This window comes from Intrasporangium sp. (genome assembly GCF_040414665.1).
Taxonomy (GTDB): domain Bacteria; phylum Actinomycetota; class Actinomycetes; order Actinomycetales; family Dermatophilaceae; genus Intrasporangium.
Window position 1 is genome coordinate 56,798 of record NZ_JBEDUL010000064.1, and the last position, 56,571, is coordinate 113,368.

The 56,571-nt window shown below is 69.7% G+C and carries 52 protein-coding genes and 3 tRNA genes (2 of these 55 only partly in view); 34 read left to right on the forward strand and 21 right to left on the reverse strand.

The window, feature by feature from the left end; translation table 11 throughout:
* Nucleotides 1–429: the final stretch of an alkaline phosphatase family protein gene (locus ABF401_RS07190; RefSeq protein ID WP_353508857.1), read on the forward strand. 723 nt of this gene lie to the left of the window's left edge; 429 of the gene's 1,152 nt are visible here — the last part of the coding sequence; its start codon lies beyond the left edge, outside the window; its stop codon occupies nucleotides 427–429.
* An 11-nt stretch (nucleotides 430–440) separates the two neighbouring features.
* Complete coding sequence (locus ABF401_RS07195; protein WP_353508858.1) at nucleotides 441–1,145, forward strand: thymidine kinase; 705 nt, start codon at nucleotides 441–443, stop codon at nucleotides 1,143–1,145.
* Nucleotides 1,146–1,160: 15 nt separating this feature from the next.
* Here the strand turns inward: ABF401_RS07195 and sepH are convergent, their stop codons facing one another.
* Nucleotides 1,161–2,375, reverse strand: a complete 1,215-nt coding sequence (sepH, locus tag ABF401_RS07200; protein WP_353508859.1) for a septation protein SepH — start codon at nucleotides 2,373–2,375, stop codon at nucleotides 1,161–1,163.
* Nucleotides 2,376–2,495: 120 nt separating this feature from the next.
* On the opposite strand from sepH, the gene ABF401_RS07205 reads away from it, so the two are divergent.
* The 3 genes from ABF401_RS07205 to ABF401_RS07215 are packed head-to-tail and all read left to right on the forward strand — an operon-like array spanning nucleotide 2,496 to nucleotide 5,113.
* Entirely contained in the window at nucleotides 2,496–3,140 is a 645-nt protein-coding gene (locus ABF401_RS07205) for a trimeric intracellular cation channel family protein (protein WP_353508860.1), read from the forward strand.
* Nucleotides 3,141–3,146: 6 nt separating this feature from the next.
* Nucleotides 3,147–4,226 carry a ferrochelatase gene (locus ABF401_RS07210; RefSeq protein WP_353508861.1) on the forward strand — a complete coding sequence of 360 codons (1,080 nt, stop codon included), beginning with the start codon at nucleotides 3,147–3,149 and terminating at the stop codon, nucleotides 4,224–4,226.
* A 5-nt stretch (nucleotides 4,227–4,231) separates the two neighbouring features.
* Entirely contained in the window at nucleotides 4,232–5,113 is an 882-nt protein-coding gene (locus ABF401_RS07215) for an inositol monophosphatase family protein (protein ID WP_353508862.1), read from the forward strand.
* 66 nt (nucleotides 5,114–5,179) lie between these two features.
* Here ABF401_RS07215 and ABF401_RS07220 read toward each other — a convergent pair whose 3' ends face one another.
* Complete coding sequence (locus tag ABF401_RS07220; RefSeq protein WP_353508863.1) at nucleotides 5,180–5,365, reverse strand: hypothetical protein; 186 nt, start codon at nucleotides 5,363–5,365, stop codon at nucleotides 5,180–5,182.
* Between the two features lie 357 nt (nucleotides 5,366–5,722).
* On the opposite strand from ABF401_RS07220, the gene ABF401_RS07225 reads away from it, so the two are divergent.
* The 5 genes from ABF401_RS07225 to ABF401_RS07245 all read left to right on the forward strand — a co-directional run bounded on the left by ABF401_RS07225 (nucleotide 5,723) and on the right by ABF401_RS07245 (nucleotide 8,698).
* On the forward strand, nucleotides 5,723–6,022 hold the full coding sequence (locus ABF401_RS07225) for a DUF4193 domain-containing protein (RefSeq protein ID WP_353508864.1): 300 nt from the start codon (nucleotides 5,723–5,725) through the stop codon (nucleotides 6,020–6,022).
* Nucleotides 6,023–6,078: 56 nt separating this feature from the next.
* A complete protein-coding gene (gene dut, locus ABF401_RS07230; protein ID WP_353508865.1) occupies nucleotides 6,079–6,591 on the forward strand; it encodes a dUTP diphosphatase in 513 nt (170 codons plus the stop codon).
* Nucleotides 6,592–6,723: 132 nt separating this feature from the next.
* Nucleotides 6,724–7,527, forward strand: a complete 804-nt coding sequence (locus ABF401_RS07235; RefSeq protein ID WP_353508866.1) for a DUF3710 domain-containing protein — start codon at nucleotides 6,724–6,726, stop codon at nucleotides 7,525–7,527.
* Between the two features lie 213 nt (nucleotides 7,528–7,740).
* Nucleotides 7,741–7,962, forward strand: coding sequence for a single stranded DNA-binding domain-containing protein (locus ABF401_RS07240; protein ID WP_353508867.1), 222 nt, complete (start codon nucleotides 7,741–7,743; stop codon nucleotides 7,960–7,962).
* Nucleotides 7,955–8,698, forward strand: a complete 744-nt coding sequence (locus ABF401_RS07245) for a DUF3159 domain-containing protein (RefSeq protein WP_353508868.1) — start codon at nucleotides 7,955–7,957, stop codon at nucleotides 8,696–8,698. The genes ABF401_RS07240 and ABF401_RS07245 overlap by 8 nt, the downstream gene beginning before the upstream one ends.
* A gap of 3 nt (nucleotides 8,699–8,701) precedes the next feature.
* On the opposite strand, the gene ABF401_RS07250 is transcribed toward ABF401_RS07245, so the two are convergent.
* Together ABF401_RS07250 and ABF401_RS07255 are read right to left on the reverse strand one after the other, a co-directional pair.
* Nucleotides 8,702–9,571, reverse strand: coding sequence for a potassium channel family protein (locus ABF401_RS07250; RefSeq protein ID WP_353508869.1), 870 nt, complete (start codon nucleotides 9,569–9,571; stop codon nucleotides 8,702–8,704).
* Nucleotides 9,465–10,127 carry a potassium channel family protein gene (locus tag ABF401_RS07255; RefSeq protein WP_353508870.1) on the reverse strand — a complete coding sequence of 221 codons (663 nt, stop codon included), beginning with the start codon at nucleotides 10,125–10,127 and terminating at the stop codon, nucleotides 9,465–9,467. The genes ABF401_RS07250 and ABF401_RS07255 overlap by 107 nt, the downstream gene beginning before the upstream one ends.
* 126 nt (nucleotides 10,128–10,253) lie before the next feature.
* Here ABF401_RS07255 and ABF401_RS07260 point away from each other — a divergent pair, with 126 nt between their 5' ends.
* The 11 genes from ABF401_RS07260 (at nucleotide 10,254) to ABF401_RS07310 (ending at nucleotide 24,837) form a co-directional block, all read left to right on the forward strand.
* A complete protein-coding gene (locus ABF401_RS07260) occupies nucleotides 10,254–12,218 on the forward strand; it encodes an APC family permease (RefSeq protein WP_353509002.1) in 1,965 nt (654 codons plus the stop codon).
* Entirely contained in the window at nucleotides 12,215–13,471 is a 1,257-nt protein-coding gene (locus tag ABF401_RS07265; RefSeq protein ID WP_353508871.1) for a class I SAM-dependent RNA methyltransferase, read from the forward strand. The genes ABF401_RS07260 and ABF401_RS07265 overlap by 4 nt, the downstream gene beginning before the upstream one ends.
* 198 nt (nucleotides 13,472–13,669) lie before the next feature.
* Nucleotides 13,670–16,489 carry an aconitate hydratase gene (locus tag ABF401_RS07270; RefSeq protein WP_353508872.1) on the forward strand — a complete coding sequence of 940 codons (2,820 nt, stop codon included), beginning with the start codon at nucleotides 13,670–13,672 and terminating at the stop codon, nucleotides 16,487–16,489.
* 132 nt (nucleotides 16,490–16,621) lie between these two features.
* A complete protein-coding gene (locus ABF401_RS07275; protein ID WP_353508873.1) occupies nucleotides 16,622–16,990 on the forward strand; it encodes a hypothetical protein in 369 nt (122 codons plus the stop codon).
* A 163-nt stretch (nucleotides 16,991–17,153) separates the two neighbouring features.
* Nucleotides 17,154–19,028 carry a 1-deoxy-D-xylulose-5-phosphate synthase gene (dxs, locus tag ABF401_RS07280; RefSeq protein ID WP_353508874.1) on the forward strand — a complete coding sequence of 625 codons (1,875 nt, stop codon included), beginning with the start codon at nucleotides 17,154–17,156 and terminating at the stop codon, nucleotides 19,026–19,028.
* Between the two features lie 225 nt (nucleotides 19,029–19,253).
* Nucleotides 19,254–20,474, forward strand: a complete 1,221-nt coding sequence (locus ABF401_RS07285; protein ID WP_353508875.1) for a substrate-binding domain-containing protein — start codon at nucleotides 19,254–19,256, stop codon at nucleotides 20,472–20,474.
* A complete protein-coding gene (locus tag ABF401_RS07290; RefSeq protein WP_353508876.1) occupies nucleotides 20,471–21,229 on the forward strand; it encodes an ABC transporter ATP-binding protein in 759 nt (252 codons plus the stop codon). Before ABF401_RS07285 ends, ABF401_RS07290 begins: the two co-directional genes overlap by 4 nt.
* Nucleotides 21,230–21,234: 5 nt before the next feature.
* Nucleotides 21,235–21,990 carry an ABC transporter ATP-binding protein gene (locus ABF401_RS07295; protein ID WP_353509003.1) on the forward strand — a complete coding sequence of 252 codons (756 nt, stop codon included), beginning with the start codon at nucleotides 21,235–21,237 and terminating at the stop codon, nucleotides 21,988–21,990.
* Nucleotides 21,987–22,871, forward strand: coding sequence for a branched-chain amino acid ABC transporter permease (locus tag ABF401_RS07300; RefSeq protein WP_353508877.1), 885 nt, complete (start codon nucleotides 21,987–21,989; stop codon nucleotides 22,869–22,871). Before ABF401_RS07295 ends, ABF401_RS07300 begins: the two co-directional genes overlap by 4 nt.
* Entirely contained in the window at nucleotides 22,868–23,905 is a 1,038-nt protein-coding gene (locus ABF401_RS07305; RefSeq protein WP_353508878.1) for a branched-chain amino acid ABC transporter permease, read from the forward strand. The genes ABF401_RS07300 and ABF401_RS07305 overlap by 4 nt, the downstream gene beginning before the upstream one ends.
* Nucleotides 23,902–24,837 (forward strand): alpha/beta hydrolase, encoded by a 936-nt coding sequence (locus ABF401_RS07310; protein WP_353508879.1) that lies wholly within the window; start codon nucleotides 23,902–23,904, stop codon nucleotides 24,835–24,837. The genes ABF401_RS07305 and ABF401_RS07310 overlap by 4 nt, the downstream gene beginning before the upstream one ends.
* 17 nt (nucleotides 24,838–24,854) lie before the next feature.
* On the opposite strand, the gene ABF401_RS07315 is transcribed toward ABF401_RS07310, so the two are convergent.
* The 8 genes from ABF401_RS07315 to ABF401_RS07350 all read right to left on the reverse strand — a co-directional run bounded on the left by ABF401_RS07315 (nucleotide 24,855) and on the right by ABF401_RS07350 (nucleotide 37,923).
* A complete protein-coding gene (locus ABF401_RS07315; protein WP_353508880.1) occupies nucleotides 24,855–26,711 on the reverse strand; it encodes a helix-turn-helix domain-containing protein in 1,857 nt (618 codons plus the stop codon).
* 71 nt (nucleotides 26,712–26,782) lie between these two features.
* Nucleotides 26,783–27,616, reverse strand: coding sequence for a 3-hydroxybutyrate dehydrogenase (locus ABF401_RS07320; RefSeq protein WP_353508881.1), 834 nt, complete (start codon nucleotides 27,614–27,616; stop codon nucleotides 26,783–26,785).
* A gap of 148 nt (nucleotides 27,617–27,764) precedes the next feature.
* Nucleotides 27,765–30,362, reverse strand: coding sequence for an RICIN domain-containing protein (locus ABF401_RS07325; RefSeq protein WP_353508882.1), 2,598 nt, complete (start codon nucleotides 30,360–30,362; stop codon nucleotides 27,765–27,767).
* A 502-nt stretch (nucleotides 30,363–30,864) separates the two neighbouring features.
* Nucleotides 30,865–32,394 (reverse strand): helix-turn-helix domain-containing protein, encoded by a 1,530-nt coding sequence (locus ABF401_RS07330; RefSeq protein ID WP_353508883.1) that lies wholly within the window; start codon nucleotides 32,392–32,394, stop codon nucleotides 30,865–30,867.
* 132 nt (nucleotides 32,395–32,526) lie between these two features.
* Nucleotides 32,527–34,668: a 3-hydroxyacyl-CoA dehydrogenase NAD-binding domain-containing protein gene (locus tag ABF401_RS07335; RefSeq protein ID WP_353509004.1), complete on the reverse strand. Its 2,142-nt coding sequence runs from the start codon at nucleotides 34,666–34,668 to the stop codon at nucleotides 32,527–32,529.
* An 8-nt stretch (nucleotides 34,669–34,676) separates the two neighbouring features.
* On the reverse strand, nucleotides 34,677–35,918 hold the full coding sequence (locus tag ABF401_RS07340) for a thiolase family protein (RefSeq protein ID WP_353508884.1): 1,242 nt from the start codon (nucleotides 35,916–35,918) through the stop codon (nucleotides 34,677–34,679).
* Nucleotides 35,919–36,088: 170 nt separating this feature from the next.
* Entirely contained in the window at nucleotides 36,089–37,342 is a 1,254-nt protein-coding gene (locus ABF401_RS07345; protein WP_353508885.1) for an HRDC domain-containing protein, read from the reverse strand.
* Nucleotides 37,339–37,923 carry a DUF3000 domain-containing protein gene (locus ABF401_RS07350; protein WP_353508886.1) on the reverse strand — a complete coding sequence of 195 codons (585 nt, stop codon included), beginning with the start codon at nucleotides 37,921–37,923 and terminating at the stop codon, nucleotides 37,339–37,341. Before ABF401_RS07350 ends, ABF401_RS07345 begins: the two co-directional genes overlap by 4 nt.
* Nucleotides 37,924–38,015: 92 nt before the next feature.
* Here ABF401_RS07350 and hemE point away from each other — a divergent pair, with 92 nt between their 5' ends.
* Nucleotides 38,016–39,092, forward strand: a complete 1,077-nt coding sequence (gene hemE, locus ABF401_RS07355; protein ID WP_353508887.1) for a uroporphyrinogen decarboxylase — start codon at nucleotides 38,016–38,018, stop codon at nucleotides 39,090–39,092.
* Nucleotides 39,092–40,789: a murein biosynthesis integral membrane protein MurJ gene (murJ, locus tag ABF401_RS07360; protein WP_353508888.1), complete on the forward strand. Its 1,698-nt coding sequence runs from the start codon at nucleotides 39,092–39,094 to the stop codon at nucleotides 40,787–40,789. Before hemE ends, murJ begins: the two co-directional genes overlap by 1 nt.
* A gap of 6 nt (nucleotides 40,790–40,795) precedes the next feature.
* On the opposite strand, the gene ABF401_RS07365 is transcribed toward murJ, so the two are convergent.
* Nucleotides 40,796–41,866, reverse strand: a complete 1,071-nt coding sequence (locus tag ABF401_RS07365) for a DUF4349 domain-containing protein (RefSeq protein ID WP_353508889.1) — start codon at nucleotides 41,864–41,866, stop codon at nucleotides 40,796–40,798.
* A gap of 108 nt (nucleotides 41,867–41,974) precedes the next feature.
* Between ABF401_RS07365 and hemG the strand changes: the two genes are divergently transcribed.
* Nucleotides 41,975–43,414 (forward strand): protoporphyrinogen oxidase, encoded by a 1,440-nt coding sequence (hemG, locus tag ABF401_RS07370; protein ID WP_353508890.1) that lies wholly within the window; start codon nucleotides 41,975–41,977, stop codon nucleotides 43,412–43,414.
* An 8-nt stretch (nucleotides 43,415–43,422) separates the two neighbouring features.
* A complete protein-coding gene (gene hemQ, locus ABF401_RS07375) occupies nucleotides 43,423–44,124 on the forward strand; it encodes a hydrogen peroxide-dependent heme synthase (protein ID WP_353508891.1) in 702 nt (233 codons plus the stop codon).
* An 8-nt stretch (nucleotides 44,125–44,132) separates the two neighbouring features.
* Here the strand turns inward: hemQ and ABF401_RS07380 are convergent, their stop codons facing one another.
* Nucleotides 44,133–44,513 (reverse strand): DUF1707 SHOCT-like domain-containing protein, encoded by a 381-nt coding sequence (locus ABF401_RS07380; RefSeq protein WP_353508892.1) that lies wholly within the window; start codon nucleotides 44,511–44,513, stop codon nucleotides 44,133–44,135.
* Between the two features lie 30 nt (nucleotides 44,514–44,543).
* Complete coding sequence (gene msrB, locus ABF401_RS07385; RefSeq protein ID WP_353508893.1) at nucleotides 44,544–44,963, reverse strand: peptide-methionine (R)-S-oxide reductase MsrB; 420 nt, start codon at nucleotides 44,961–44,963, stop codon at nucleotides 44,544–44,546.
* A gap of 105 nt (nucleotides 44,964–45,068) precedes the next feature.
* Here msrB and ABF401_RS07390 point away from each other — a divergent pair, with 105 nt between their 5' ends.
* Nucleotides 45,069–46,316 (forward strand): alpha/beta hydrolase family protein, encoded by a 1,248-nt coding sequence (locus tag ABF401_RS07390; RefSeq protein WP_353508894.1) that lies wholly within the window; start codon nucleotides 45,069–45,071, stop codon nucleotides 46,314–46,316.
* Here ABF401_RS07390 and ABF401_RS07395 read toward each other — a convergent pair.
* The gene (locus ABF401_RS07395) at nucleotides 46,288–47,031 is read right to left on the reverse strand and encodes a dihydrofolate reductase family protein (RefSeq protein ID WP_353508895.1); all 744 of its coding nucleotides are present in this window, start codon (nucleotides 47,029–47,031) and stop codon (nucleotides 46,288–46,290) included. The genes ABF401_RS07390 and ABF401_RS07395 overlap by 29 nt on opposite strands.
* Nucleotides 47,032–47,093: 62 nt before the next feature.
* Between ABF401_RS07395 and ABF401_RS07400 the strand changes: the two genes are divergently transcribed.
* Nucleotides 47,094–48,011, forward strand: a complete 918-nt coding sequence (locus tag ABF401_RS07400) for a PPK2 family polyphosphate kinase (RefSeq protein ID WP_353508896.1) — start codon at nucleotides 47,094–47,096, stop codon at nucleotides 48,009–48,011.
* A 12-nt stretch (nucleotides 48,012–48,023) separates the two neighbouring features.
* Here the strand turns inward: ABF401_RS07400 and ABF401_RS07405 are convergent, their stop codons facing one another.
* Nucleotides 48,024–49,661, reverse strand: a complete 1,638-nt coding sequence (locus ABF401_RS07405) for an acyl-CoA dehydrogenase family protein (RefSeq protein ID WP_353508897.1) — start codon at nucleotides 49,659–49,661, stop codon at nucleotides 48,024–48,026.
* Nucleotides 49,662–49,695: 34 nt separating this feature from the next.
* Here ABF401_RS07405 and ABF401_RS07410 point away from each other — a divergent pair, with 34 nt between their 5' ends.
* From ABF401_RS07410 to ABF401_RS07425, 4 genes are all read left to right on the forward strand, one after another.
* The gene (locus ABF401_RS07410) at nucleotides 49,696–50,808 is read left to right on the forward strand and encodes a YihY/virulence factor BrkB family protein (protein ID WP_353508898.1); all 1,113 of its coding nucleotides are present in this window, start codon (nucleotides 49,696–49,698) and stop codon (nucleotides 50,806–50,808) included.
* A gap of 78 nt (nucleotides 50,809–50,886) precedes the next feature.
* Nucleotides 50,887–50,959 (forward strand) — tRNA-Gly (locus ABF401_RS07415).
* Between the two features lie 37 nt (nucleotides 50,960–50,996).
* Nucleotides 50,997–51,067 (forward strand) — tRNA-Cys (locus tag ABF401_RS07420).
* A 17-nt stretch (nucleotides 51,068–51,084) separates the two neighbouring features.
* Nucleotides 51,085–51,159: transfer RNA gene (locus ABF401_RS07425), tRNA-Val, on the forward strand.
* Between the two features lie 85 nt (nucleotides 51,160–51,244).
* Here the strand turns inward: ABF401_RS07425 and ABF401_RS07430 are convergent.
* From ABF401_RS07430 to ABF401_RS07440, 3 genes are all read right to left on the reverse strand, one after another.
* The gene (locus tag ABF401_RS07430) at nucleotides 51,245–51,631 is read right to left on the reverse strand and encodes an SHOCT domain-containing protein (RefSeq protein ID WP_353508899.1); all 387 of its coding nucleotides are present in this window, start codon (nucleotides 51,629–51,631) and stop codon (nucleotides 51,245–51,247) included.
* Between the two features lie 119 nt (nucleotides 51,632–51,750).
* Nucleotides 51,751–51,981 (reverse strand): DUF8691 family protein, encoded by a 231-nt coding sequence (locus ABF401_RS07435; RefSeq protein WP_353508900.1) that lies wholly within the window; start codon nucleotides 51,979–51,981, stop codon nucleotides 51,751–51,753.
* A 91-nt stretch (nucleotides 51,982–52,072) separates the two neighbouring features.
* Complete coding sequence (locus tag ABF401_RS07440) at nucleotides 52,073–54,631, reverse strand: winged helix-turn-helix domain-containing protein (RefSeq protein ID WP_353508901.1); 2,559 nt, start codon at nucleotides 54,629–54,631, stop codon at nucleotides 52,073–52,075.
* A gap of 163 nt (nucleotides 54,632–54,794) precedes the next feature.
* On the opposite strand from ABF401_RS07440, the gene ABF401_RS07445 reads away from it, so the two are divergent.
* The 3 genes from ABF401_RS07445 (at nucleotide 54,795) to ABF401_RS07455 (ending at nucleotide 55,933) form a co-directional block, all read left to right on the forward strand.
* Nucleotides 54,795–55,028 (forward strand): DUF8691 family protein, encoded by a 234-nt coding sequence (locus ABF401_RS07445; RefSeq protein ID WP_353508902.1) that lies wholly within the window; start codon nucleotides 54,795–54,797, stop codon nucleotides 55,026–55,028.
* 117 nt (nucleotides 55,029–55,145) lie between these two features.
* Entirely contained in the window at nucleotides 55,146–55,598 is a 453-nt protein-coding gene (locus tag ABF401_RS07450; RefSeq protein WP_353508903.1) for a DUF6325 family protein, read from the forward strand.
* An 11-nt stretch (nucleotides 55,599–55,609) separates the two neighbouring features.
* The gene (locus tag ABF401_RS07455) at nucleotides 55,610–55,933 is read left to right on the forward strand and encodes an SHOCT domain-containing protein (protein ID WP_353508904.1); all 324 of its coding nucleotides are present in this window, start codon (nucleotides 55,610–55,612) and stop codon (nucleotides 55,931–55,933) included.
* A 67-nt stretch (nucleotides 55,934–56,000) separates the two neighbouring features.
* Here ABF401_RS07455 and ABF401_RS07460 read toward each other — a convergent pair whose 3' ends face one another.
* Nucleotides 56,001–56,571, reverse strand: the 3' portion of a protein-coding gene (locus ABF401_RS07460; RefSeq protein ID WP_353508905.1) for a class II glutamine amidotransferase. It continues 272 nt past the right edge of the window; only the last 571 of its 843 coding nucleotides appear in the window; its start codon lies off the right edge, out of view; its stop codon occupies nucleotides 56,001–56,003.

A 56,571-nucleotide genomic window follows, 5' to 3' on the forward strand; every position in this document is an offset into this window, starting at 1 on the left:
ACTCTCGTCGTCGTCACGGCCGACCACGGCATGGTCGACGTCCCTCATGAGAAGCGCCTTGACCTCATCGACGAACCGGACCTCATGGCCGAAGTGCGGCACCTGGGCGGCGAGCCACGCTGCATCCAGCTCTACACCGTGGATGGTGCCACCGAGGACGTGGCGGCCGTGTGGCGCGAGCGAGTCGGTGAGCGCGCCCGGGTGCTGTTGCGTGAGCAGGTCATCGCCGATGGCTGGTTCGGGCCCGTGGAGGAGCGCGTCGCCGGGCGAATCGGGGACGTCGTCGTCGTCATGAACGACTCCTTTGCCGTCGTGCACAGTGGTCTCATGCGGCCGGAGCTGGTGCGCCTGCTCGGCCTGCACGGCTCGACGAGTGAGGTCGAACTCGCCGTGCCGGTGGTCGTGGTGCCGCCGCGTCGCGGCGTCTAGGGTGGGCGACCGTGGCTGAGCTCGTCTTCTTCTCCGGGACGATGGACTGTGGGAAGTCCACCCTGGCGCTCCAGATGGACCACAACCACGCTGCCCGTGGCCGCGTGGGGCTGATCTTCACCAAGATGGACCGGGCCGGCAGCAACGTCCTCTCGTCCCGGCTCGGTCTGTCCACCGGAGCCCTCGAGGTCCATGACGACCTCGACCTGTGGGACACCGTGGTGGAGCGGGCGACGGCCGGTCAGCGGGTCGACTACCTCGTCTGCGACGAGGCGCAGTTCTACTCGACCGCGCAGGTCGAGCAGCTGGCGCGCATCGTCGACGAGATGGAGGTGGACGTCTTCGCCTTCGGGATCACGGCGGACTTCAAGACCCAGCTCTTTCCCGGCAGCAAGCGCCTCATCGAGCTCGCCGACCGGGTGCAGGTTCTCCAGGTCGAGGCGCTGTGCTGGTGCGGTCGCCGGGGCACGACGAACGCCCGCATCGTCGACGGCGTCATGGTCGTCGAGGGCGACCAGGTGGTCGTCGGGGACACCAATCCCATCGTGACTCCGAGCGAGTCAGGCGTCGTGGAGTACGAGGTCCTGTGCCGACGCCACTACATGCGCCGGATGACGGCGCACGCTGCGCGGGCAGCCTCGCTGTCCCCCGAGGTGTTGCCGTTCGACCTCGACGTGTGCGCCCTGCCGCCTCGGCCCATCACGCAGTCCGACTGAGCGCGAGGCGCCGGGTCACTCGCCCTTGCGCCCGAACATGATGTCGTCCCAGCTCGGCACGCTCGGGCGGCCCGACTTGCGCGTCGACGGGCGCCGCGATGGTCCGGTGGCTGCCGATGGGCGCGGCCCGGCGTGGGAGGTCGTGAGCTCCTGTGCCGGTGGCGGCTCGTCGCGGTCGGTTCCGGTCGGTCGCTGCCGGTCCTCGGACTGGGGGAGCGGCTGGGTCTCGGCGGCGGTCGATCCCGCGGCGGACGCCCCACGTCGGCGGCGCCGAACCGAGGCGCTGGCAGCACCCGATCCAGCCCCATCGGCAGGCGCGCGCTTCGCCCGCGGATCGTCGCTCGGGTGACCATGAGCGGACGGGGGCTCCTCGTCACGCGTGGGCGTTCGGGTCAGGTTCTCGAGGGGGAGTGCCTCCTCGGGCGCGTCGTCGATGCCGGGCACGTCGGCGCCGCGGCCGCGCCGACGTCGTCCACGTGCGGCGCTCCGCTCGCGCATCGCCTCCATGAGGTCGACCGGCTCGCCCGGCTCGGCAGGCTGTCCGGTGCGCGCCTGCCGACGGCTGGCGACACCACCCTCCGCCTCCACGTCGTAGACCGTGGCCGACCCGGCGCCAGCGGGGACATGCGGGGCTGGCAACGGCCCGGGGAGCTCGAGGTCCTCGTCCTCACTGAGCCACCGTGCCTCGTCATCGCGCGCGACCACGGTGCGAGCCAGCGGGTCGAAGTCCCACGCGGCCTCGCGCTGCCGGCCACCGGCATTGAAGAGCAGCACGACCGTCCAGGCACCCCGGTCCGTGCGGCGGGAGTCCCACTGGGTCGCCTCGGGGTCGAGCTCCCGGGAGCGGAGCCGCTCGGCGACCCGGGCGCCCAGGGTCGAGGCTCCTCCGTGCGCCCCGCGGCTGCGCAACCGGACCTTCTGCGCGAGTCCCGCGACGTGCTCGCGCTCGGCGAGGATCGGAACCTCGTAGCGGTGCACCTTCTCGACATCCCACCGGGCTCGCTCCGCAACCTCCTCTGCCGTCAGGCCAGCACGGATCATCGCCTGGACATCCTTTGGACGAAGGCCGCCCTCGACCTCCAGCTGCAGCTGACCGAGCCTCGGCCGGTCCCGTCGTGCCGCGGCGCGCAGCGACTCGTCCAGCGGGACCTGGTAGCGGTTGCCCTCGTCGTCGGCGAGCAGGAGGTGCACACCGTCCTCATGGACGCCGATGAGCCTGAGGTCCTGCATGCGTGCGGTCTCCCGGTCGAACGTCAGCCGGAGGTCGTCCGGCTGCCTGCGTGTCGAGCATGCCATCGTGCCGGGTGTGGCGAAAGCGACCACGCCGCGCGAGGTAGCGTTTGCCTTGGCATGCAGACCCCGTCGTACTACTCGGCCCAGCTCACGCTCGACGTCATCGGCGTGTTCGTCTTCGCGCTCTCGGGCGGCCTCGTGGCGGTCAAGAAGGGTTTCGACATCGTGGGCGTGCTGGTTCTCGCTGGTGCGGCGGCACTGGGCGGCGGCATCCTGCGCGACCTGCTGATCGGGTCGGTGCCGCCGGTCGGGATCACCGACTGGCGGCTGCTGACGTCCGCCGCGCTGGGTGGCCTGGCCACCTTCGTCTATCAGCCCGGGGTCGAGCGGGTCTCACGGCTCGTCCGGGTCCTCGACGCGGGCGGCCTCGCGGCCTTCGCGGTGTCCGGGAGCCTCAAGGCCGTGACCCTCGGTGTCGCGCCGACCGCGTGCGTGCTGGTCGGGATCATCACGGCAATTGGTGGCGGCATGATCCGCGACCTCCTGGCGGGCCAGGTCCCCGAGGTGTTGCGCCGCGAGCTCTACGCCCTCCCGGCCGCCCTCGGTGCCGTCATCGTCGTGGTCGCGGGCGAGCTCGGCGCCCTGCACGACTGGGTGCTCTGGATGGCTGTTGCCCTCGTCTTCGGATTCCGCATGATCTCGGTGCGGCTGGACCTCAACGCGCCGCGGCCACTTCGGACCGGCCAACCCCGACGAAAGTGACCAGGCATGCAGCCCTATGACGCCATTCTCCTGCTCAGCTTCGGGGGCCCGGAGGCTGCGGAGGAGGTCATGCCGTTCCTGCGCCGCGTCACTGCCGGTAGGGGCATTCCGGACGATCGGCTCGAAGCGGTCGGGGAGCACTACTTCCTGTTCGGCGGACGAAGCCCGATCAACGACCAGAACCGCGCCCTCATCGCCGCACTCAGGGACGAGCTGCGGGCGCGCGGCGACGGCACCCCGGTCATCTGGGGCAATCGCAACAGCGAGCCGTTCCTCGCGGACACGCTGCGGGAAGCGCACGCTGCCGGATACCGACGGCTGGTCACGGTGACCACGAGCGCCTACTCGTCCTACTCCTCCTGCCGCCAGTACCGCGAGAACCTCGCCGACGCCCTCGACACGCTCCGGGGCGAGGAGCTGGACCTCGTGATCGACAAGATCGCGCCCTACGCCCCCCGGCCCGGCTTCCGGAGAGCCAACCTCGAGAATGTCGTCGCTGCCCTGCGCACGCTCGAGGGCCTCCCGGACGAACAGGTCGCCCTCCTGTACGTCACCCACTCGATCCCGGACGCGATGGACGAGACCTCCGGGCCGGGGGACGGGGAAGGGCACCTCTACCAGCGCCAGCACCTCGCCCTCGCCTCGGCTCTCACCGAGGAGGCCAACGCCGAGCTCGGCCGCAACCTCGTCGGCGAGCTCGTCTTCTGCTCGCGCTCGGGGCCGCCGACGCAGCCCTGGCTCGAGCCCGATGTCAACGATCGCCTGGAGGAGCTGGCAGCCGAGGGGCGTTCCGCCGTGGTCGCGGTCCCGATCGGGTTCGTCTCGGACCACATGGAGGTCGTCTACGACCTCGACACCGAAGCTGCAGCCACTGCAGCGCGAGTCGGACTCCGCTTCGTCCGGGCGGCGACCGTGGGCAGCGATCCGGCCTTCGTCACCGATCTGGTCGACGCCGTCGCCGAGCGCGCGGCGGAGGCACGGGGTGAGCCGGTGCCGGACTTCGAGGGTCGGATGCCGTCAGAGTGCGCAGCGGGGTGCTGCCCCAATCTCCGGTCGGCCCGTCGCGCCCTCTGCGGGAAGGACTGAGTCGAGTGACGACAGATCCGACCACCGATGCGCCCGGTCTGTCCGACCTGATGATCGAGGCGCTCGAGCGGCTCTGCATCGACTTTGCCCTGGCGGCCGGTCGTCTCATCCGCGACGACCGGCCCCGGAGCGTGGGCGTCGCCGCGACGAAGTCGACCGACACGGACGTGGTCACCGTCATGGACCAGCGATCGGAGGAGCTGCTCCACCGCCTGATCAGGTCCGCCCGGCCGGACGACGGAGTGCTCGGGGAAGAGGGCGTGGACGTCGTCGGGAGCTCCGGCCTGACCTGGATCGTCGATCCCATCGACGGGACGGTGAACTACCTCTACGACATCCCCGCGTACGCCGTGTCCGTCGCGGTCGTCACCGGTGATGCCCGCACCGACGGCGCCTGGCGACCGGTCGCCGGTGCGGTCAGCGACCCCTCTCGCCGGGTGGTGCACCATGCGCGTCGGGGCGGTGGCGCGTGGTCCAGACCCGAGCCCAGTGACAGCACAAGTCATCCCGCGGACGCCCCCCGCCGGCTGACCGTGTCCTCGCAGGCCCGGCTCGGCAGGGCGCTGCTCGCCACCGGTTTCGGCTACGACCCTGAGGTTCGCGCCCGCCAGGCTGACGTGCTACGACGCGTGCTGCCCCAGGTGAGGGACATCAGGCGCATCGGCAGTGCCGCGCTCGACCTCGTCCGGGTCGCCGAGGGGACGGTCGACGCCTATGCCGAGTCGGGGATCAACGCGTGGGACGTGGCCGCAGGCTGGCTCATCGTCGAAGAGGCGGGGGGTGTCGTGGTCGGCGTGGGCAGTCGCCCGGGCAAAGCCCTGACCGTGGCCGCGGGGCCGGCGCTCGTCGAGCCTATGCGGGCCCTCTTCCTGCCCACCGGGCAGTGAGGCGGCGTATGCCGCTGAGCCGGCTCAGCGGCATACGCCCTCTCACCACGTGGCCGGGTGGGTCGGTCAGGCGGCCCGAAACTGCTCCAGCTCCGGGACCCGAACGCCATTCTCTGCGGCAAGGCGGGCGAACGACTCGAGCTCGCCCGTGTGGATCTGGATGCGGTAGTCGTCGCCGGAGGCGCGCGCTCGGGCGAGATCATCGAGGGCGTCGAGCACGCGGACGCGGATCTGTTCGCCGAATTCGGTCATGGCACCTCCTGGCCGGTGAAGGGTCGGTTGGGCTCGCAGACCTTATCAGTGGGTCCGCGGGACATCCGGGACCCAGCCTGCACCGGGCCGGGTCTGGGTTTGGCAAAGAGATCGTGAAGGATTGGTCCGGAAACGGCAGGTCTGTCCGTTTTGCGGGCGCGAGCGCTGAGACTCGCCGTGAGACGAAGTGACAGAGGCTGGCGGATGGGGCACAATCCGCGCACGCAGCGTGTTTGACGATGTGAACACCGTCTTCGGCTGTGCGGGAACAAGGACGCGTGCGGGGACGTTCTCGCGTCACGACAAGGGGCGGTTCTCCGGTCAGACGGAGTATCAGCAAGCAGTGAGAGGGCACAGATGGCAACCGACTACGACGCTCCACGCAAGACAGACGACGACCTGAGCGAGGACTCGATCGAGGAGCTCAAGTCGCGTCGTGTCGACAAGAGCGCGTCCAGTGTGGACGTCGACGAGACCGAGCAGGCCGAGGGCTTCGAGCTGCCCGGCGCGGATCTCTCCGGTGAGGAGCTGTCCGTGCGGGTGCTGCCGAAGCAGGCTGACGAGTTCACCTGCTCCAGGTGCTTCCTGGTGCACCACCGGAGCCAGCTCGCCAAGGAGACGAACGGGATGATGATCTGCACGGAGTGTGCGGCCTGAGCGCCGCGTCCCACGGGCAGGTCGAGTCCCAGCTCGAGCAGATAGGGTCGGTCCACGTGACCGACCCTTGTGCTGCCCCCGAGGCAGGCGATGCCGGCCCGCCCTCGCCCGTTGTCGTCGCGGTCCTCCGGATCGATCCCGACCTCCCCTTGCCGTCATATGCCCATCCCGGTGATGCCGGGGCCGACCTCGTGTCGCGGGTCGAGCTGGTGATCCGCCCCGGTGAGCGCGTCCTCGTGCCCACCGGCGTCGCCATCGCGCTCCCCCCGGGCCACGCCGGATTCGTCCACCCCCGATCCGGGCTGGCGGCCCGCCACGGCATCTCGATCGTCAACGCGCCCGGCACCATCGACGAGGGCTACCGCGGCGAGATCCTCGTCAACCTGGTGAACCTCGACCCGAGCGAGGACTTCGCGGTCCACCGCGGGGACCGCATCGCCCAGCTCGTCGTCCAGCCGGTGGCTCGAGCACGCTTCGTGGCCGTCGATTCGCTCGACGCGACCGTCCGGGGGGACACTGGACACGGGTCGACCGGCGGCTTCGGGGCAGCGCGACCGCCGAGTGCCTGACTGGACCTGACAGGATGCACCGGGCTCGACCAGTGGCCCGGCCACTCGCCGGGTTCCCCGGGCCGGCCGGCGGTCGCCCGAGGTGGTCCGGGCCCGGCCCCTCGACAGATGTAGACAGAAGGACGGATTCACGTGGGACTCTTCAGCAGCCGCAAGTCGGCCCGTGACGAGCAGCCAGCCCCTGAGGCGGACTTCGATGACCTGGATGACGACCTTCAGCTCGACTCCGGAGAGCAGGACCCGGAGGAGATGGATGCCGGGGGTGCGGCGGTGGACGGGATGGCTGGTCCCTTCGACCGGTCCGCGGTGAGCGACGACAGCGAGTACCTCAACCTCGGGGCGCTCTGGCTCAAGGGGAAGCCGGGGATGGAGCTGCGACTCGAGGTGAACGAGCAGGAGCAGCAGATCACCGGGGTCACGGCCGTGCTCGGCGAGTCCGCCGTGCAGCTGCAGGCCTTTGCGGCGCCGAAGAGCGAGGGTGTCTGGATCGACATCCGCAACGAGATCGGCAAGAGCATCACCGATTCCGGCGGTACGGCCGAGATCCGCACCGGCGAGTTCGGCGAGGAGCTGCTGACGCGGATGCCGCAGCAGGGGCCCGATGGTCGCACCGTCTTCATGCCCGCCCGCTTCATCGGTTTCGACGGGCCGCGGTGGTTCCTTCGTGCTGTCGTGAGCGGCCGCGCCGCCATCGACGATGCGGCGGCAGCGGACGTGCACGACGTCATCCGCACGACCGTCATCGACCGGGGCGACGAGGCTCGTCCCCCGCGTGAGCTGCTCGCCCTGCGGCTGCCCGACACCACCGCGGCGCCCACCGCCTCGGAGCGACCCGATGAGCACCACGAGCACGACCATGGTGGTTCTGATGACCGGCGCCGTCTCGAGGACCTCAAGCCGTTCGAGCGCGGGCCCGAGATCACCGAGGTCCGGTGATCCCGATGACCTCGCGCCCCGTCCGCTGCGCAGACCCTCATGACCTCTGACACCGGACACCGTCTGCGCCGCTTCGCGGACCGGCTCCGTCGGGATCAGCCTGGTGCCGACGGGCCCCCTCCGCCACGGCGGGACGGTACCCAGACGGAGGTCGTCCCGATCCGGGAGGCTCATCCCAGAGCGAGAGTGACGGTCGTCGGCGAGGTGCGGACCATGTCACTGCGCCCCCGGGTCGATGTGCCGGCTCTCGATGTCGAGCTGTGGGACGGCAGCGGCGCCCTGCACCTGGTGTGGTTGGGCCGCCGGAGCATTCCGGGGATCTCGCCCGGCATCCGCCTGCGGGCGACCGGACGGGTCACCGTCCAGCGTCGCGTCGTCACGATCTTCAACCCGGCCTACGAGGTCATCGGGAGAGTGGGGGAGTCCCTTGGCTGAGCACGTTGACGGCGCCCCCGTCGGTGGTGCGGTGGCGCGGTCCGAGGCGGACCTGCGCCGGTTCCCGACCGTCGAGGAGCTGCTTCGAGTCAAGCTCTCGGAAGCGATCGGCGGGTGGCGAGGGGCCGTCGAGTCCGCCGTACCGACCCTCGCGTTCGCCCTGACCTGGGCGTTCACGAAGGACCTCAAGGTGTCGCTGCTCGCGGCCGGCGTCATGGTCCTGATCCCGCTCGCAATCCGGATCCTGCAGCGACAGGACCCACGGTTCATCGCCTACGCCGCGGTGGGCGTCGGGATTTCCGCGTTCTTCGCCCTCAGGTCCGGCCAGGCAGAGGACGCGTTCCTGCCCGGCATGCTGCAGAACGCCGGCCTTCTCGTGTTGCTCCTCGCCACCAACCTGGCCCGCTGGCCGCTCTTCGGCTTCGTCGTCGCGGTGGCCGAGCCGGAGGCGTTCGCGCAGGACCCGACGTGGTGGCACAAGCACCCGGGAATCATCACGGTGGCGATGCGGCTCGCGTGGGTCCTCATCGCGCTCAACGTCGTCAGGCTGGCCGTCATGGTGCCGCTCTATCTCGCCGAGCAGGTGGCGGCCCTCGGGGTGGCCAAGGTCGTGCTCGGATGGCCTGCCTACGTCGTGGCCATCACGGTCATGGGTGCCATTCTCCTGCGTGGGAACACGCCGATCGACCCCGGGAGCCTCGGCCCCAGGACGACGGAGTCCGCCGGCGACGACTGAGGCTCAGCGGTCGATCCCGACGTCGTTGAGGCGTGACCGCGGGGCGACGAGCTGCTGCAGCTGCGGCTCCTGCTCAACGGTGGTGATGAAGAGCAGCTCGTCCCCGACCTCCATCGCATCGTCACGGGTGGGCGCGATCGGCCGCTCGTCCCGGATGATCGCGACGAGGACGGTGTCCGTCGGCCAGATGATGTCCCCCACGCGTTGGCCGGCGAACGGGCTGCCGTCCGGCAGGGTGATCTCGACCATCGAGGCGCGCCCCTGCTGGAACTCGAAGATCCGCACGAGGTCACCGATGCTCACGGCCTCCTCGATGAGAGCGGTCATGAGGCGCGGCGTCGAGACGGCGACGTCGACGCCCCAGGACTCGTCGAACATCCACTCGTTCTTGGGGTTGTTGACGCGCGCGACCGTGCGCGGGACGCCGAACTCCGTCTTGGCGAGCAGGGACAGGACGAGGTTGGCCTTGTCGTCGCCGGTCGCCGCGACGACGACGTCCGACTCCTCGAGGCGGGCCTCCTCCAGGGCGCTGAGCTCGCAGGCGTCAGCCAGCAGCCACGACGCCTCCGGCACCCGGGACGCCTGGACGTCGTCGGCGTCCTTGTCGATGAGCAGTATCTGATGGCCGTTGGCGAGCAGCTCGCGGGCGATCGATCGCCCCACGCTGCCCGCTCCCGCGATGACGACACGCATCTGATCTCTCCTCAACAGAAGCCGAGCCTGGCACCAACCTACGTCCGCGAGGCGGAGGCTGCGCGGACGATGGTCAATGGAGTACGGGCGGCTGGTCGCAGATGCGCTCGACTCGCGCCAGGTCCTCCCGCCGGAGGGCGAGGTGGACGAGGTCGCCCTGCTGGACCACCGTGTCGGCACGAGGGAGCTCCCCCTGCCCGAGACGCGTGAGGTACGCGACCCGCGCACCGGTCCTGGCCTCGACATCGGTCAGGGACCGACCGATCCACTGCTCGGCCAGGGGGACCTCGGCGATGACGACCTGGCCGCTCGGGTCCGTCAGCTCCGGCATCGCTCCGGAGGGCAGCAGGCGCTGGATCATCTGGTCCGCGGTCCACTTGACGGTGGCGACCGTGGGGATGCCGAGTCGTTGGTAGACCGCGGCCCGTTGGGGGTCGTAGATGCGGGCGGCGACATGCTCGACGCCGAACGTCTCTCGCGCGACCCGCGCGGCCAGGATGTTGGAGTTGTCGCCGCTGCTCACGGCGGCAAAGGCGTAGGCGCCCTTGATGCCAGCAGCAATGAGGGTGTCCCGGTCGAAGCCGATGCCCGTGACCGTCTGCCCCTCGAACGAGGTGCCGAGCCGGCGGAAGGCGGAGGCGTCCTGGTCGATGATGGCGACGTCGTGGCCGTGTGAACCGAGCATACGGGCCAAGGTCGAGCCGACTCGCCCACAGCCCATGATGACGAAGTGCACGATCGCGACGCTACACCCAGCCACAGTCACCGGCGTGCGTGACCACGCGGCCCAGCCCAGCGGCATACAGTGTCGTTCGTGCCAGGAACTGGTTCGCTCTGGAAGCGCATCATCATCGGTCGCGCGATGCGCAGTGACCGGCTCCACGAGACACTGCTCCCCAAGCGCCTCGCGCTGCCGATCTTCGCCAGCGACGCGCTCTCGTCCGTGGCGTACGCCCCGGACGAGATCCTGCTCATGCTCGGCATCGCCGGCGGCGCGTTCGTCATGAGCCACAGCTGGCAGGTGACGGTCGGGGTCATCCTGGTCATGGTCGTCGTCGTCGCCTCCTATCGGCAGAACGTCCACGCCTACCCGTCGGGAGGCGGGGACTACGAGGTGGCCACGGTGAACATCGGCCCCAAGGCGGGGCTCACCGTGGCCAGCTCCCTGCTCGTCGACTACGTCCTCACCGTTGCGGTGTCCATCTCGTCCGGTGTGCAGAACGCCGCCACCGTGCTCGACTTCGTGCGCGGCCGGGAGGTCGTCGTCGCGGTCGTGTTGATCCTCTTCCTCACCGCGATGAACCTGCGTGGCGTCCGGGAGTCGGGCATGGCCTTCGCCGTCCCGGTCTACGCGTTCATGGTCGCCATCGTCGGCATGGGCGCCTACGGCTTCCTCCAGGAGTTCACCGGAAACCTCGCGCCGGCGGAGTCTGCCGGGCTGACGCTCGTGCCCGAGGGGGACGAGACGATCACCGGGCTCGCGGCCGGGTTCCTGCTCCTTCGCGCCTTCTCGTCGGGATGCGCGGCCCTCACCGGTGTCGAGGCGATCTCCAACGGTGTCCCGGCCTTCCAGAAGCCGAAGAGCCGGAACGCGGCCACGACCCTGCTCCTCATGGGGACGCTGTCGATCACGATGCTCACCTCGATCATCGCCCTGTCTCAGTGGACCGGGGTCAAGATCGCTGACGACCCGGCCTCCCAGCTGTTGCGCAACGGGCAGCCGGTGGGCGAGGACTACGTCCAGCACACGGTCATCGGCCAGCTGTCCGTCGCGGTCTTCAAGGACTTCGAGGTGGGCGTCGTCTTCGTCTCGATCGTCACCGGCCTGATCCTCGTGCTCGCCGCCAACACGGCGTTCAACGGCTTCCCGGTACTCGGCTCGATCCTGGCGCGCGACGGCTACCTGCCCCGCCAGCTGCACACCCGCGGCGACCGGCTGGCGTTCTCCAACGGCATTCTCATCCTGTCGGGTGCGGCGATCGTGCTCGTCATTGCGTTCAAGGCCGAGGTGACCGCGCTCATCCAGCTCTACATCGTCGGCGTCTTCGTCTCGTTCACCGTGAGCCAGGTCGGCATGGTCCGGCACTGGACCCGGCACCTGCGGCTGGAACGCGACCCCAAGGCACGGGCCCGGATGATGCGGTCACGGGTCATCAACGCCATCGGTGCCGCGATGTCCGGGACGGTCCTGGTCGTCGTGCTCATCACCAAGTTCCAGGCCGGCGCCCGCTACGCCATCCTCGCGATGGCCCTGCTCTTCGCGCTCATGCTGGGCATCAGGAAGCACTACGAGCGGGTGAGCCAGGAGCTCGCCATCGACTGGGAGTCCGACAAGCCCCTGCTGCCCAGCCACGTTCACGCCATCGTCTGCATCTCCAAGGTCCACAAGCCGACCATGCGCGCACTGTCCTATGCACGGGCGAGCCGGCCGTCGATGCTCGAGGCGGTCACGGTCGACGTCGACGCGGACGAGACCAGGGCCCTCGTGGAGGAGTGGGAGCGACGGCAGATCCCGGTGACCCTCAAGGTCCTCGCCTCGCCCTACCGGTCGATCACCCGACCGATCCTCGACTACGTGCGGTCGATCCGCACCGGCAACCCGCGTGACCTCGTCACGGTCTACCTCCCGGAGTACGTCCTCGGCCGGTGGTGGGAACAGGTGCTCCACAACCACAGCGCGCTGCGCCTCAAGGCGCGGCTGCTGTTCACCCCCGGCGTCATGGTCGTCAGCGTGCCGTGGCAGCTCGCCTCCTCGGAGGGCGCCGAGCGCGACTGGATCGACATGCCGCCCATTCCCGGCTCGGTCCGCGGCGGCGGCGGCACGTGAGCCGTCGCGTCCCGCGGGAGCGACCTGCGGGCCGGGCCAGCCTCGTGGGCAACGAGTGGACGCTCGACGTGGGAGCCGTCGCGCACGGTGGCCACTGCGTCGCGCGGAACGAGGGGCAGGTGGTGTTCGTCCGGCACGCCCTGCCGGGTGAGCGCATCGTGGCCCGGGTCACCGAGGGCCGGGTCGGCGACCGGTTCGTCCGTGCCGATGCCGTCGAGGTGGTGCGAGCCTCGGCTCACCGGGTGCCGGCGCCCTGCCGCTACGCGGCAGAACGCGTCTGCGGCGGGTGCGACTTCCAGCACGTCTCGCTCGCCCACCAACGCGAGCTCAAGGCGGCCGTCGTCCGTGAGCAGTTCGTCCGGCTCGCCGGCACCGAGGTCGACGTCGAGGTCCGCCCCGTTCCGGGCGACCGCGACGGGCTGCGCTGGCGCACCCGCGTGGAGTTCGCCGTCGACCGTGAGGGACGTGCCGGGCTGCACGGGCACCGCTCGCGCCGGATCGTCCCCGTCGACGACTGCCTCATCGCGACCGAGGGCGTCCGGGACTCCGGCGTGCTCGACACCGACTGGCAGGGGTGCACCGCGGTCGACGTCATCGATCCGGCCCATCCCGACGAGCCCGTGCTCGTCGCCTTGCCCCTCCCGCGCGGAGCGGACGAGGGCGGCGGCCTCGTGGGCGAGCGCGCCACCGACGGAGCCTGGGAGGGCGAGTACGTCGTCTCCGCGAGGGGTTTCTGGCAGGTCCACCCCGGAGCGGCGTCAACGTTCCTGTCCAGGGTCGTCGCGCTCCTCGAACCGGCGCCCGGCGAGCGCGTCCTCGACCTCTATGCCGGCTCGGGCCTGTTCGCCATGCGGCTCGGCGAGCTCGTGTCGCCCGGTGGTTTCGTCCTCGCCGTCGAGGGTGATGCGCTCGCCGTGTCGAACGGCCTGCTCAACACCGACGGGCAGGACAACGTCGAGTGGCGGTGCAACCGGGTCGACCACGAGCTGGGCTCCCTTGTCTCGCAGGGAATCACGGCGGACCTCGTCGTGCTGGATCCGCCCCGCACGGGCGCCGGTGCCGCTGTCCTGGGCCAGGTGGCCGCGATGCGCCCCCGCCGGGTGGTCTACGTTGCGTGTGATCCTGCCGCCCTCGCCCGGGATGTCAAGGCCGCCGTGGACCATGGGTTCCGCCTCACGCACGTGGAGGGCTGGGATGCCTTCCCGATGACGCACCACGTCGAGTGCATCGCCGTGCTCGAACCCGCTGGCTGAGCATCACCCGGGGGTGCGGCCCGCCGCGCTGGGACGGATGGGTACAGGGGTGACGAGCCCAGCGGCATACGGCTGCCGATCCCTTGGTCGCGTGCGCGACCCGGGCTGACAATGGTCGAGGCGTGTGGTTAGATATCTTGATATCAAGATAAATGGTCGATTGCGACATCCAACTTCAGCTGCTGGAAGGAGCCCGCTGTGGGCAGTGTTGACAGCTTCAAGGCCAAGGGGACCCTCGAGGTCGGTGGTCAGTCGTACGAGATCTACCGCCTCGCCCAGGTCGAGGGACACGACACCCTCCCGTTCAGCCTCAAGGTTCTCCTGGAGAACCTGCTGCGGACCGAGGACGGGGCCAACATCACGGCTGACCACATCCGTGCGCTGGGGGGCTGGGACGCCAACGCGGAGCCCGACACGGAGATCCAGTTCACCCCTGGGCGCGTCATCATGCAGGACTTCACCGGCGTGCCCTGCGTCGTCGACCTGGCGACGATGCGCGAGGCCGTTGCGGATCTCGGTGGTGACCCTGCCAAGATCAACCCCCTGGCCCCCGCCGAGCTGGTCATCGACCACTCGGTCATCATCGACGTCTTCGGCCGGCCCGACGCCTTCGAGAAGAATGTCGAGATCGAGTACCAGCGCAACCACGAGCGCTACCAGTTCCTCCGCTGGGGCCAGACTGCGTTCGACGACTTCAAGGTCGTCCCGCCCGGCACCGGCATCGTCCACCAGGTCAACATCGAGCACCTGGCGCGCGTCGTCATGACCCGTGACGTGGACGGCGCTCGGGTTGCCTACCCCGACACCTGCGTCGGCACCGACTCGCACACGACGATGGTCAACGGCCTCGGCGTCCTCGGCTGGGGCGTCGGCGGCATCGAGGCCGAGGCAGCCATGCTCGGCCAGCCCGTGTCGATGCTCATCCCGCGCGTCGTCGGCTTCAAGCTCACCGGGTCGATCCCGTCCGGCGCGACCGCGACCGACGTCGTCCTGACCATCACCGAGATGTTGCGCGACCACGGCGTCGTCGGCAAGTTCGTCGAGTTCTACGGCGAGGGCGTGGCCCAGGTCCCGCTCGCCAACCGCGCCACCATCGGCAACATGAGCCCGGAGTTCGGCTCCACCTGCGCGATCTTCCCGATCGACCAGGTCACGCTCGACTACCTGCGCCTGACGGGTCGCTCCGACGAGCAGGTTGCCCTCGTCGAGGCCTACGCCAAGGAGCAGGGCATGTGGCTCGAGCCGGGCACCGAGGCCCGGTTCTCCGAGTACCTCGAGCTCGACCTCTCGACGGTGGTCCCCTCCATCGCCGGGCCGAAGCGCCCGCAGGACCGCATCGAGCTGACCCGCTCCAAGGAGCAGTTCCGCAACGACCTGAAGAACTACGTCGTCAACGGCAACAGCATCGAGAAGAGCAGCGTCGACCAGGAGCTGATCGGCACCTTCCCCGCGTCCGACTCGCCCTCACACGACGCGCGCGAGGAGTCCGAGAGCGCGGGCCGCCCCGTCCACTCGCCTGCCGCGCCAGCTGGTGTGGAGCGGGCGAGCCACCCGACCACCGTCACCCTCGACGGTGCCGAGCAGACCATCGACCACGGCCACGTCGCGATCGCCTCGATCACGAGCTGCACCAACACGTCCAACCCCTCGGTCATGATGGCGGCCGCGATGCTTGCCAAGAACGCCGTCGAGAAGGGGCTCACGGTCGCCCCGTGGGTCAAGACCTCGATGGCGCCGGGCTCCAAGGTGGTCAGCGGCTACTACGACAAGGCGGGCATGTGGCCCTACCTCGAGAAGCTCGGCTTCCACCTCGTCGGCTACGGCTGCACCACGTGCATCGGCAACTCCGGACCGATCATCGAGGAGGTCTCGCAGGCGGTCAACGACAGCGACCTCGCCGTCACGTCGGTCCTGTCGGGCAACCGCAACTTCGAGGGCCGGATCAACCCGGACGTCAAGATGAACTACCTCGCGAGCCCACCGCTCGTCATCGCCTACGCGCTGGCGGGCACGATGGACTTCGACTTCGAGGCCGAGGCACTGGGCCAGGACGCGGACGGGGGCGACGTGTTCCTCAGGGACATCTGGCCCGCGCCCGAGGACGTCGAGCGCACGATCGCCGAGTCGATCAACAAGGAGATGTTCACCGAGGACTACGCCGACGTCTTCGCCGGGGACGAGCGCTGGCGGTCCCTGCCGACGCCGGAGGGCGACACCTTCGCGTGGAACGCCGAGTCGACCTACGTCCGCAAGCCCCCGTACTTCGAGGGCATGACTGCCGAGCCGGCCCCCGTCGGGGACATCGAGGGCGCGCGGGTGCTCGCCAAGCTCGGTGACTCGGTCACGACGGACCACATCAGCCCGGCCGGGTCGATCAAGGCCGACAGCCCAGCGGGCCGGTACCTCCAGGAGCACGGCATCGAGCGCAGGGACTTCAACTCCTACGGCTCGCGTCGCGGCAACCACGAGGTCATGATCCGCGGCACGTTCGCGAACATCCGCCTCAAGAACCTGCTCCTCGACGGCGTCGAGGGTGGCTTCACCCGCGACTTCACCCAGGGCGGCGAGCAGACGACCATCTACGATGCGGCACAGAGCTATGCCGGTGCGGGCACGCCCCTCGTCATCCTGGCCGGCAAGGAGTACGGCTCCGGGTCGTCGCGCGACTGGGCCGCCAAGGGCACGAGCCTGCTCGGCGTCAGGGCGGTCATCGCCGAGAGCTACGAGCGGATCCACCGCAGCAACCTCATCGGCATGGGCGTGATCCCGCTCCAGTTCCCGCAGGGGGAGAATGCCGAGTCGCTCGGCCTGGCCGGCACCGAGACGTTCTCGATCTCCGGGATCACCGAGCTCAACGACGGGCGCACGCCACGGACCGTCCACGTCACGGCGACCGCCGAGGACGGCACGACGAAGGAGTTCGACGCGGTCGTTCGCATCGACACACCGGGCGAGGCGGACTACTACCGCAACGGCGGCATCCTCCAGTACGTCCTTCGCTCCCTCGTCGCCAGCTGAGTCCCGCTCCCGACAGGACGAGGGCCCCGTATGCCGCTCAGTGCGGCACGCGGGGCCCTCGCCGTTGCCGGGTGGCGGGTGGTCAGACCCGCGTGGCTGAGTCGGCCGAGATCGAGCGTGCACAATGACGGCATGGCAGCACACACCCCACCCGGCTGGCCCGAGGGTGTGCCCCCGGCCCACACTCCGGGCTGGGAGGACCGGGCGGTGCTGTGGCTGCTCGACCAGTGCCCGCCCGACTACCGGTCCTACAGCGGCTGGCGCAAGCACCCGATCGCGCTCGCCTGGCTCGCCGGCCGCCACCTCGAGGGCCAGGTCGTCGCCATGCGCGACGCCTGGCGAGAGGCTCGCGTCGCCATCGGCCCGCACGTCCCGGCGGAGGCACTCGACGAGATCCTGGTCCAGATCGAGGCCGAGGGCATCCGCCTGCTCGCCGCATCGCGGTCCGCGCGTCTGCTCCACGAGGCCCTTCAGGGCAAGGTCTTCGCGCCTCGGCTGTGAGCCCCCGGGGGAGTGCGGCAGGGCACGCACCGCAGTGACGTGCGCGAGGAGCTCAGCGGCATACGCCATGGGGCCTGGCACCGGGCTGGGACCAGGCTTTCGGCACCCGGCCGGTCACGCCGTAGACTCGATCGACGCATCCCAACGAGAGGACCTGGCCAGCGTGAGCCTGCTCGAGCAGATCGAGAGCCCAGCAGACGTGAAGGCGCTGTCGGCAGCCGACCTGCCGGCGCTCGCCGACGAGATCCGCACCTTCCTCGTCACCGAGGTGTGCAAGACCGGTGGGCACCTCGGCCCCAACCTCGGTGTCGTCGAGCTCACCATCGCGCTGCACCGCGTCTTCGACTCGCCCCGCGACACCATCGTCTTCGACACGGGCCACCAGTCCTACGTGCACAAGCTGCTGACGGGGCGCCACGACTTCAGCAGGCTCAAGAAGCAGGGCGGCCTGTCCGGCTACCCGAGCCGGGCAGAGTCCGAGCACGACGTCGTCGAGAACTCCCATGCATCGACGGCCCTGTCCTGGGCGGACGGCATCGCCAAGGGCCGCCGGCTGCGCGGCGAGAGCGGCCGCCACACGGTCGCGGTCATCGGTGACGGCGCGCTCACCGGCGGAATGGCGTGGGAGGCGATCAACAACATCGCCGTCGACCGGGACCTGCCGCTCGTCATCGTCGTCAACGACAACGAGCGCTCCTACGCCCCGACCATCGGCGGGCTTGCCGAGCACCTGGCGACGCTGCGCACGACTCGTGGCTACGAGCGGTTCCTCGACTGGGGCAAGCGCTCCCTCGTGCGCACGCCCGTCGTCGGTGGTGCGATGTTCGAGACGCTGCACGGCGTCAAGAAGGGCATCAAGGACATCGTCGCTCCGCAGGGGATGTTCGAGGACCTCGGCCTGAAGTACTACGGTCCGGTCGACGGGCACGACGAGCTGGCCGTCGAGCGGGCCCTGCGGCAGGCGAAGGAGTTCGGCGGGCCGGTCATCGTCCACGTCATCACCCAGAAGGGCCGGGGCTACCAGCCGGCCCTCGACGACGACGCCGACCACATGCACGGCATCGGCAAGATCAACCCCGAGACGGGGCTGCCCTTCCAGGTGTCCGGTCGGATCTGGACGGACGAGTTCAACGAGGAGATGGTTCGCATCGGGTCCGAGCGACCCGACGTGGTGGCGATCACTGCGGCGATGCTCATCCCGGTGGGGCTCGACGGCTTCGCCGCCGCCCATCCCGACCGCGTCTTCGACGTGGGTATCGCCGAGCAGCACGCCGTGACCATGGCCTCCGGCCTGGCTTACGCGGGGCTGCATCCGGTCGTCGCGGTCTACGCGACCTTCCTCAACCGTGCGTTCGACCAGGTGCTCATGGACTGTGCCCTGCACCGCGCCGGGGTGACGTTCATCCTCGACCGCGCCGGTGTCACCGGCAGTGACGGGCCCTCCCACAACGGGATGTGGGACATGACCCTGACCTCGATGGTTCCCGGCCTGCGCCTCGCCGCACCCCGGGACGGCGAGCAGGTCAAGCTGCAGCTGCGCGAGGCGCTCGACGTGTCCGACGCACCGACGGTCCTGCGCTTCCCCAAGGGCGACGTGGCCGAGCCGGTCGCCGCGGTGCGATCCGTGGGCGGCGTCGATGTCCTGCACGAGACGGGGGAAGGCGAGGTCGAGGTGCTCGTCGTCGGCGTCGGGGCATTCGCCGGGATGTCGGTCGACGTGGGGGAGAAGCTCGCGGCCCAGGGCCACACCGTGCGTGTCGTCGACCCGCGCTGGGTGCTTCCCGTCAGCCCGGCCCTCGTCGAGCTGGCCCGATCCGCCGGTGCCGTCGCGGTGGTCGAGGACAACCTGGTCAGCGGTGGGATCGGTTCTGCCGTCACGGTCGCGTTGCGGGAGGCCGGGATCGACGTCCCCGTGCACACCTTTGGCATCCCGAAGCGCTTCCTCGCACACGCGTCGCGCGCCGAGCTCCTCGAGGAGCTTGGCCTGACGGCCGACACGGTCGTGGCCGGCCTCGCGCCCACGCTCACTGTGCGCTGACCACAGAGTCATCGCGGGCGTATGCCGCTGGGCTTGCCCGCGAACGTCCGCGCGGGCCCGCTGTGGTTGCCTTCCGTGTCGACTGGACACATGGGACCGGGGTCTTTGTGGTGGGGCAGCCCACCAAGCGAGCAGACGCGCTCAACTACTTTCGCCGGGAACGGCTGGGTGACAAAGGATCTCGCGACGCATAGGGAAGCGAGCACCCACCAGAGGTGGAGGACGATGGTGTCCAAGCGTTGGAGTGTCGTGCTGGCGGGAGCCCTGCTCAGCATGTCGGTGGCGGCCTGTGGCGCGCCCGGTGAGCCCGGCGCCCCGGCCGACCAGGGCACGCAGGGGGCCGGCGCGGCGTCAGGGGCCCCCGTCAAGGTCGGCCTCGTCTACTCGAAGTCGGGTCCGCTCGCAACCTACGGTGAGCAGTACCGCCAGGGCTTTGCCGCCGGTCTGGACTACGCCACCAAGGGCACCGGGGCGGTCAACGGCCACAAGATCGAGGTCACCGAGCAGGACGATGCCGGCGACCCGGCTAAGGCGGTCGCCTCGGCGACCGACCTCATCGGCCAGGGCCACAAGATCATTGCGGGCTCGACCTCGTCCGGGGTCGCCCTGCAGGTCGCGCCGCTCGCCGCGGACAACAAGGTCCTCTTCGTCTCCGGCCCAGCGGCCGTTGACGCCGTCACGGGCGCGAACAAGTACACCTTCCGGTCTGGTCGCCAGACCTTCCAGGACGTCGCGACGGCCGGTTCCATGCTCGGCGACGTGACGGGCAAGAAGGTCACGGTCCTCGCGCAGGACAGCGCCTTCGGCAAGGCCAACATCGCCGCCGTCACCGCCGTCCTCGGAGGCAAGGGCGCAAAGGTCGACTCCGTCGAGGTCCCCGCGGCCGCGACCGACGTGACCCCGTTCGCCACGAAGATCAAGGGTGCGGCTCCGGACCTGCTCTTCGTCGCCTGGGCCGGCACCAACGCGGCCGCGATGTGGTCGACGCTGGAGCAGCAGGGGGTCTTCGAGTCGACCAAGGTCGTGACGGGTCTCGACATCAAGCCGACCCACGCGATCTTCGGCAAGGCGTCGACGCAGATCAACTTCCTCTCGCACTTCTTCGACGGGGCAGCCGACAACGCCGCCTACAAGGCGCTCGACGAAGGCATGAAGGAGCAGGGCGCCTCGGTCGACCTGTTCACCAACGACGGCTTTGTCGCGGCCCAGATGATCGCCCACGCCATCGAGGCGAGCGACTCGGACGTTGACGCCATGGTGTCCGCGCTCGAGGGCTGGAAGTTCGAGGGACCGAAGGGCCAGCTCGAGATCCGTGCCGAGGATCACGCGCTGCTGCAGCCGATGTTCACGGCGACGCTCAAGCAGGACGGCAGCAACGTCACGCCAGTCCTCGGCGAGACCCTCGACGCCGCGGCCGTCGCCCCCCCGGTCACGCCGTTCAAGTGACCATACCGGTCATCAGCGGGGAGGCCATCGGCTGGAAGATCGGTGGCGCCCAGATCCTCGATGACGTCTCGCTCGAGGTTGGGGCCGGTGAGCTGCTCGGCATCATCGGCCCCAACGGGGCGGGCAAGTCCTCGCTCGTCAACATCCTCAGCGGGGTCACCCGCCCGACAACCGGGTCGGTCCGGCTGGGCGGCGATGACGTCACGAAGCGATCAGCGACGCGGCGAGCTCGTCTGGGGTTGTCGCGGTCCTTCCAGACCTCGGCGCTCTTCGATGGGCTGACGGCCGGGGAGAACGTCCACCTCGCAATCCAGGCCAGCGGTTCGGCGCCGTTCTCGCCGTTCCGGGTGGCACGTCCCGGACGGGACGGGGCCGCCGGCCAGGACGTGGACACGCTCCTGGAGCGGGTCCGCATGCCGGGGAAGGCGACGACTCCGGCGCGGGACCTCTCGCACGGTGACCGCAGGAAGCTCGAGCTCGCCATGGCGCTGGCCTCGGACCCGAAGGTCCTGCTCCTCGACGAGCCCATGGCCGGCGTGTCCGCCGAGGACGTGGACGGACTGACCGAGATCATCGGCGAGGTCCGCGACTCGGGCGTGGCCGTCGCCATGGTGGAGCACCACATGCACGTCGTCCTCGGCCTCGCGGACCGCGTGGCGGTGCTCCACCACGGGCAGCTGCTCGCCTCCGGATCCCCCCAGGAAGTGACGACCGATGAACGCGTCCAACAGGCCTATCTTGGAGAAGCCCTGTGACTGACATGACCACGGCCCTCGACCGGGCGGCCGCACCCGGCAGCGAGGGCGGCCCGGTGCTCTCGGTCGAGGACCTCCACGTCCGTTACGCCGGATCGCACGTCCTGCAGGGTGTCTCGTTCACCGTGCCGGCAACCGGCGTGACCGCCCTGCTCGGGCGCAACGGCGTGGGCAAGACGACGACGCTCAAGGCGATCATCGGCCTCGCCCCGCGCACCGGCCGAGTCATCTTGCAGGACAGGGAGATCCAAGATGAGCCGACGACGCGGATCATCCGCCGCGGCATCGGCTATGTCCCCGAGGACCGGGAGGTCTTCGGTGGCCTCACCGTCGACGAGAACCTGCGCCTCGTCGATCCGGACCGAGGTGTTGAGGCGCCCATCGTGGGCAGGCTCTTCCCCGACCTCCTCGCCCGTGCCAAGCAGCGCGCCGGAACGCTCTCCGGTGGCCAGCAGCAGATGGTCTCGCTGGCCCGGGTCCTGCTCAGGGATACCTCGGTGCTGCTCATCGACGAGCCGACCAAGGGTCTCGCCCCGAAGCTGGTCACCGAGGTGGCCGACGTGCTCGCGGAGGTCGCGAGGACCACTCCGATCCTGCTCGTCGAGCAGAACCTGCCGCTCGTGCGGCGGATCGCCGACACGGTGGTGGTGCTCGACGCCGGCCAGGTCGTGCACCGCGGCGGTGCGGCAGAGCTCGTCGCTGATCCGGAGCTGACTCGCGAGCTCCTCGGCGTCTCGATGCGACGGGAGGGGGCAGCATGACGGACCTCGTGCTCATCCTCGTCACGGGCCTCGGTCTCGGGGCCCTCTACTTCCTCGCGGCGAGCGGGCTCAGCATCATCTACGGCCTCATGGGCGTGCTCAACTTCGCCCATGGCGCCTTCATGATGGCCGGGGCGTACGCCGGATTCCTCACCATGGGGGCCCTTCCGGCCACCCTCTCCGTTGCGGCACGCCTCGCCATGGCCGTGCTCGTCGCACTCGTGGTCGGTGCCGTCGTCGGGTTCATCGTCGAAGTGGTCCTCATCCGGCCCCTCTACCGGCACCACATCCAGCAGGTGCTCGCCACCGTCGGTCTGTCGCTGGCCAGCGTCGCGGCAGCACAAGGCATCTGGGGAGCGGACCCGCGCACGGTGGAGAAGCCGGAGTGGATGGCCAGCACGACGACGCTCCTCGGAGCCCGGCTGCCCAATGACCGGTTCCTGTTCATCGCGGTGGCACTCGCCGTGTTCCTCGGGTTGCAGGCACTGCTGCACTACACCCGCCTCGGCCTGATCATCCGCGCCGGTGTCGAGAACCGCACCATGGTCGAGGCACTCGGCATCAACGTCCATCGGACGTTCACCATCGTCTTCGCTCTCGGCGGTTCCGCTGCCGCGTTGGCCGGACTGCTCTACTCGCAGTACGCGGGGACGGTGTCACCCGCCCAGGGCGGCTCGCTGCTGATCTACGCCTTCATCGTCGTCGTCATCGGCGGAATGGGGTCCCTCGTCGGCACCGCGGTCGCGGCCGTGGCCGTCGGTCTGGTCCAGCAGCTGGCCAACTTCTACGCCGCAAGCGGCGTGGGCGACCTGTCCGTCGTGCTGCTGCTCGCCCTGGTTCTCCTGCTCCGCCCGACGTCAATGAAGGGAGCCCACGCATGAGGACCGCCGTGTCGCTCAAGGCCCTCCCGGCCATCATCGTGCTGGCCGTGCTCGCCTACCTCCCGTACGTGCCGATCGAGGTGCCCGGTCTCCTGCCGGGTCGGGTCAATGGGCCGGGCAGCCTCCAGCTGCTGGCGACGTGCCTCGTCATCGCCGGTATCGCCCTCAGCTACGACGTCATCTTCGGCCGGACCGGGCTGCTCAGCTTCGGGCACGCGCTCTTCGTCGCCGCTGGCAGCTACCTGCTGACGATCTCCCTGTCCGACTGGGCGCTTCCGCTCCCCGTGGCGATCCTGTTGTCTCTGGGCGTGACGACACTGCTCGCGCTCGTCGTCGGCGGCATCGCGCTGCGGGTCGGCGGGATCGCCTTCGCCATGGTGACGCTTGCCTTTGCCCAGGCGGCGTCGATCATCGTCATGCGCAACGCGGGCGGCCTGACCGGGGGCGAGGAGGGCAAGTCCCTCAACCGCGACGCCGTGCCAGAGCTGCTCGTCGGCGTGGCGAACGCGCCGTACCGGTACTGGCTGGCGCTCGGCTTCGTCGTCGTGGCGTTCGTCATCGTGACGCTGCTGGTGCGCTCGCGCGCCGGTCACGCCATGGCCGCGGTTCGCGAGAACGAAGCCCGCGCTGCAGTGCTCGGCTTCGACACGTACCGAGTCAAGCTGCTGGCGATCGTCGTCGGAGCCGTCCTCGGCGGGCTGGGCGGCATCGTGCACGCCCTCGTTCTGGGCGGGTCCAATCCGCACGTGACCACGACCGAGTTCACCCTGGCCCTGCTTATCATGGTCGTGCTCGGTGGAGCTGGCAGCATGTGGGGCGCGCTGCTCGGCGGCTTCCTCTACTCCTATGCCGATGCACGGCTCGTGGAACTGAGCGGCGCGGGCTTCCTTGACGCGCTGCCGGACGTCGTCCAGCAGGTCCTGTCCGAGCCGCTCTTCATCCTCGGTTTGTTCTTCATCATCATCGTCTACTTTGCACCGGCCGGCCTGACGGGACTCGGAGGCCGGCTCATCAGGAGAGGCCGCGCGACATGAGCATCGCTCCCGACTTCGTCATCGAGCAGCCGATCGGCAGCCTCGCCATCCATGACCTCACCGTCGGCGTGGCCAGGGAAGGTGCTCCGGTGGTCGTGGCCGTCCACGGAATCACCGCGAACGGCCTGTCGTGGCGACGGGTGGCCGATGAGGTCGATCGCCGTCATGGATCAGGCGCAGTGCGCTTCCTGGCGCCGGACCTGCGTGGCCGCGGTGGTAGCCGACGGGTGCCGGCCCCCTACGGGCTGGCGGCCCACGTCGAGGACCTCAGCTCGATCGCCCTGGTCTTCGCGGCCGCGCCGCTGCTCGTCGGTCACTCCATGGGCGCGTTCATCTCCGCTCTGGCCCTGGCCACGCATCCGGAGCGGTTCTCCGGTGCGGTGCTGGTGGACGGGGGGCTGGCGATCCCTGCGCCGGCGGAGGTCGACATCGATGCGGCACTGACCGCGGTCATCGGCCCTGCCATGGACCGCCTCGCGATGCGGTTCGACGGTGTCGACGACTACCTCGCGTTCTGGCAGGCGCACCCGAGTCTGGGGCCGGCCCTGCGCGGTCCGGGTGGCGAGGCGGTCCGGCAGTACCTCACCCACGACCTGGTGCAGGACGAGGCAGGCGGTGGGCGGTGGCGCAGCTCCTGCGAGCTCAACGCGGTCCGGGCCGATGGAGCGGACATCCTGGCCGATCCGCAGACGCATGGCGCGGTCCGTCGAGCCGTCGAGCTCGGCAAGCCGATGGACCTCGTGTGGGCGCGGCGAGGACTGCTCAACGAGCCGCAGGGCCTCTATGACGAGCAGCGGCTCGCCGCCCTCGGGGTCCCGCATGAGGTGGCGGTCACCCCGGTCGACGCCAACCACTACGACGTCATCCTGGACGCTCCGGGCATCGAGGCGATCGCCGACGCGATCGATCGCCACCTGGGCCTGCGCCACTGATCCCGGCGGGAGGGGCGTCAGTCCTGCGCGAGCAACCTGCGCAGTCGGAGTGCGAGCTGCAGCTCCAGGGACTCGTCCGGGAGCTGCCAGGTGGCCCCGAGCAACGCGCCTATCCGCTCAAGCCTCTGCGACACCGTGTTGACGTGGACGTGCAGGCTCGCGGCGGCGTGGCGTGGGCTCGAGCCGGCCGCGAAGTACGCCTCGAGCGTGCCCACCAGGTCGGTGCCACGGCGCTCGTCGTAGTCGAGGATCGGTGCCAGGAGCCGCCTCACGTACTCGGCCACGTCAGGGTCGGAGCCGACGATGAGGCCGGCAAAGCCGAGCTGGGTCGCGGCCGCACCGTGGCCACGGTGACCGAGCGCGATGAGCGCTCGAGCCGTCCGGGCTCCCTCCTCGTGGGCAGCAGGGATCCCGTCGACGCCGGTAACTGGTCCCACTCCCGCTACGGTCACGGGCGACCTGCGGCTGAGGCGAGCGGCAACCGACTTCGCGAGCGCGTCCGGGTCCTGCCCAGGGACGAGCGCCACGATGTGTCCGTCGTGCGAGCCGACGAGGGAGCCCTCCCCGGTGGCCGTGCCGACGGACATGACGAGGGCGCGGTTCGCCGCGCGGTCCTCTCCGCGCATGACGAGGACGCAGAACTCGACGAGGGGGTCGAAGCCCCATGCCCGGGCGAGCTGGACGCGCTCGGCGTCACCGCCCCTGCCAGTGACGAGGTCAGAGATGAGCCGGTTGCGCTCGGACTGCCGCGCATCGGCGGCGTTTCGTTCGAAGAGCAGGACGAGCGCCGTCACCATGCCGGCGCGCTCCACCGTGCGGCGGTCCGAGTCGCTGAGGTCCCCGACGTCACCGATGAACAGAGTGCCGAGCTGCTCGTGAGCCGCGGTGATCCGCACGGCGTAGGTGTTGTCCACATGGACGATGCGCCCACCGGCCTCGCTCGCCTGCCCGAGGAGCTCCTGAAACCCCGGCCCCTCGATGAGGTCTGGCGCCGGGCCCGTCGCGGACCGCACCGCGTTGCCCTCGTCGACGAGCACTGCCCAACCGCCGAGCAGCTCGGCGACAGCGTGGGTGATGCCGGCAACTCCGCCGCCACCGAGGACGAGGGCAGCGAAGCGGTCATGCGCCGCAGCAGCCTTCTCGACGCCAGCGGCGTACTGGCGCACCGTCTCGTGGGCCTGCTGCAGCGCCCGGACGGCGTTCTCGGCATCCGCGAGAGCCCGGGTCTGGACCAGGGTCACGGCCGCCAGCGTGGCCAGGTTGCCCAGGAGGCCTACCTCTTCGCGCGTGAACGGCCGCGCGGTGCGATTGGCTGCGAACAGCACCCCCACGAACTCTGACTCGACGATCAGGGGCGTGCCACAGATGGCGACGATCCCCTCCTCGCCGACGGCGCCGTCGATCGGGCGCGTGTGCTGGAATCGCGCGTCCGAGAAGTAGTCCGCGGTCCAGTACGGCTTCCGGGTCGAGGCGACGAGCCCGCCGAGTCCGTCCCCGAGGGCCAGGCGCACGGACTGGAAGGCCGCGGAGACCGATCCCGAGGTGGCCCGCATGTAGGTGTCCTTCGCCACCGGGTCGTAGAGCGTCAGGTATGCCAAGTCTGTCTGGAGCAAGTGGCGGGCGCGGCGGACGATCGCCTCGAGGACCTGGGCCGGGTCGTGCTCCGTGGCGAGTTCGCGGGCGGTGTCGAGCAACGCCGCGAGCCCGGCCTCTCGGCGCTGGTGCACGTCGCGGGTGTGGGCAATGCGCAGGGCCAGGTCACGTCCGGCCGAGGGGGCGTCGGCGCCGGCGACATCGGCGACGGTGGCGCCGGACGCCAGCAGCTCGAGCAGGTGGAGAACCTGCTCGGTCGAGGTGTCCGGTGTCGTCGTCACGGGGCCGATCTTAGGCAGGGTCTTCGGCATCGGCGCACGGGGCGACGCACCGGTGGACCAGGTGTGTTCCCTCAGTGGGCCGTCCACCCGCCGTCCATGAGGAAGGACGTGCCCGTGACCGACGCGGACGCGGGACCGCAGAGGAACAGGGCCAGGGCGGCGACCTCGTCCGGCTCGACGAGCCGCTTGAGGGCGACCGGCGAGAGCATGATCGTGTCGACCACCTCACTCGGCGCGATGCCGTGGGTCCGAGCCTGGTCCTCGATCTGCTTCTCCACGAGCGGCGTGCGCACATAGGCCGGGTTGATGCACGTCGACGTCACGCCGTGCGGGCCCCCTTCGAGGGCGACCACCTTGGACAGGCCCTCAAGTCCGTGTTTGGCGGTGACATAGGCCGACTTGAAGGCGCTGGCGCGCAGGCCGTGGACGCTGGAGATGTTGATGATCCGTCCCCAGCCCTGCGCGTACATGTGGGGCAGCGACTGCCGAATGAGGCGAAAGGGAGAGACCAGCATGAGGTCGATGATGAAGTCGAACCGCTCGAGCGGGAACTCCTCGATGGGACTGACGTGCTGGATTCCCGCGTTGTTGACGAGGATGTCGACGGCGGTCGGCAGTCCCGCGAGGCCATCGAGATCGGCCAGGTCGGCGAGGATCGGGCTGACGCCCGACTCGCGGGCGAGGTCGGCCAGCCCCGCCTCATCGCGGTCGACGGCGTGCACCTTGGCTCCCGCCCTGCTCAGCGACCGAGCGATGGCGGCGCCGATGCCGCTGGCGGCCCCGGTGACGAGGGCGGTCCTGCCGTTCAGGTCGATGGGGTCATTGGCCGTCGAGGGGGTCGTCACGCGGAGGGGTGCGATGGACCCTGGAGCGGCGTCGCGAGCGTCATGGCGGGCGTCGGGCATGCCGGAAGACTATGAACCGGCCACCGACCCGATCATGTGCCTGCCAGACACAAATCCGCGGTAGCGATGTGGCCCGCCGCCGGGTCGCGCCCAGGGGTGTCCACCACGCCCCGATGCGCGTCGGTCAGGCCATGTCGACGTCTCGTTTCTAGTTGAGGTAGAACTTCTGTGCGGCGGTCTTGTTGCCGGTCCACGTCCATACGTTCGTGCCGTTCGCGGTCTTCGCGCCTGCAACATCGAGGTAGAGACCGCTCACGTTCGAGACGAAGTAGTAGCTACCGTCGTCGTCACCGGTGGGCCGGATGGACCACCGCTGGGCGGCAGAACCGTTGGCCTGGTACTGCCAGACGTTGGTCCCTGCGGTCTTCCGGCCGCCGGCGACGTCGACCACCTTGCCCGTGGTGGTCCCGGTCCGCACCTCATAGATGTCGCCGGAGAGGTTGCGCAGCGTGAACCGTTGGGCGTTGGTGCCGTTGGCGCTCCAGATCCGGATGTTCGCACCGTTTGCGGTGCTGCCTCCAGCGACGTCAAGGACCACGCCCTTGGCCAGCTTCGAAGAGATCTCGTACTTTCGACCGTCGACCAGAGCCGCGCCGAACGCGAACTTCTGGCCGGCCGTCGCCGTGTCGCTCGCGATCTGGATGTTCGTCCCGGCCGTCGTCCCCGAGCCCTTCGCCTCGAGCACGAACCCGTTGTCCGAGCCCCCGGTGGTCGCCGGGATCATGGTCCCCAGCGCCGACGCGATCGTGAAGTTGGTCCCGTCATAGCTGGCGATGGCCCACTTCTGGGCAAGCGTGCCGTTCGAGGGGTACTGCTGGACGTTGGTCCCACTGGCTGCCACTCCCCCTGCTACGTCGAGGACCTGACCGGAGTTGACGTTCGTGATGGTGTAGAAGGAGTCGTTTCCGCGCTTGACCGTGAACTTCTGGGCCGCGGTCGTGTTGGGGGTCCACACCTGGACGTTTGCAGCGGCGACCTTGGACGCACCGCTCACGTCGACATTGAGCTTGCCGTTGACGATCGTGTAAGTGCCGTCGGCCAGGCGGGCGTTCTTGAGGAATCCGGCCCCGCCGAGCAGGTTGCTCATCCCCGTCTGGCGCTGCGACAGATAGGTGCGCAGGGTCGCGATGTCGCCAGCAGGAGTGCTGGACCACACGGTCTGCGAGCTGGTGGTGGGCCAGCGCAGCTTGTTGAGCCGGGCAGAGTCTGCGACCTCACTGGCATAGGACGCGAGACCGCCGCCCGTGAGGAGTGCGCCCACCTCGGGGGCGACGTTGTCCTTGTAGGCCTGCTGCACGGCTTGACGGAAGTCGGTGTGCGCGAGCAGCTGCTTGATCCACTGCGGCTTGACGCGGGCGAGCTTGGCGACGTGGATGAGGGCAGGATCGGCCGCCGACTTCAGGCTTCCCATGGTCCGGTCCGAGTCCCAGACAGGACCGGCGAAGAGCTTGCTGCCCTTGTCCATGTAGAAGTACGTGCTCGACTTGAACCCGTCGTCGTTGGCCATGAGCTCCTGGAGTGCGTAGTAGTTGGCGAAGGACCCGGCATCGAGATAGTTGGCGTAGCCGGTCCCGGTGCCGTAGATCGCGTCCTCCAGCTTCTGGACGTAGCCAGCGATGTAGGCCAGCTCGGCCGCGTTTGCGATCTCGGGAGACTTGACCGTGAAGGGAGTCCCGCGCTTCGTGATGAAGTACGACTTCTCCGCACGCGACCCGTTCGCGAAGTCCATCTCGAGCAGGTAGCCACCGTTCTTGTAGTCGGTCGGCGTGTTGGGGAAGTCCACGTACTGCGCTTCCATCAGACCCGCGAAGCGAGAGTCGGTGGCCGAAGCCTTCGTGGGCGTGATGGCCCCGATGTCAAGACCAGGGTTTGCCGCCTCGTTCGCCTTGTCGAGATCGGTGAGGGGCAACCGGGTGGGGGCAACCTGCACCTTCTCGGTGAGGTAGTAGGAGCCGCGGAAGCCGCCATCGATCCAGAGGTCGATCATGCGCCCCTTGATGGAGTAGTCATTTAGCCCCTGCCGCTTGAGCAGTGCGCCCTCGAGGTTGTAGCTGACCTCGTTGCGGATGTTGGAGGCGTCGAGGTAGTTGGCCAGCAGGATCCAGGTCTTGTGCGCACCCGCTGCGGGCACCAGCTCGGTGCTCGAGCCGAGCTTGATCTGGTAGGGCTTCTTCGGGTACACCCACGTGGAGTTGCCGCGGCCCTTCATCTCCCCGAGGAGGTTGTTGTAGATGGGCGCGGCAGCTGCGTCCGAGCCGACCAGCGCCATCGCGCCACCGGTGTCCACGTTGTCCTTGGACTCCTCGATCCAGTCGAGGCCGCCGGGGTTGGTCGTCTTGATGTACATCGCCGGCACCTGGGTCGACTGGTACGCCCGGACGGGGCTGGCGTCGACGCCGGTGAAGGTCAGCTCGAGCCCTTGGCCTGCGCCCGTGGCCACCGTGTAGTCCGCGGAGGTGAACGGCTGTTTCGTGCCGTCCGCGTGCTTGATCCAGCCGGTCAACGCGTTCGGGTCCGCAGAGGCGGGCAGATACAGGATCTCGCCCGGCGCGAGCGTCACGTCGTCCACGTCGGTCGAGGAGTCGGGCACGCTGTTGAGCGCGCTCGAGGCACTGATGTTGTTGAAGGTGAAGCCGGTGACCGATCTGTCGGCGGCGTGCGCCGACGCGGGCGCTACCACCCCTGCGATGGCCAGCACCAGGCCCGGGATCAGGTAGCGGAACCGGTTGACGCGTGTCTCTCTCATGAGACCTTCCCCTTTGATCACGTTTGGCGACGTCGGGGGTCGCTGACATCGTGCACACTGCGCAGGACTCCCGGTCTCTCCCGGTTCCATTCAACGTAGCGAGTCGGGTCGACGCCGGTGGCCAAACACTCAACGCGGCGGATCCGTACGTTCGTCGGTCGGGGGATGGGGCAGGCCGCGTACATGCACGCTCGGCCAAATAGCTGGATTCTGGATCCAAGCCCGGCCACGTCGGGCTTCATCGAGATGGAGCGGCGTCAACGGCCCCGGGACGGCGAGCGACGGGCACATGGCGCCATCGTGGTCGCAGCTGCATAGCGGAATGTTGCATGGCCTCGCGCATGGGAGGAGCGACAGCACTCGGCGCGGCGGATCCGGGCGCTTGGCCCACGTGGTCCCCGACCCAGCGCCACCCACTCGAGGTCGTCCGCACCAATCCAACCGCGGCTGGGATAGTGCGCACCCGGTGCCATGAACCGCATGTGCCCACATGGCCAGCGATCTAGATGTCGCGAAAGACCTCGATGGTTGCGCCGAGGGCGTTGAGCCGATCGGCAAGGTCCTCGTACCCGCGGTTGATGACGTAGACGTTCCGGAGCACCGACGTGCCGGGCGCCGCGAGCATCGCCAGGAGGATGACGACCCCCGGGCGCAGCGCGGGCGGACACACCACCTCCGCGGCCCGCCACCGGGTGGGCCCCTCGATGATCACGCGGTGCGGGTCGAGCAGCTGGACCCGTGCCCCGACCTTGGTCAGCTCGGTGAGGTAGATCGCCCGGTTCTCGTAGACCCAGTCATGGATCATCGTGCTGCCCTCGGCCACCGCACCGATGAGCGCGAAGAAGGGCAGGTTGTCGATGTTGAGCCCCGGGAACGGCATCGGGTGGATCTTGTCGGTCGGCGCCCGGAGCGAGCCGGGGACCGTCGTGATGTCGACCAGGCGGGTCTTGCCGTTCGCGGAGGTGTACTCCTCGCTGAGGTTGTACTTCATGCCCATCTCCTCGAGCGTCGCCAGCTCGATCTCGAGGAACTCGATGGGGGCACGGCAGATGGTGATCGATGAGTGGGTGACGACGGCGGCGGCGATCAGGCTCATCGCCTCGATGGGGTCCTCGCTCGGTGCGTAGTCGACGTCGACGTCGATGTGCGCACGGCCGCGGACGACGAGCGTCGTCGTGCCGATCCCCTCGATCCGGACGCCGAGCCTCTCGAGGAAGAAGCAGAGGTCCTGCACCATGTAGTTGGGGGAGGCGTTGCGGATGATGGTCGTCCCCTCGTGGCGGGCCGCCGCCATGAGGACGTTCTCCGTGACGGTGTCGCCGCGCTCGGTGAGCACGATGGCGCGGGTCGGGTTGACGCTTCGGTTCGAGCGCGCCTCGTAGAAGCCGTGCGTCGCGGTCACCTCGAGCCCGAAGGCGCGCAGGGCGGCCAGGTGCGGTTCGACGGTCCGCGTGCCCAGGTCGCAGCCGCCCGCGTAGGGCAGCTGGAACTCCGGATAGTCGTGCAGGAGGGGTCCGAGGAACATGATGACGGTCCGGGTCCGCCGCGCGGCCGCGACGTCGATGGCCTCGAGCCTCAGCTCTGCCGGAGGGATGATCTCGAGGTCGTTGCTGTCAGGGAGCCAGCGGGTCCGCACGCCGATCGAGGCGAGGACCTCGAGGATCCGGTTGACCTCCTCGATACGGGCCAGGTTGCGCAGGGTCGTGCGTCCGCGGTTGAGCAGGGACGCGCAGAGCAGCGCTACCGCGGCGTTCTTCGAGGTCTTGACGTCGATCGAGCCGGACAGCTGTTTCCCCCCGACGATCCGCAGGTGCTGCGGGCCCGAGTGACCCACGGAGACGAACTCGGAGTCGAGTGCGTCGCCGATCTTGGCGAGCATGTCCAGGCTGAGGTTCTGCCGGCCGGCCTCGATCCTCGTGACGGCGCCCTGCGAGGTTCCCAGCAGCTCCGCGAGCTCGGACTGGGTCATCCCCTTGTGCCGTCGAGCGTCGCGGATCAGGCCGCCGATACGGGTCAAATAGGTCTCAGACACGGACCGAGGTTAACTCATATATGAGTTAACGCAACTTGACACGCGTATGCCGCTGAGCTGCGACCCAGCCGGACGCGCAGGGGAGCGTGGGGCTGGGACCGAGCTCAGCGGCATACGGCCTCGTGGTCTTTCTCAACCGGGCAGGGTGGCGACCCCCGGCGGAAGAAAGCGGCGCCCGGTGACCTTCTCGGCCACCCCGGCGCGGTCGAGGAGTGGGGTGATCCCACCGTTCCAGAACTGGAAGCCGGCGCCGGTGATCATGGCCAGGTCGAGGTCCATCGGGGACTGGGCCACTTCCTCGTCGAGCATCCGACGGGCCTCGTCGGCGAGGACGGCGAGGACGCGCTCGCGCACCTCGGGCACCTCGAGGACGACGGGCTCGGCGGGCTTCTCGATGAGGTCGGCGACCTCCGGGTCGAGCACGGGTCTGCCGGAGCTCACGTCATAGAAGCCGGGCTTCCTCGCCGCGACGAGGCGCCGGAGCGTCGGCGAGGAGTGGAAGCGGTCGGGGAAGGCGCGCACGAGGGTCTCGCCGTTGTGCAGCGCGATCGCCGGCCCGACGAGACCGATGAGGACGAACGGCGGCATCGGAGCGAGGCCGGCGAAGGCGCGGTCGACGACCTCGATCGGGGTGCCCTCGTCGAGGATGCGGGTCGCCTCACCCATGAAGCGTCCCAGGAGCCGGTTGACGATGAAGGACGGGCGGTCAGCCGCACGGATGCACGTCTTCCTCAGCTCCTTGCCGACCGCGAATGCCGTGGCCAGCGTGGCCTGGTCGGTCTGCGCGCCGGGGATGACCTCGAGCAGGGGCATCACCGCGACCGGGTTGAAGAAGTGGAAGCCGACGACCCGCTCGGGGCGTGCGAGCCCGCCGGCCATCTCGGTGATGGACAGGCTCGACGTGTTCGTCGCGAGAACGCAGTCGACCCCCACGATGTCCTCGAGCTCGGCGAAGACCTGCTGCTTGACGGACATCTCCTCGAAGACCGCCTCGATGACGAAGTCGGCGTCCGCGAAGCCGTCCTTGCTCGTCGACCCGGTCACGAGCCCCTTGTAGCGGTTGAGCCGGTCCGCAGTGAGCCGGCCCTTGGCAGCGAGCTTGTCGAGCTCCGCGTGGACGTAGCCGACGCCCTTGGCGACGCGCTCCTCGTCGACGTCGGTGAGGATGACGGGCATCTGGAGGCGCTGGCTGAACAGCAGCGCGAGCTGGCTGGCCATGAGACCGGCACCGACGATTCCGACCTTCGTCACCCGGCGGGCGAGGCTCTGGTCGGGCGCCCCGGCGGGACGCTTGGCCCGCTTCTGGACCAGCTCGAAGGCGTAGAGCCCGGCGCGCAGCTCGTTGCTCATGATGAGCTCGGCGAGGACCTCGTCCTCAGCTGTGAAGCCTTCGTCGCGGGTCGCGGTGCGCGCCGCGGCGAGCAGCTCGAGCGCCCGGTAGGGCGCCGGGGCCTGCCGGCCGGTCTTGAGGTCCGCAAGGCTCTTGGCCTTGGCGATCGCGGCCGCCCAGGCACCCTCGTCCCGTTCCACCTCGGGCGGGTCGACCGTGATGGCACCGGACAGGACCCCGGCCGCCCACTCGATCGAGCGCTCGAGGAAGTCGGCCGGCTCGAAGATGGCGTCGGCGAGACCGAGCGTGAACGCCTCGACCCCCTTGAGCATCCGGTTCTGCGCGAGCGGGTTCTCGATGATGACTTGGAGGGCGCGGTCGACCCCAACGAGGTTCGGCAGCAACCAGCAGCCACCCCAGCCGGGGACGAGGCCGAGGAAGACCTCGGGCAGGGCGATCGCCGGGACGCCAGCGCTCACGGTCCGGTAGGTCGCCGCCAGGGCGAGCTCGACGCCGCCACCCATGGCGGCACCGTTGACGAACGCAAACGTCGGGACGGGCAGGTCGGACAGGGCTGCCAGGGCGGCGTGACCGGCCTGCGCGGCCGCGAGGGCCTGCCCGCGGTCGGTGATGAGGGGAACGCCGGTGAGGTCAGCCCCGACGGCGAAGACGAACGGTTTGCCGGTCACGGCCGCGGCGACGATCTCGCCGGCCTCAGCGCGCACTCGCAGGCTGTCGATCGCCGCATGGAGCTCGGCGATGGACCGGGGTCCGAACGTGTTGGGCTTCGTGTGGTCGAAGCCGTTGTCGAGCGTGATCAGGGCGAGGGTGCCGCCGTCGCCGGGCAGGCCGACGTCACGAACGTGCGCGCGGGTGACGACCTCGTCGCCGAAGTCGCCCGCGGACGTGGACGTGGTCTCCTTGGTGGTCTCGTTGGTGGACACTGCGGCGGTCACTTGTCGTCCTCCCTGCTGACGGAGCCGACGTGGTCGCTGCGGTAGTCGGCGTGGTTGGGGTTCTCCCAGATGACGCAGCCGCCCATCCCGATGCCGATGCACATCGCCGTCAGTCCATAGCGGACCTCCGGGTGCTCCTCGAACTGCCGGGCGAGCTGGGTCATGAGTCGCACACCGGAGCTGGCGAGCGGGTGCCCGACGGCGATGGCGCCGCCGTACTCGTTGACGCGGGGGTCGTCATCGGCGATGCCGAAGTGGTCGAGGAAGGCGAGCACCTGGACGGCGAACGCCTCATTGAGCTCGAAGAGCCCGATGTCCTCGATGGTCAGCCCCGCCTTGGCGAGGGCCTTCTCCGTGGCCGGCACCGGACCGATGCCCATGACCTCCGGCTCGACGCCGACGAAGGCGTACGTCACGAGGCGCATCCGGGCCGGCAGCCCCAGCTCTGCGGCGGCCCGCTCGGAGGCGAGCAGGCAGGCTGTCGCGCCGTCGTTGAGCCCGGCAGCGTTGCCGGCGGTGACCTTGCCGTGCGGCCGGAACGGTGTCTTCAGCGTGGCCAGGTCCTCGAGGGTCGTGCCGGGGCGCGGGGGCTCGTCGGCCGTGGCGAGCCCCCAGCCCCGCTCCGCGTGGCGGATGGCCACGGTGGCGAGGTCGGGCTGGATCCTGGCGTTGGCGTAGGCCTTGGCGAGCTTGTCCTGGCTGGCGACGGCGAAGGCGTCCGCCCGCTCCTTCGTCAGCTGCGGGAACCGGTCGTGGAGGTTCTCGGCGGTCTTGCCCATGACGAGGGCGTCGGGGTCGACGACCTGCTCCGCCAGGATGCGGGGGTTCGGGTCGACCCCTTCACCCATCGGATGACGACCCATGTGCTCGACCCCGCCCGCAATGGCGACCTCGTAGGCGCCGAAGGCGATCGAGCTCGCCGTGTTGGTCACCGCTGTCATGGCACCGGCACACATCCGATCGACGGAGTAGCCGGGGGTGGTGTTGGGCAGGCCGGCGAGCAGCGCCGCGGTGCGGCCGAGGGTCAGGCCCTGGTCGCCGATCTGCGTCGTGGCGGCGATCGCGACCTCCTCCACGCGGTCCTTGGGCAGGGCGGGATTGCGCCTGAGCAGCTCCCGGATGCAGCGGATGACGAGGTCGTCCGAGCGGGTCTGGGCGTACATGCCCGTGTCACCCGCCTTGCCGAACGGGGTGCGGACGCCGTCGACGAAGACGACCTCACTGAGCTGGCGGGGCACGAGGCCTCCTTGGGGAGGAGAGAAGGGACGTTCCCACCCACCCTACTAGTGGGTAACTTCCGCTCCAACGAACCGTCGCGTGACCGTCCTCACGCGACGAGCCATCCCGTATGCCGCTGGGCTCGCCCTTCGTCGGCCGTGGAGTCCGCGCCGTGGCTGGAGTCCGCCCGTCAGGGGCGTGGGTGCTCCGCGCACGCGCGGGCGATGAGGGGCGCTGCCAGGGTCGTCTGCCAGGAGCGCGCGCCCATCTCGGCCAAGGCCTGGGCGACCTCGGCTGTCGTCGGGGCGGCTGGCCCCTCCCACAGGTAACGGCGGAGCAGGTCGGGGGTGAGGACGTTCTCCACCGGGATGGCCAGCTCCTCCGACAGGCCCCCGAGCAGCTCGCGGGCCCGGGCCAGGCGCGCGGCGGCGACGGGATCCCGGTCGGCCCACGTGCGTGGTGGGGGAGGACCGACTGACGGCAGGGCGAGGGGTGGCAGCTCGTCCTCGGCGAGCGAGAGGGCACGGGAGAGGACGTCGATGAGCGCTTCCGAGTGCCGCCGGATCGACCGCGCGAGGCGTGGGTCCGAGGAGGTCAGGGTGCGCGGTGCTCGCTCCGCGCGTTGGTAGGCCATCGCGATCTCGGCGATGGCGGCGTCGGGCAGCACCCGCCCGGGGGAGACGTCGCGCTCCTGGGCGACCGCGTCCCGCCACAGCCAGAGCTCCCGGACGATGGCGGTGCCACGCCGAGCGCGGATGCGATGAATCCCCGAGGTGCGCCGCCAGGGGTCGATGCGCGGCTCAGGGCCGGTGAACGACAGCAGCGACTCGAACTCTTCCTTGGCCCAGCCGGCCTTGCCCTGTCGATCGAGGTCCCCCAACACCGCCTCGCGCAGGTCGACCAGGACCTCGACGTCGAGGGCGGCGTAGCGCAGCCACGGCTCGGGCAGGGGACGGGCCGACCAGTCGACGGCCGAGTGCTCCTTGGCCAGCTGGAGGCCGAGATAGTGCTCCACCATGGCTCCCAGGCCCACCCTCGGCAGTCCGGCGAGCCGGCCGCCGAGCTCGGTGTCGAAGAGCACGCGCGGGTGCAGGCCCACATCGGAGAGGCAGACGAGGTCCTGGGTCGCGGCGTGGAGGATCCACTCCGCCTCGCCGATCGCCTCGTCGAGCGGCGTCAGGTCGGGCAGGGCGACGGGGTCGACGAGAAACGTGCCCGAACCCGAACGGCGCACCTGGACGAGGTAGGCGCGCTGCCCATACCGGTAGCCCGAGGCACGCTCAGCGTCGATGCCGATCGGGCCGGAGCCCTGCGCGACGGCCTCTGCAGCACGCATCAGCGAACGGTCGTCGGTGATGACCTCGGGCACGCCATCCGTCGGCATCGTGAGGGGAATGAGCGGCGCCTGCCGGTCGTCGCCCGGTCCGCTCGGCTCAGCGCTCACCGGCGCTGTCCGGGCAGCGGCACGACACCGTCCGGCAGGGGTGGGATCCCGGCGATGGTGCACAACAGGTCGGCCCAGGCACGCAGGTGCTCGGTGAGGGCGCCGCGGAGCGGCGTCCACGACGCGCGGATCTCCATCTCCACGCTGGCGGCGCGGTCGGCGAGGCCGCCGAAGCTCTCGCTGACGACGCGGGTGACGGTGCCCGCCTCGGCAGTCCAGGTGAGGGCCCGCCCCTTGAGGGAGTCGGTCAGCCAGGACCAGCCGACCGCACTGAGCATGGGGTCGCCGGCAAGCTCGGGCTCGAGCGCGGCGCGGGCGAAGGTGACGACACGCCAGGTGCCGGACCACGTGTCCGGACCAGCGGGGTCGTGCAGGAGGACGAACCGGCCGGTTGCGAGCTCCCCCTCGGGGTCGGCCGGGTCGACGACATCGGCGGTGAGCGCCGCTGCGTAGGGTGCGATCCGGGTGGGGGCGGGGACCTCGGTCAGTCGCACGTCAGAGCGCACCCGGACGTCGCGGAGGGCGGTGAGCACCTTCGCGAAGTCCGCGCCGTGGTTCCCCGGCAACGTTCTCGTGTGCACCCGTCGAGGGTATGTCGCCGGGGGTGTTTTGTCCGCAGGGCGCGCCGAGGTCCCTGGCCGGGGCACCCCCGCGCGCGTGGCAGGATTGAGCGGTGCCGAACTCAGACACGTCCACTGCCTCCGTCTCGACGGGCCCGGGCAACCGCCGGGACAGCGATCTCGTGCGCGCTGCACGCCGCCAGCCGGTGTCCCGTACACCGGTCTGGTTCATGCGCCAGGCCGGCCGCTCGCTGCCTGAGTACCGGGCCGTCCGCGAGGGCATCCCCATGCTCGAGTCCTGCACGCGGCCCGAGCTCGTCACCGAGATCACCCTCCAGCCGGTGCGTCGACACGGGGTGGACGCCGCCATCTTCTTCAGCGACATCGTGGTGCCACTCAAGGCGATCGGAGTCGACCTCGACATCGTCGCCGGCGTCGGGCCCGTCGTGGCACGTCCGATCCGGCACCGTCGGGATCTCGACCAGCTCGTCGAGCTCACCCCGGACCATGTGCCGTACATCACAGCGGCAGTCCGGCAGCTCGTCGCGGAGCTCGGCCCGACCCCGCTCATCGGTTTCGCCGGCGCGCCGTTCACCCTTGCCTCCTACCTCGTCGAGGGCGGGCCGTCGAAGAACCACGAGCACACCAAGGCGATGATGTACGGCGATCCCGAGCTCTGGGAGGCGCTGTGCGCGAGACTGGCGCAGATCTCCGGTGCGTTCCTGCGCGTCCAGGCCGAGGCCGGCGCGAGCGCCGTGCAGCTCTTCGACTCCTGGGTCGGCGCACTGTCCCGCGCCGACTACGTCCGACACGTCCAGCGACACTCCGCTGCGGCGCTGGCCGCGGTCAGCGACCTCGACGTCCCGCGGATCCATTTCGGGGTCGGCACCGGTGAGCTGCTTCGCCTCATGGGCGAGGCCGGCGCCGACGTCGTCGGCGTCGACTTCCGGGTCAGCCTCGCGGACGCCGTCGAGCGGCTCGGGCCCGGCTACGCGGTGCAGGGCAACCTCGACCCCGCACTGCTCTTCGCGCCCTGGGAGGCGATCGAGCGGCGCGTGCGCGAGATCGTCGAGGAGGGCTGGCAGGCGCCGGGCCACATCTTCAACCTCGGCCACGGCGTACCGCCCAACGTCGACCCCGACGTGTTGACCAGGGTGACCGCCTTGGTGCACGAGGTGTCGACTCGCTGATGTCCGAGGCGCAGGTGACGCAGGCGGAGAAGCAAGGGTCGCTGGCCCGCTCGAGCCTCGTCATGGTGGGTGGGTCGTTCGCATCCCGGGCGCTTGGCGTCGTCCGGGCCGGCCTGCTCACCGCGATCATCGGCACCCTCGCGGCCGGTGACGCCTTCAACCTCGCCAACACCCTGCCCAACGTCTTCTACATCCTCGCCGCGGGCGGCATCCTCAACGCCGTCCTCATCCCGGCCCTGACGCGAGCGATGAAGCTGCCCGACGGCGGGCAGGAGTTCACCGACCGCGTCGTGACGGTCGCCCTCATCGCGATGGGCGGGATCACCATCCTCGTCCTGCTCGGGGCGGCCGCCTTCGTGTCCCTCCTGTCCGGCGACCGAGGCAGCGACTTCGAGCAGCTGGCGCTCGCCTTCTCCTTCATCTGCCTGCCACAGATCTTCTTCTACGGCGCGTTCGCCCTGTTCGGCCAGATCCTCAACGCCAAGAACCGGTTCGGGGCCTTTGCGTGGGCGCCGTTCGTCGCCAACGTCGTCGCAGTCGCCGGCCTGCTCGTGTTCATCGCGGTCTTCCCGGCACCCCAGGTCGTCAACACCCAGGGCCAGCCGCTGCCCCGGCCTCCCGACCAGTGGACGGACCCGATGATCTGGCTCTTCGCCGGGTCGGCGACGGTGTCGGTCATCGCCCAGGCCGCGTGGCTGCTTCCGGCGCTCTACCGGACCGGGTTCCGCTACCGCCCTCGGTGGGGGCTGCGTGGCGTCGGTCTCGGCGGGGTCAGCCGACTCGCTGTCTGGGCCTTCACCGGTCTGGCGGTATCGCAGCTGGGGTTCTTCATCACGCAGTGGGTGCTCAACACGGCCGCCGGCCGCTCCGGCCGGCCACCCGACGATCCCCTGCGAGCGACGTCGGTCTACACGGTGGCCTTCACCATCTTCATGCTGCCGCACGCCTTCATCGCGGTCTCCATCATCACGGCGCTCTTCCCCCGGCTGTCGAAGTCGGCCGCCGACGACGACGTCGCGACGCTCAAGGCCGACTTCCGCCGAGGGATGATTCTGCCGCTCGTCGCCAACGTGCCGGTGATGGTCTTCGTCATGGTGGCTGCGACGCCGATCGTCGCCCTGCTCAACCCCGGTATCGACGGTCCATCCATCGAGCTCGCGGCCATCATCCTCGTCGTCATGATTCTCGGGATCGTGCCCTTCGGCATCGACCTGCTGTGTTACCGCGTCTTCTTCGCCCTCGAGGATGGACGCTCGCCCCTGCTCATGCAAGCGGTGCTGACGACGACCTCGCTCACCGCCGGCCTCATCACCTTTGCTCTCGAGCCGAAGTGGGCCATCGCTGTCGTCGCCATCGGCCAGACCGTCGGCAACGTCGCCAGCTCGACGACCGGCATCATCCTGCTCCGGCGACGACTCGGCCTGCTCGGTCTCGGCCAGATCGTCGATTCGACGGCCCGGATCGGTGTCGCCGCCGCCGCTGCGGGCCTGCTCGCCTGGGGCACCATGACGGTGCTCTCTCCCATCCTCGGAGACCCGACGGCGCCGTCGAGCGTCGTGGACCGCCTCTTCACGAGCGGGGTCGTCCTCTCGTTCGCGGGGGTGCTCTTCGTCATCGTCTACGTTGCCCTGGCACACACCTTCCGGGTCGGCGAGATCCGCGATGTCGCCGACATGGTCCGCCGCCGCATCGGCTGAGCGCGCCTAGTCCGTCGTGGTGGTCGGGGTGACTCCTCCGCGACTGCCGCGTCGACCGAGCCAGCGGCGGATGAACCAGGCCACGACGAGCGCGATGAGCAGCCATGGGAGCAGCACGGCAAGACCGGTGAGGACGACCACGAGGGAGTTCAGCAGCGCGTCCCACGCCTTCTGGACCCCGGCGAGGAAGCCGTTGCCGTTCGGTTGGGATGCGGACGTCTCGTCGGTCCAGAGCGACACCGACACCTCCGACATCGTCGTCCGACGGTCGAGCTCGGCAAGCTGCTGCTGAAGCGAGTCGAGGTCGGCCTGGCGGCGGCTCAGCTCGCTCTCGAGCAGGACGATCTGCTCGAGCGACGTCGCCTTGACCATGAGTGCCCGGACCCGGGCGATGCTGTCCTTCGCGGGCTCGATCCGGGCCTGTGTGTCGGTGTACGTCGCGGTCACGTCGACCGACTGGGACGAGCGGTACGACACCGTGCCGAGGTTCGCCGACGACAGGTCGGCGAGCACCGGGTCGAGCTTGTCGGCGGGAACGCTCAGCGTGAGGCGCGCCTCGTTGAGGCCGACAGGCGGCACGGGCGCGTCCTCGGGCATGCCAGACACACTCTTCGGGCTGCCATACGACCCGGTCGGGTCGGTTGCGGTGACGATGCTCTCGGAGAGGACCTGCCCTCCTGCCGCATCGGCGATGGCGCGGACCTGGGCGCTGGCCTTGGTGACGTTGGCGACCTTGACGCCCAGCCAGGCGGTCCGCGCCAGCTTGGGCCCCACGGGCGGCACGGCGCTGCCGGCTGTGCCGCTTGCCGGCGTCTCCTCCCGGGCAGGCCCACCCGCGGTGTCCGGTGCGGTCGGGGCGATCGCCTTCGCCCCGGCATCGGAGCCGAGCCCGGGCGACTGCTCGAACGATCCGCCGCTGGCCGGCTGCAGGCTACCTGTGGAGGCGGGCGAAGGAGTGCGGAGCGCATTGAGGCCCACGGGGACTGAGACGGCGAGGACCACGAGGGCCAGACCGATGGCGAGCCATCTCCGCCCATGCTTCGTGTCACGGACGCCGAGCTGGCCGAGTGTGATCATGGTGAAGCCCCTCACTGGTTCCGACGCAGCTCGCCGAGATGGCGGGCTCTACCGGTGAGGACACGGGACACCACGGGAACGTTGCCCCGGGGATGGCAGAGTGACCCCATGGGCGTGCGCGTGGGAGTGGTCGGTGCCGGCATCGCGGGCCTGGCGGCAGCGTGGCACCTGGCCCACGAGGCCCCTGATCTCGACGTGACGGTGCTGGAAGGCTCGTCCCGGATCGGCGGCAAGCTCCGGCTCGAGCAGGTCGGCGACGTCGCGGTCGACGTCGGGGCCGAGTCGGTCCTCGCTCGCCGACCCGAGGCGATCGAGCTCTTCGAACAGCTTGGTCTGGCCGACCGGGTGACCCACCCAGCCCGGGTGCCGGCCTCGATCGTGTCGGGCGGCGTGCGTCGCCCGATGCCCGTCGGAACCCTGATGGGCGTGCCTTCGGACCCCGAAGCGGTGCGCGGCCTGCTGACCGACGCCGAGGTGCGCCGACTCGCTGCAGAGGCCGAGTCTCCACCGGTCGACGGGGACGTGTCCGTCGGGGAGTTCATCGACGCGCGACTCGGCCCCGCGGTGACGGACAAGCTCGTCGAGCCGCTGCTCGCCGGTGTCTATGCCGGCAACTCACGCAAGCTCTCCCTCCAGATGGCGGTTCCGGCGCTCTTCCAGGCAGCCACCGACGGCACCTCGCTGCTCGAGGCGGCCCGGTCGGCAGCGGCACTCGCATCGGCTGCGGGAGAGGACGCGGCAGGGGGTCAGCGGCCCGTCTTCGCGACCGTGGCCGGCGGCCTCGGCAGCGTGCCGGCCGTCATGGCGAGCCGTCTGGCAGACCTCGGCGTCGACATCCGCACCGGCACCATGGTCCGCCGCCTCGAGCGCACCGGGGACCGCGCTGACCCGCAGCACCAGCCCCTCGTCCTGTCCAGCGGACCGACGACCGACGTGCGCACGCAGGTCTTCGACGCGGTGGTCGTGGCGACTCCGGCATCGCCTACCGCTCGTCTCCTGCGGCCCATCGCCCCGGACGCGGCCGAGCGACTCGCCGCGATCGAGTACGCCTCGATGGCGATCGTCACGATCGTCCTCGACGGGCCGGCCCCGGACCTGCTCGAGGGCAGCGGCTTCCTCGTCCCGCCGACCGAGCCCCTGACGATCAAGGCCTCCACGTTCAGCAGCGTCAAGTGGCCGTGGCTCGCAGCCGCCCACCCGGACCGCACTGTCCTTCGCGCGTCCATCGGGCGGCATGGCGAGGCAGCCGTGCTCCACCGCTCGGACGACCATCTGGTGGCGACCGCATTCGACGATCTCGCCGCCGTCCTCGGCCGCGCCTTGCCATCCCCGTTGGCCGTCCACGTCCAACGGTGGGGCGGGGCCCTGCCCCAGTACGCCGTCGGCCACTTGGACCGTGTTGCCGGCCTCACCGAGCCCGCGGACGGAGTCGCCCTCGCCGGCGCCGCCTACGGTGGCGTCGGCGTCCCCGCCTGCATCGCATCCGGGCGCCGGGCGGCCGACACCATCCTGACCCGACTGCGGCAGCGCGAGTACCAGTTGCGATGATGGGCGGTATGAGTGACAAGCTGACGCCGGCCCGGATGCGAGAGATCAACGACACGATCCGTTACTCGATGTGGTCAGTGTTCGCCAGCGTCACGCCTCTCGGAGAGGACCGCGACGAGCTCGCCGACGAGCTGACCTCCTTCGTCGAGACCATCACGAACGAAGGTGTCACCGTCCGCGGCATCTACGACGTGGCGGGACTGCGCGGCGACGCCGACTTCATGATCTGGTGGCACGCCCCGACGATCGAGCAGCTCCAGTCGGCCTACCGTCGGCTCCTGCGCTCCGAGCTCGGCAGCCATCTCGAGCCCGTCTGGTCGTCGGCCGCCCTGCACCGCCCGGCTGAGTTCAACAAGAGCCACATCCCGGCCTTCCTGGCCGAGGAGGTCTCACGCAAGTATGTCTGCGTCTACCCCTTCGTCCGGTCGTACGACTGGTACCTGCTCGAGGACAAGGACCGTCGCGACATGCTGCGGGAGCACGGCCAGATGGCCCGGGACTACCCGGACGTCCGCGCCAACACCATCGCGTCCTTCGCCCTTGGGGACTACGAGTGGCTCCTGGCGTTCGAGGCGGACGAGCTGCACCGGATCGTCGACCTCATGCGCGAGCTGCGCGCGTCCCGGGCGCGCAACCACGTCCGCGAAGAGGTCCCCTTCTTCACCGGGCCGAAGGTCGAGGTCAAGGAGCTCGTCGCCAACCTGCGCTGAGCGGCAACTCAGTCGTCGAAGACGCCCTTCGTCAGGATCGCGACGACCGGGACGAGCAGGAACCAGAGCCACTGACCGGTCCGGAAGAAGAGCAGGAGGGCGATCAACGGGGTGAGGGCCAGCACGGTGTCCCGCACTCGCTTCCCTCCGGTTCGACGCGGCTGGACCTCCGCAGCTGCGCGTCGCTCCAGCTCGGCGCCGTCGGGCCCGAGCGCCGGGAGATCGGCGAAGAGCGCGTCGAGATCGCGCCGCGTCACGGCATCAGCCGCCCGGCCCCGCCGGTCCTCGTACTCGAACGAGTCCAGCCGCCCAGCCTCGTGATGCTTGGCGAGCAGGTCCATCGCCGCCCGTCGTTCCGCGTCCCCCACCCGGAAGTCCTCGCTGCTCATGACGCGAGGATAGGCGAAGCGTCGCCCGACTCATTCAGTGGCTGGCTCGAGGCGCAGGCTGATCGAGTTGATGCAGTACCGCTGGTCGGTGGGCGTGTCATAGCCCTCACCCTCGAAGACGTGTCCGAGGTGCGATCCGCACGTCGCACAGCGCACCTCGACGCGGCGCATCCCGTGACTCAGGTCCTCGATGTACTCGACCGAGTCGCCGGCGAGCGGCGCGTAGAAGGACGGCCAGCCGCAGTGCGACTCGAACTTCGTGTCGCTGCGGAAGAGCTCGGCCCCGCACGCGCGACACGAGTAGACGCCCTGGGTCTTGGTGTCGGTGTACTCACCTCGGAACGGCGCCTCGGTGCCTGCCTGGCGCAGGACCTGGAACTCCGACGGCGTCAGTCGGGTGCGCCACTCCTCGTCGGTGTGCTGGACGGCATAGGTCTTGTCGCTCTTCATGTCCCTCCCAACGTGACCCGCGCCCCGTTTGTGCCCGTCATGGCCGGAAGGCGCCTTACGGAGACGTTACGTCGTCGCGTACCCGCCCTTTGGCACGATGTCCGGGTGAAGGTTCGTCGGCTGGTGACCCGCCCCGTGCTCATCGCGGGCGCGGCCAGTGGGGGCTCCGCGGTCGGCGCGGCGGCAGGGTCGGTCGCGGCGGCCGCTTGGTTCGCGCGGCGGTTGCTCACACCGGACGAGCTCCAGCCGGACGACGTCGCCATCGTGGCGCACGACGACGAGTCCGTCACGTTCGCCTCCGGTCCGGATCCCGACGTCCCGGGACGCTACGGCGTCTGGCTAGACGGGGGATCGGGGCACGCCCGGGTCGGGCGGATCATCGAGCGCGACGAGGCCGCTGCGACCGTCCGCCGCGAGCTCCTCGCGGTCGACCGCGGGACGCTCGGCGTCGGCCCCGCCCGCTGGAACCAGTACTACTACTGGGACCGGCCGAGCGTCAGCATGGGGCTGCCGGACGAGGAGGTCGTCGTCACATCGGACGTCGGCGCGCTACCGGGGTGGATCGTCCGGCCGGAGGGCTCGACCCCGGCCCGGGACTGGGCCGTGCTCGTCCACGGGCGTGGGGCCCGCAAGGAGGAGACACTGCGGGCCGTCCCTGTACTGCGTGCCGCGGGATGGACCTGCCTCGTCGCGGCCTACCGCAACGACCGGGACGCGCCGCGTGGCCCGGACGGCCGGTACAACCTGGGTCTCTCGGAGTGGCGCGATGTCGAGGCGGCGATCCGCACCGCGGTCGCACAAAGCGCCGAGCGCATCATCCTCTTCGGTTGGTCCATGGGCGGCGCGATCGTCCTGCAGACGCTCCGCCGCTCTCGCCACGCCGACCGCATCGTCGGGGTGTGTCTCGACTCGGCGGTCATCGACTGGGATGCGGTGCTGCGCCACCACGGCCGGCTCAACCACCTGCCCGGCCCGCTCGTACGGATGGCACGGGGCCTGATGGGTTCCAGACGCGGACGGGCGCTGGTCGGGCTCATCGAGCCGATCGACCTCGCGCACACCGACTGGGTGGCCCGGGCTGACGAGCTCGACGTGCCGATCCTGCTCATCCACTCGACCGGTGACACCGTCGTCCCGTTCGGGCCGGCCGCCGCCCTTGCTGGCCGGCGGCCGGACATCGTCCGCTTCGAGCCCTGGGAGCTGGCTCGGCACTGTCGCGAGTGGAACTACGACCCCGAGCGGTGGGAGTCGGTCGTGTCGTCCTTCGTCGCTGGGCTGCCCTGCCCGCCAGCGCCCTTGGCAGGCGCCGAGGCCTCGGAACGGTCTAGCGACGGGCGAGCCAGCGCCCCATGAGGCTGCCGTCCTGCTCGACGAGGACGGCCAGCTCCAGGTCGAGCGGTGCGGCATCGGCGGCCACCGGTCGTGGGTGGTCGCCGCCCACGAGCCGGGGGGCGATGGTGAAGCACAGCTCGTCGAGGAGACCGGCGGACAGGAACGAGGCCGTGAGGCGAGGGCCGCCCTCGGTGAGCAGGCTCGTCCAGCCGCGCGCGTGGAGGTGGCGGAGCAGCTCTGCAAGATCGACCTCAACCTCGCCGCAGACGAGAACGTGGTCGGCGCCCAGGGCTGACCGAGCGTCGCCGATCCCCGGCGCGGAGGCGCTCGTTGCGAGCAGGACGTCGCCGTGCGGCGAGTCCTTCAGCGTCGGCGGAAGGAATCCGGTTCGGCTCACGGCGATGAGGGGCAGGGCGGCACCGAGCCCGGCACGCTCTCGAATGGGCTGGAGCTCGGTGGGGACGGCGATGGCTGAGTAGCCCTCGACCCGGATCGTGCCGGCTCCCACGATGACAGCATCGCTCAGTGCACGGAGCAGCTCGAAGACAACGTGGTCGGCGTCGGTATTGATGGAGCCCGACCTGTTGTCGGGGCCGCGTGCCGCGCCGTCGAGCGTCGTCACCATGTTGCAGCGCAGCCAGGGGTCCGCTGGGACCGCGTAGGCGGCGGCGAGTCCCTCGAGGTCCAGCTCCTCGCCGGGCGTGCGGCCACCGGCACCGGGTACGAGCAAACGCATGCACCAACAGTAAGTGGCCGCGCTTCCCGCAGTGGGGCGCCCGGATCCGACAGGATGGCGACATGGGCAAGGGCAAGAAGAAGAAGGCTGACGAGAAGGTCGAGGTCGCCGAGCTCGCCGACGAGATGGTGGCCGACGGAGTCCATCCTCTCGGGGGCTTCTCGGATGCGCTCCGTGTCGAGAAGGGCTTCGTGCTCGAAGACATCGACGCCGCGTCGACTCCTGCATTCCCCGGGGACAAGATCGCCGGTAAGGCGGCCCTGCAGTCGGCGGAGGAGGAACTGGCCGACCTTCTCGAGCGGCTCTGGGCCGAGTCGACCGCCGGATCGAAGCGGGCGCTGCTCCTCGTCGTGCAGGGAATGGACACCTCCGGCAAGGGCGGCATCATGCGACACGTCGTCTCCGTCAACCCTGAGGGCGTCAAGGCCACCGGGTTCAAGGCACCGACCAAGGAGGAGCTGTCCCATGACTTCCTCTGGCGGATCGAGAAGGCGCTGCCCCAGGCCGGGCAGCTCGGAGTCTTCGACCGATCCCAGTACGAGGATGTCCTTGTCGTGCGGGTCCACGACCTCGTCCCCGAAGAGGTGTGGTCGAAGCGCTACGCGCAGATCAACGAGTTCGAGCGCCGGGTCATCGCGAGCGGCACCAAGATCGTCAAGGTGATGACCCACATCAGCAAGGACGAGCAGAAGACGCGCCTCATGGAGCGGCTCGAGCGGCCCGACAAGTACTACAAGTTCAACCCGGGCGACGTCGACGAGCGCCTCCGTTGGCGCGACTACATGGAGGCCTACCAAGCGGTCTTCGACAAGACGTCCACCGTAGGCGCGCCGTGGCACGTCGTGCCATCGGATCGCAAGTGGTACGCACGCCTCGCCGTCCAGCAGCTGCTCCTCGAGGCGTTGCGCGACATGGACCTCCAGTGGCCCAAGGCCGACTTCGACGTCGAGGCCGAGAAGAAGCGCCTCGCCGCCAGCTGAGCCCTCCGGGGTTCAGCTGATCCGGTCGAGGATGGGACCGGTGGCTCCGGCCAGGTCGGCCGGGAGGGTGCCGAAGGTGTGCCCGTGGTCCCCCTCGACCCGGCTGGCAATGAACGCATCGGCGACGGAAGGGGAGTGCTCGACGAGCAGGGCGGCCTGCACGGCGACGGCCAGCTGCTCGACGATCGAACGTGCCGTGAACGCCGCCTCCGGCGAGTCCGGCCGGAGCGAGCGTGCCTGCTCCACAGCGCGATCCGTGTGGTCGTCGAGGACCCGGCTCGCGCCGCGCACCCGGTGCAGCTCCTTGGTCAGGGCCTCGAGGCTGGCCGGCTCCCGGCTGATGGCCCGGATCACGTCCAGAGCGTTGACGTTGCCGGACCCCTCCCAGATCGAGTTGAGCGGCGCCTCCCGGTAGAGCCGTGCCAGGCCGTTCTCCTCGACGTAACCGTTTCCGCCGAGGCACTCGAGGGCCTCGGCCACCATGGGCGCGGTGCGCTTGCAGACCCAGAACTTGCCCAGGGCCACCCCGAGGCGCGCATAGTCCGACTCTCCGGTGTCGAAGGCGTGGGCGAGACGCATCGCCAGGACCGTCGCAGCCTCGGCCTCGAGCGCCAGGTCAGCGAGGACGTTGCGCATCAGCGGCTGGTCGATGAGCCGTCGGCCGAAGGCGACGCGATACCGAGCGTGGTGCACGGCTCGGCTCACCGCGTCGCGCATCGTCGCGGTGGAGCCGAGCACGCAGTCGAGCCGGGTGGCCCCGACCATGTCGATGATGGTCCGCACGCCCCGGCCCTCCTCGCCGAGCCGAGCACCCCACGTGCCCTCGAGCTCCACCTCGCTCGAGGCGTTGGAGTGGTTGCCCAGCTTGTCCTTGAGCCGCTGGAGGGCGAACGGGTTCCGGGTGCCGTCGTCCAAGGCCCTGGGCACGACGAAGCACGTCAGGCCACCGGGCGCCTGGGCCAGCATGAGGAAGACGTCGCTCATCGGGGCAGAGCAGAACCACTTGTGGCCCGTGAGCCGATAGGTGTCGCCCGGAATGGGACCGTGTGGACTCGACGTGGCCACCGTCGTGTTGGCCCGGACGTCGGAGCCGCCCTGCTTCTCCGTCATGCCCATCCCGGCGATGGCGCCCGCCTTGTCCGTGAGCGGCCGGATACCGAAGTCGTAGCTCCGACTTGCGAGCTTGGGAAGCCAGCGCGCCGCCTGCTCGGCGTCACGACGAAGAGCAGACCCAGCGGCATACGACATGGAGACGGGGCACCCGTGGCCGGCCTCGACCCGCGACCACAGCATGAAGCCGGCCGCCCGTCGGGCGTGCGCCGTGCCGGCCACGCTGGCCGTCCACGGCTCGGCCGTCAGGCCGGCGCCGACCGCTTGGGTCATGAGCCAGTGCCACGACGGATGGAACTCCACCTCGTCGATCCGGTTCCCCCGGGCGTCGTGGGTGTGGAGGATCGGCCGGTTCGCGTCGGCGAGACGGCCGTGCTCCTGGGCCTCTGCCGTCCCCGCCAGACGGCCGAGCTCCGAGAGAGAGCCGGCGTCGTCCCCCTCGACCCACCGGGAGACCGCCTCGTACAGGGCTCGGTCCGCGTCGAGGAAGTTCCCGTCGACGAACGGCTCGGCCTGGTTGGTGACCTCGTGCGTGCTCACTACTGCAGAGTAGGACGGACTAGCCTCGGGAGCGATGACGGTGAAGGCGGTCCTGTGGCGCTGGCTGGGGCGGATCCCGGGGGCGGTGCCCTTGGCTCGACTCGTGCTCGAGACGATCCGGGTCTGCCTCAGCTACCGCGTGACCGGGCTGGCCGCCGAGGGCGGCTTCTTCCTGCTGCTATCCCTTCCGCCCTTCGTGCTCGGACTCTTCGGTGGCGTCGGGTACCTCGGAAACGTCCTCGGCCCCGACGGCGTTGACCGGCTCACGGCCGCCGTCGCGCAGTATGCCTCCGGGTTCCTGACCGAGTCGAGCATTGACGACCTGCTGCTGCCGACGATCCGTGACGTGCTGCAGGGCGGACGACCGGACCTCATCTCGGTGGGGTTCCTTCTCGCGCTGTGGTCGGGATCGCGGGCGCTCAACGTCTTCGTCGACACCATCTCGATCATGTACGGCCAGGGTGATGGCCGTGGCATCCTGCACCAGCGCTTCCTCACCTTCGGCCTCTACACGCTCGGCGTGGTCGTCGCCGTCGTTCTGCTGCCGCTCGTCCTGCTCGGGCCGGCGATCATCGAGGCGTGGCTGCCCGATCGGCTCGACGTGCTGACCCTCGCCTACTGGCCGCTCGTCCTCGTGCTCTCCATCGCCGCGCTGACCACGCTGTTCCACATCGCCACCCCTCGGCGTGCGAGCTGGTGGCGCGACCTGCCAGGGGCGTTGCTCGCGCTCGCGATCTGGCTGCTCGCATCGCTGGTCGTTCGCACCTGGCTCGAGGCCTCGCTCGGCGGGTCGTCGATCTATGGGCCGCTCAGCACCCCGATCGTCCTGCTCATCTGGCTCTACGCGCTGGCGATCGCGATTCTCATCGGGGCCGGCCTCAATGCGGCCACGCGCGTCCTGTGGCCGGTCGAGCTGCGAGACGGAGCCGGTACGAAGCTCGCGACGTGGGCGGGTGGCCTGCTGGCGCGCAATGGTGGGGCGGACGCCACACGAGCCACCGTCGAGGCCGATCCGACGGAGCCGGGCCAGCGGAGCAGGGACCAGCAGTTCGCGAAGCGTGATGGGTCGCACCTCGCAGCGGCCATCGACCGGCAGCTCGCGGAGGGCGTCGGACGACCGCGTGACGAGCAGTTCCCGGAGGGCTGAGGGCGGTTTTGTATCTCCCCGATCGATCCGCTACTGTCTACCAAGCACCGAGCGGGGAGTTACACCGCTGGTGTTCCCGCGGACGTAGCTCAGTTGGTAGAGCGCAACCTTGCCAAGGTTGAGGTCGCCGGTTCGAGCCCGGTCGTCCGCTCGGAGGCACAAGGGGCAAACAGGCAGCTTGCCTTCATGGTGGAGTGGCCGAGAGGCGAGGCAGCGGCCTGCAAAGCCGCGTACACGGGTTCAAATCCCGTCTCCACCTCGGTCATCACCACAGCAGGGCGATTGGCGCAGTGGTAGCGCGCTTCCTTGACACGGAAGAGGTCACTGGTTCAAACCCAGTATCGCCCACCAGACGGACCACAGCCGCTGAGCACGAGAACGTGCTCAGCGGCTCCTTCTTTGTGCGGACGACTGAGGCGCCCGCTCTGAGAGGTGGTCAGCCGAGGGCCTTGGCCTTGATCTGGGCGAACTCGTCGGGGGAGATCGCGCCGTTGTCGAGGAGCGACTTCGCCTGGGACAGCTGGTCGACGGTCGTAGCCGACGAGGTCCCCGCCACGTTGCGGATGTAGTCCTGTTGCTCGGCCATGTACTGCCGGTTCTGCTCCATCGCGCGCTCTGCCATGCCCTGCCCGCGGACGATCACGTAGATGAGCGCTGCGAGGAGCGGGAGGATGAAGAGCGCTATGACCCAGACCACCTTGGCGAACCCGCCGAGCTCTTTGTCACGGAAGAGGTCCGTGAAGATGTGGAAGAGCATCATCAGGTAGGCCACGAAGAAGAAGGACCAGACAAGCAGCCAGAAGAAGTCCCAGAAGTCGTTCATCGTGCGCCTTTCCTCTCAGTGCCTCGATGCGTCGCAGTCGAGGGGCATCACCTGTGCCACGACCCACGGTCCTCCGTCGCTCGGATCCCGCCATCGCCCTTTTCGGGGGATATCGGCGCTCACTGGTCGGGCTCGCCTGCGGGCGGCCTGCCGAGCGGCTCCTCGATGAGCAGCGTCGACACGATCTCCAGCCCAAGGGCAGTCAGGGCGGCGAGCACACCGACCAGTTCCTGGCTGTCGTGCACCTTGGCCGTCAGCGTGGTCTGTGTCCCATCGCTGTCGGACCACACCGCATACGGCCAGATGTCGCGCTCATCCACTTCGCCTGCAACGACAACGATGGCGTGCATACCGACCAGCCTCGTCTGGACAGGACTTCAGGTCCCGAGCAGCATGCCCGCCTCGTCGCATCGGCCGCGTCACTCCTTGGGGAGGACTTGGTCAGTACAGCTCGAGCTCTGCGGCACGACGGATGGCGGCCCTGCGACTGCTGACCCCGAGCTTCTGGTAGATGTGCGCGATGTGGGTCTTGGCCGTGTGCAGCGAGATGTACTCGGCCTCGGCGATCTCCGCGTTGGTGAGGTTGGTCGTGAGGTACTGCAGGATGACCCGTTCCCGCTCGGTGAGCCGGTCTGCCGTTCCCGCCCGGTGATGGTGTCGTCCCTCGGTCATCCGCCCCAGCACCTGGGTCACGACCGTGGGGTGCGCGGTGCCGTGGCGCAGGTGGGCCTTGAGCAGCTCGGCCAGATCGTCACCGGCACCGAGGAACGGGCCGTAGAGCCGGTCCGGCTCGGCCACGGCGAGAGCGCGCTCGAGGGGAGCATGTGCGTCGGAACTGCCCAGCGCCAACAGGGCTTCGGCCTCGGTACAGCGAGAGAGGCACTCGACGTGCACGAATGTCGTCGCTGTCCGGACGCGATCGAGCTCGGCGAGTGCCTCGGTCGGACGTCCGGCCTGCAGGAGCACCTTCGCGCGGCGGGCAGCCGACAGCGGGAACTCCGGCTCAGCCGGGGGCCGGATGGCGAGCGCCACCGCCTCACGCGTCCTCCCCTCGGCCATGAGCACCGACCCCTCGAGTCCTGCCAGCATGGACGGCCAGGTGGGCGACTGCAGCCCAGACTCGACCATGGTCCTGATCTCCGTCGCAGCGCGCCGTGCGCCCCGGACGTCGCCCAGCGCCAGGCAGGTCGACGTGAGGACGTTCAGGGTGAGACCCCGCAGCTCCCAGTCGAAGGGGACCATCATGGACAGGCTGCGCTCCAGCTGGCTTCGCGCGTCGCTCAGGTTCCCCCGCCAGTAGTCGAACCAGCCGAGATACGTCACGGCGGGGGCGAGCGTCACCAGGCCCACCCACCCTCGTTCGTTCGCTCGTGCCAGGACCTCGACGGCGAGGTCCCGCACGTCGCCGAGGTGGCCCTCGGCGATCGCGGGGATGCATGACTCGGCCAGCGCCGTCAGCTCGAGAGCGAGCAGCCCACTGTCGTGCGCGGTCGCGGCGGAGGACCGCAACATCTCGAGGCTCAGCTCGGCAGGGTTCTCGAGTCTGGCCTCGGCCATGCCGACGAACATCTGGACGGAGGCCCGGACGGCAGGATCTGGCCGCTGGTGGCTCCGCTCGAACCTCTCCAGCAACGCCGTTCCCGAACCGACCGCGGCTCCCAGTCCCCGGTCGTAGCCCGTGCAGAACAGCTCGACGAGGGCCATGCGGTCCTCGAACCCGGCCCGGTCCGACTGCGGGAGCAGGTCCCGGAGCGCACGCGCTGCGGTGATCGCCGACCGGGCATCGTCGATCCGGCCACGCTGCATGGAGATCAGTGCCTTGGCGAGGTGCGCCTCGCTGACGTGCGGTGATGCCTCGGGCACCTGGTCGATGCACGCGAGGACGGCATCGCTTCGCCCTTGCAGGATGAGCTCCAGCCACCGGGCCGCGAAGATCCGCGAGGCCAGCGCACCGTCCCCGGCCGCCACGGCATGTCTGATCGCCGTCGGGGCGTCGACGGAGGTCCACCATGCCGCCGCTGCAGCGTGCAGCTCCGTGGCCCGCTCGGGGTGGTCGGCGATGAGGCGTCGGCGCATGTGCGCCGCGAAGAGGGGGTGCCAGTGGTACCAGGCCTCGCTCGCGGTGACGTCGTCCCGGGAGCGGAAGAGCCCGTCAGCCAGGCACTTCTCGAGGAGCACCTCGGCGTTGTGCGTCTGCCTGATCTCGTCGATGAGCGTCGCGCAGACGTGGTCGTCGAGGCAGCTCTCCAGGACGAAGCTCCTGACGTCGTCGGTGAGTGATGCGAGCACCTCGATCGCCAGGTAGTCGGCCAACGCCTGATCGCGGCGCAGGTAGGTCGGGACATTGGGTCGTGGGCCGTGCCGGCTCGCCGCCAGGATCGCCATCCGCACACCGGCCGGCCAACCCCCCGTCGCCCGGTGGATGGAGTCGACGATCTCCGGGTCGAGGCTGAGCCCGGCAGCCCGCACCGCCTCGGCCGACTCCTCGGGACTGAAGGCGAGCTCGTCGTGCGCGAGGTAAGCGAGCCGGTCGTCGAGGCGCAGTCGCTGGAGTCGAAGCGGAGGCAGGACGCGCGCTGCAATGGCGACGCGCATGTTGGCGGGCGCCCACCGGAGCACGTGGTCGATCACCTGCGTGGACGAATCCGACCGGACGAGATGTTGGACGTCGTCGAGGACGAGCGTGAGCGGCACCCCCGCCTCGTAGAGCACCTCGAGGAGCGAGTCGACCAGCGTCAGCGGTTCGGCTCGGAGCGCCGGAGCCCGCAGCGACGCCAGAGTCGCGTCGAGCGCGTCCACGCCGGTCAGGCTTGCGGCGGTCATCAGGTCGGAGACCAGACGCACTGGATCCCGGTCCGTGTCGTCGACGGTCAGCCACAACGTCGCGCCACCGTCCTGGAGCTGCGGTGCGACCGCGCCGAGAAGCGTCGACTTGCCGTAGCCGGCCATCCCCGCCAGCACGACGACCGGCCGACTGTGCAGGAGTGGTGCCAGGCGCACGCGTTCGATGGTCCCCGGAGCAGGGGAGGGGGTGGTCATCCGAGCGTGACGTGGCCCAACCATGTCATCCCTGTCGACGGATGTGCGAGGACCCTGACGCCTCCACAGTAGATACCTGTTGCCCCGCCGGAGACCGTTTCTCGGTTTTCCGTACGGAAGGCGTGTGCCTGTGTACGAGATCGTTCTTGACGGTGAACTGGCTGCGGACTTCGTGGACGCCAGCCTCCCCTTCGAGCGCCATGACAGCCATGGAGCGACGATTCTGAGTGTGCCCACACTCGACCCCGCTGCCCTCGCCGCCACGCTGGAGGTCCTCGAGTCGCTCGGTATCGGCGTGACGGCCATCCGGCCAGTGGGCGACACCGGCTCGCATCGCGGCACCGCCGGCCCGGAGTAGCTGACAGCTCTTACCCCCTGCCCATCACCGCCGCTCATCCTCGATGGGTGATGTGCCGACAACAGCGTCCAGCGAATGTCGAGGTACGAGCGCGCCCAGCCGTCAAGGAGGCAGGACATGAGTGTCAACGCCGATGTCGGTCCAATCGACTACCTCGCCCTGGAGTTTCCAGGCGCCCGACTCACGGGGGAGGGGCTGTCCATACTCGTCGACCTCGTCGACCGCGGGATCATCCGCATCCTCGACATGAGGGCAATGGTCCGTGGCGACGACGGAGCGGTCACCGCCATGGCGATCAGCGATCTCGACGGGGACGGCACCCTCGACCTGGCCATCTTCGATGGTGTCGAGTCCGACCTGCTCGACGACGAGGACCTCGAGAAGGCGGCCGAGCTGGTGGGCCCGGGAAACGCCGCCGCGCTCCTCGTCTACGAGAACACGTGGGCCGGCCCCTTCGTGTCGGCCATGCGCCGGGCCGGCGCCGAGGTCGTGGCCAGCGGCCGCATCCCGGCTGACGCGGTCCACGAGCGCCTCGAAGCCCTCGAGACATCGGCGACCGGAGCCGAGTAAAGGAGCACAACATGGGACTCATCGGTGGCATGGCACGGACAGCCGTGGTTGCCGGCACCGCGACGGCCGTCTCCAACCGCGTGTCGCGTCGGCAGGCAGGGCGCTGGGCAGCGCAGGAGCAGCAGCAGGCGCCGCAGTACGCACCCGCGCCGCAGTACGCACCCCCTCCCGAGCCACAGTACGCACCTCCGCCCGAGCCGCAGTACGCGCCGGCGGCCGCGCCCGACCCGGACGCCGACCTCGCACGGCTCAAGCAGCTCGGCGACCTGCGCGCCGCGGGAGTCCTGACCGAGCAGGAGTTCCAGGCTCAGAAGGCGCGTCTGCTGGGTATGTAGGCCCGGGCCTGCCGCCGTTCGGCGGCAGGCGACCACCCGGTCGGGTCCAACCCGGACGACCGGTGGATCACGCCACGCGAACCGGCCTGATCGGCACGAATGGCCGGATCTCGTCGGCACCCGGCTGGATGATCCCGCACGACGACTCGGGCACCTCGCGCCAGGCGCCCGGAAGGTCTCCGAGTGGCTCCGAGACGACAAGGCGCGTCTCGTCGCCCAGCGTCCGGAGCAGCTCCAGGTCGGGATACAGGCTGCGCAGCTGTGTCACGTCCGTCGAGTGGAACAGCGTGCGGCTCTGATGCTGCGACGAGTATCGGAACACCCACACCGACTTCCCGTCGCTCGTCGCCATCGTCGCCTGGACCGGGTTGGCGACGCCGCGGCGCTCGGCGAGGTCCTCGACGAAGCCGACGGCGCGGGCCACCCCATCAATGGGGTCGGCCTCGAGGCCGAAGGTCAGGGCGAGGAAGAAGAGCGCCTCCGAGTCGGTCGATCCCTCGATGTCCGGGTACAGCGAGGGGTCCACCGCGAACAGCAGATCACGCTTCAGCTCATGGAAGCCCGAGAGCGCCCCGTTGTGCATCCACAGCCAGTCGCCGTGACGGAACGGATGACAGTTGCTGCGTTGCACAGGAGTC

Coding starts and splice junctions, on each gene's coding strand:
- ABF401_RS07395 (WP_353508895.1), bottom strand. CDS start 47,031: ATGCGTTTGCTCGTACCCGGTGCCGGTGGCCGCACGCCCGGCGAGGAG.
- ABF401_RS07410 (WP_353508898.1), top strand. CDS start 49,696: ATGACGGTGAAGGCGGTCCTGTGGCGCTGGCTGGGGCGGATCCCGGGG.
- ABF401_RS07455 (WP_353508904.1), top strand. CDS start 55,610: ATGGGACTCATCGGTGGCATGGCACGGACAGCCGTGGTTGCCGGCACC.
- ABF401_RS07310 (WP_353508879.1), top strand. CDS start 23,902: ATGAGCATCGCTCCCGACTTCGTCATCGAGCAGCCGATCGGCAGCCTC.
- ABF401_RS07205 (WP_353508860.1), top strand. CDS start 2,496: ATGCAGACCCCGTCGTACTACTCGGCCCAGCTCACGCTCGACGTCATC.
- ABF401_RS07275 (WP_353508873.1), top strand. CDS start 16,622: ATGGCAGCACACACCCCACCCGGCTGGCCCGAGGGTGTGCCCCCGGCC.
- ABF401_RS07220 (WP_353508863.1), bottom strand. CDS start 5,365: ATGACCGAATTCGGCGAACAGATCCGCGTCCGCGTGCTCGACGCCCTC.
- ABF401_RS07380 (WP_353508892.1), bottom strand. CDS start 44,513: ATGAGCAGCGAGGACTTCCGGGTGGGGGACGCGGAACGACGGGCGGCG.
- hemG (WP_353508890.1), top strand. CDS start 41,975: ATGGGCGTGCGCGTGGGAGTGGTCGGTGCCGGCATCGCGGGCCTGGCG.
- ABF401_RS07430 (WP_353508899.1), bottom strand. CDS start 51,631: ATGAACGACTTCTGGGACTTCTTCTGGCTGCTTGTCTGGTCCTTCTTC.
- ABF401_RS07225 (WP_353508864.1), top strand. CDS start 5,723: ATGGCAACCGACTACGACGCTCCACGCAAGACAGACGACGACCTGAGC.
- ABF401_RS07295 (WP_353509003.1), top strand. CDS start 21,235: ATGACCACGGCCCTCGACCGGGCGGCCGCACCCGGCAGCGAGGGCGGC.
- ABF401_RS07450 (WP_353508903.1), top strand. CDS start 55,146: ATGAGTGTCAACGCCGATGTCGGTCCAATCGACTACCTCGCCCTGGAG.
- msrB (WP_353508893.1), bottom strand. CDS start 44,963: ATGAAGAGCGACAAGACCTATGCCGTCCAGCACACCGACGAGGAGTGG.
- ABF401_RS07305 (WP_353508878.1), top strand. CDS start 22,868: ATGAGGACCGCCGTGTCGCTCAAGGCCCTCCCGGCCATCATCGTGCTG.
- ABF401_RS07285 (WP_353508875.1), top strand. CDS start 19,254: ATGGTGTCCAAGCGTTGGAGTGTCGTGCTGGCGGGAGCCCTGCTCAGC.
- ABF401_RS07320 (WP_353508881.1), bottom strand. CDS start 27,616: ATGCCCGACGCCCGCCATGACGCTCGCGACGCCGCTCCAGGGTCCATC.
- murJ (WP_353508888.1), top strand. CDS start 39,092: ATGTCCGAGGCGCAGGTGACGCAGGCGGAGAAGCAAGGGTCGCTGGCC.
- ABF401_RS07435 (WP_353508900.1), bottom strand. CDS start 51,981: ATGCACGCCATCGTTGTCGTTGCAGGCGAAGTGGATGAGCGCGACATC.
- ABF401_RS07300 (WP_353508877.1), top strand. CDS start 21,987: ATGACGGACCTCGTGCTCATCCTCGTCACGGGCCTCGGTCTCGGGGCC.
- ABF401_RS07240 (WP_353508867.1), top strand. CDS start 7,741: ATGTCACTGCGCCCCCGGGTCGATGTGCCGGCTCTCGATGTCGAGCTG.
- ABF401_RS07400 (WP_353508896.1), top strand. CDS start 47,094: ATGGGCAAGGGCAAGAAGAAGAAGGCTGACGAGAAGGTCGAGGTCGCC.
- ABF401_RS07325 (WP_353508882.1), bottom strand. CDS start 30,362: ATGAGAGAGACACGCGTCAACCGGTTCCGCTACCTGATCCCGGGCCTG.
- ABF401_RS07210 (WP_353508861.1), top strand. CDS start 3,147: ATGCAGCCCTATGACGCCATTCTCCTGCTCAGCTTCGGGGGCCCGGAG.
- sepH (WP_353508859.1), bottom strand. CDS start 2,375: ATGCAGGACCTCAGGCTCATCGGCGTCCATGAGGACGGTGTGCACCTC.
- ABF401_RS07260 (WP_353509002.1), top strand. CDS start 10,254: ATGCGCAGTGACCGGCTCCACGAGACACTGCTCCCCAAGCGCCTCGCG.
- hemQ (WP_353508891.1), top strand. CDS start 43,423: ATGAGTGACAAGCTGACGCCGGCCCGGATGCGAGAGATCAACGACACG.
- ABF401_RS07365 (WP_353508889.1), bottom strand. CDS start 41,866: ATGATCACACTCGGCCAGCTCGGCGTCCGTGACACGAAGCATGGGCGG.